This is a genomic window from Caballeronia glathei, from assembly GCF_000698595.1.
Classification (GTDB): Bacteria; Pseudomonadota; Gammaproteobacteria; order Burkholderiales; family Burkholderiaceae; genus Caballeronia; species Caballeronia glathei.
Genome location: NZ_JFHC01000015.1, coordinates 1 through 57,671, shown reverse-complemented (window position 1 = coordinate 57,671; position 57,671 = coordinate 1). Strand labels below are relative to the sequence as shown.

General features: G+C 60.6%; 43 protein-coding genes and 2 pseudogenes (1 of these 45 running past the window's edge). 27 read left to right on the top strand and 18 right to left on the bottom strand.

Translation table 11 applies throughout. The features are described from left to right. Positions 1-193: the beginning of an ABC transporter substrate-binding protein gene (locus BG61_RS12250; protein ID WP_081868054.1), read on the bottom strand. Its footprint begins 878 nt before the window's first position; only the first 193 of its 1,071 coding nucleotides appear in the window; its start codon is at positions 191-193; its stop codon lies beyond the left edge, outside the window. A gap of 136 nt (positions 194-329) precedes the next feature. Here BG61_RS12250 and BG61_RS44960 point away from each other — a divergent pair, with 136 nt between their 5' ends. Continuing rightward, positions 330-563: a hypothetical protein gene (locus BG61_RS44960; protein WP_035925770.1), complete on the top strand. Its 234-nt coding sequence runs from the start codon at positions 330-332 to the stop codon at positions 561-563. A gap of 129 nt (positions 564-692) precedes the next feature. Further along, entirely contained in the window at positions 693-1,754 is a 1,062-nt protein-coding gene (locus BG61_RS12245) for an LLM class flavin-dependent oxidoreductase (RefSeq protein WP_035925903.1), read from the top strand. A gap of 36 nt (positions 1,755-1,790) precedes the next feature. Here BG61_RS12245 and BG61_RS12240 read toward each other — a convergent pair whose 3' ends face one another. The 10 genes from BG61_RS12240 to BG61_RS12195 all read right to left on the bottom strand — a co-directional run bounded on the left by BG61_RS12240 (position 1,791) and on the right by BG61_RS12195 (position 15,580). Next, positions 1,791-2,810 carry an ABC transporter substrate-binding protein gene (locus BG61_RS12240; protein ID WP_035925772.1) on the bottom strand — a complete coding sequence of 340 codons (1,020 nt, stop codon included), beginning with the start codon at positions 2,808-2,810 and terminating at the stop codon, positions 1,791-1,793. Between the two features lie 26 nt (positions 2,811-2,836). Continuing rightward, positions 2,837-3,745 (bottom strand): SMP-30/gluconolactonase/LRE family protein, encoded by a 909-nt coding sequence (locus BG61_RS12235; RefSeq protein ID WP_035925774.1) that lies wholly within the window; start codon positions 3,743-3,745, stop codon positions 2,837-2,839. A gap of 31 nt (positions 3,746-3,776) precedes the next feature. Continuing rightward, positions 3,777-4,766, bottom strand: coding sequence for an ABC transporter permease (locus BG61_RS12230; protein WP_035925776.1), 990 nt, complete (start codon positions 4,764-4,766; stop codon positions 3,777-3,779). Continuing rightward, positions 4,763-5,698 (bottom strand): ABC transporter permease, encoded by a 936-nt coding sequence (locus BG61_RS12225; protein WP_035925778.1) that lies wholly within the window; start codon positions 5,696-5,698, stop codon positions 4,763-4,765. The genes BG61_RS12230 and BG61_RS12225 overlap by 4 nt, the downstream gene beginning before the upstream one ends. Beyond that, positions 5,695-7,152, bottom strand: coding sequence for a sugar ABC transporter ATP-binding protein (locus tag BG61_RS12220; RefSeq protein WP_035925780.1), 1,458 nt, complete (start codon positions 7,150-7,152; stop codon positions 5,695-5,697). Before BG61_RS12220 ends, BG61_RS12225 begins: the two co-directional genes overlap by 4 nt. 21 nt (positions 7,153-7,173) lie before the next feature. Then, positions 7,174-8,202, bottom strand: a complete 1,029-nt coding sequence (locus tag BG61_RS12215; RefSeq protein ID WP_035925782.1) for an ABC transporter substrate-binding protein — start codon at positions 8,200-8,202, stop codon at positions 7,174-7,176. A 660-nt stretch (positions 8,203-8,862) separates the two neighbouring features. Further along, entirely contained in the window at positions 8,863-10,239 is a 1,377-nt protein-coding gene (locus tag BG61_RS12210; RefSeq protein ID WP_232255974.1) for a cytochrome-c peroxidase, read from the bottom strand. A gap of 230 nt (positions 10,240-10,469) precedes the next feature. Continuing rightward, the gene (locus BG61_RS12205; protein ID WP_035925785.1) at positions 10,470-12,290 is read right to left on the bottom strand and encodes a phospholipase C; all 1,821 of its coding nucleotides are present in this window, start codon (positions 12,288-12,290) and stop codon (positions 10,470-10,472) included. A 617-nt stretch (positions 12,291-12,907) separates the two neighbouring features. Further along, a complete protein-coding gene (locus BG61_RS39225) occupies positions 12,908-13,780 on the bottom strand; it encodes a cupin domain-containing protein (protein ID WP_051672451.1) in 873 nt (290 codons plus the stop codon). A 51-nt stretch (positions 13,781-13,831) separates the two neighbouring features. Next, positions 13,832-15,580, bottom strand: coding sequence for a GMC oxidoreductase (locus tag BG61_RS12195; RefSeq protein WP_035925788.1), 1,749 nt, complete (start codon positions 15,578-15,580; stop codon positions 13,832-13,834). 492 nt (positions 15,581-16,072) lie between these two features. On the opposite strand from BG61_RS12195, the gene BG61_RS44955 reads away from it, so the two are divergent. Next, positions 16,073-16,339 (top strand): alcohol dehydrogenase catalytic domain-containing protein, encoded by a 267-nt coding sequence (locus BG61_RS44955; RefSeq protein WP_075584154.1) that lies wholly within the window; start codon positions 16,073-16,075, stop codon positions 16,337-16,339. 71 nt (positions 16,340-16,410) lie between these two features. After that, positions 16,411-17,478 (top strand): alkene reductase, encoded by a 1,068-nt coding sequence (locus BG61_RS12190; protein WP_035925792.1) that lies wholly within the window; start codon positions 16,411-16,413, stop codon positions 17,476-17,478. A gap of 324 nt (positions 17,479-17,802) precedes the next feature. Here the strand turns inward: BG61_RS12190 and BG61_RS12185 are convergent, their stop codons facing one another. Beyond that, a complete protein-coding gene (locus BG61_RS12185) occupies positions 17,803-18,072 on the bottom strand; it encodes a hypothetical protein (protein ID WP_075584153.1) in 270 nt (89 codons plus the stop codon). Positions 18,073-19,107: 1,035 nt separating this feature from the next. Between BG61_RS12185 and BG61_RS12180 the strand changes: the two genes are divergently transcribed. From BG61_RS12180 to BG61_RS12105, 16 genes are all read left to right on the top strand, one after another. Next, positions 19,108-20,139, top strand: coding sequence for a GlxA family transcriptional regulator (locus BG61_RS12180; RefSeq protein WP_035941675.1), 1,032 nt, complete (start codon positions 19,108-19,110; stop codon positions 20,137-20,139). Between the two features lie 422 nt (positions 20,140-20,561). Further along, positions 20,562-21,473 (top strand): UTP--glucose-1-phosphate uridylyltransferase GalU, encoded by a 912-nt coding sequence (galU, locus tag BG61_RS12175; RefSeq protein WP_035925794.1) that lies wholly within the window; start codon positions 20,562-20,564, stop codon positions 21,471-21,473. Between the two features lie 1,061 nt (positions 21,474-22,534). Continuing rightward, the gene (locus BG61_RS12170) at positions 22,535-23,557 is read left to right on the top strand and encodes a helix-turn-helix domain-containing protein (RefSeq protein WP_051672450.1); all 1,023 of its coding nucleotides are present in this window, start codon (positions 22,535-22,537) and stop codon (positions 23,555-23,557) included. A gap of 136 nt (positions 23,558-23,693) precedes the next feature. Then, positions 23,694-25,175 carry a mannose-1-phosphate guanylyltransferase/mannose-6-phosphate isomerase gene (locus tag BG61_RS12165; RefSeq protein ID WP_051672459.1) on the top strand — a complete coding sequence of 494 codons (1,482 nt, stop codon included), beginning with the start codon at positions 23,694-23,696 and terminating at the stop codon, positions 25,173-25,175. Positions 25,176-25,222: 47 nt separating this feature from the next. Then, positions 25,223-26,599: an undecaprenyl-phosphate glucose phosphotransferase gene (locus BG61_RS12160; protein ID WP_035925797.1), complete on the top strand. Its 1,377-nt coding sequence runs from the start codon at positions 25,223-25,225 to the stop codon at positions 26,597-26,599. 1 nt (position 26,600) lies between these two features. After that, positions 26,601-27,812 carry a polysaccharide biosynthesis/export family protein gene (locus BG61_RS12155; RefSeq protein WP_035925800.1) on the top strand — a complete coding sequence of 404 codons (1,212 nt, stop codon included), beginning with the start codon at positions 26,601-26,603 and terminating at the stop codon, positions 27,810-27,812. After that, on the top strand, positions 27,809-28,276 hold the full coding sequence (locus tag BG61_RS12150; RefSeq protein ID WP_051672449.1) for a low molecular weight protein-tyrosine-phosphatase: 468 nt from the start codon (positions 27,809-27,811) through the stop codon (positions 28,274-28,276). Before BG61_RS12155 ends, BG61_RS12150 begins: the two co-directional genes overlap by 4 nt. Further along, the gene (locus BG61_RS12145) at positions 28,273-30,513 is read left to right on the top strand and encodes a polysaccharide biosynthesis tyrosine autokinase (RefSeq protein WP_051672448.1); all 2,241 of its coding nucleotides are present in this window, start codon (positions 28,273-28,275) and stop codon (positions 30,511-30,513) included. Before BG61_RS12150 ends, BG61_RS12145 begins: the two co-directional genes overlap by 4 nt. Further along, positions 30,510-32,552, top strand: coding sequence for a right-handed parallel beta-helix repeat-containing protein (locus BG61_RS12140; RefSeq protein WP_081868048.1), 2,043 nt, complete (start codon positions 30,510-30,512; stop codon positions 32,550-32,552). The genes BG61_RS12145 and BG61_RS12140 overlap by 4 nt, the downstream gene beginning before the upstream one ends. Positions 32,553-32,593: 41 nt before the next feature. Then, entirely contained in the window at positions 32,594-34,747 is a 2,154-nt protein-coding gene (locus tag BG61_RS12135; RefSeq protein WP_051672447.1) for an acyltransferase family protein, read from the top strand. After that, a complete protein-coding gene (locus BG61_RS12130) occupies positions 34,744-36,189 on the top strand; it encodes a lipopolysaccharide biosynthesis protein (RefSeq protein ID WP_051672446.1) in 1,446 nt (481 codons plus the stop codon). The genes BG61_RS12135 and BG61_RS12130 overlap by 4 nt, the downstream gene beginning before the upstream one ends. A 15-nt stretch (positions 36,190-36,204) precedes the next feature. Beyond that, a complete protein-coding gene (locus tag BG61_RS39220) occupies positions 36,205-37,302 on the top strand; it encodes a glycosyltransferase family 2 protein (RefSeq protein ID WP_129572038.1) in 1,098 nt (365 codons plus the stop codon). Then, entirely contained in the window at positions 37,299-38,546 is a 1,248-nt protein-coding gene (locus BG61_RS12120; RefSeq protein WP_035925809.1) for a hypothetical protein, read from the top strand. The genes BG61_RS39220 and BG61_RS12120 overlap by 4 nt, the downstream gene beginning before the upstream one ends. A gap of 1 nt (position 38,547) precedes the next feature. After that, positions 38,548-40,278, top strand: coding sequence for a glycosyltransferase family protein (locus tag BG61_RS41275; RefSeq protein WP_051672444.1), 1,731 nt, complete (start codon positions 38,548-38,550; stop codon positions 40,276-40,278). Next, complete coding sequence (locus BG61_RS12110) at positions 40,275-41,588, top strand: glycosyltransferase (protein WP_035925811.1); 1,314 nt, start codon at positions 40,275-40,277, stop codon at positions 41,586-41,588. The genes BG61_RS41275 and BG61_RS12110 overlap by 4 nt, the downstream gene beginning before the upstream one ends. Continuing rightward, positions 41,585-42,859, top strand: a complete 1,275-nt coding sequence (locus BG61_RS12105) for a glycosyltransferase (protein ID WP_081868047.1) — start codon at positions 41,585-41,587, stop codon at positions 42,857-42,859. The genes BG61_RS12110 and BG61_RS12105 overlap by 4 nt, the downstream gene beginning before the upstream one ends. Positions 42,860-43,524: 665 nt before the next feature. On the opposite strand, the gene BG61_RS12100 is transcribed toward BG61_RS12105, so the two are convergent. Genes BG61_RS12100 through gmd form a run of 3 tightly spaced genes read right to left on the bottom strand, consistent with a single transcriptional unit; the run spans position 43,525 to position 46,242 of the window. Then, on the bottom strand, positions 43,525-44,160 hold the full coding sequence (locus BG61_RS12100) for a putative colanic acid biosynthesis acetyltransferase (protein ID WP_081868046.1): 636 nt from the start codon (positions 44,158-44,160) through the stop codon (positions 43,525-43,527). Next, a complete protein-coding gene (fcl, locus tag BG61_RS12095; RefSeq protein WP_035925817.1) occupies positions 44,147-45,127 on the bottom strand; it encodes a GDP-L-fucose synthase in 981 nt (326 codons plus the stop codon). Before fcl ends, BG61_RS12100 begins: the two co-directional genes overlap by 14 nt. Before the next feature lie 2 nt (positions 45,128-45,129). Further along, positions 45,130-46,242 (bottom strand): GDP-mannose 4,6-dehydratase, encoded by a 1,113-nt coding sequence (gmd, locus tag BG61_RS12090; RefSeq protein WP_035925820.1) that lies wholly within the window; start codon positions 46,240-46,242, stop codon positions 45,130-45,132. Between the two features lie 643 nt (positions 46,243-46,885). Here gmd and BG61_RS12085 point away from each other — a divergent pair. The 3 genes and pseudogenes from BG61_RS12085 to BG61_RS43950 all read left to right on the top strand — a co-directional run. After that, the gene (locus tag BG61_RS12085; protein WP_035941673.1) at positions 46,886-48,154 is read left to right on the top strand and encodes a glycosyltransferase WbuB; all 1,269 of its coding nucleotides are present in this window, start codon (positions 46,886-46,888) and stop codon (positions 48,152-48,154) included. A 33-nt stretch (positions 48,155-48,187) separates the two neighbouring features. Then, positions 48,188-49,609, top strand: coding sequence for a UDP-glucose dehydrogenase family protein (locus BG61_RS12080; protein ID WP_035925824.1), 1,422 nt, complete (start codon positions 48,188-48,190; stop codon positions 49,607-49,609). A 209-nt stretch (positions 49,610-49,818) separates the two neighbouring features. Continuing rightward, positions 49,819-49,946: pseudogene (locus BG61_RS43950) on the top strand (acetylglutamate kinase); the annotation flags it as partial. Positions 49,947-50,110: 164 nt separating this feature from the next. Here BG61_RS43950 and BG61_RS12070 read toward each other — a convergent pair. After that, positions 50,111-50,620, bottom strand: a complete 510-nt coding sequence (locus tag BG61_RS12070; RefSeq protein ID WP_051672442.1) for a GDP-mannose mannosyl hydrolase — start codon at positions 50,618-50,620, stop codon at positions 50,111-50,113. 973 nt (positions 50,621-51,593) lie between these two features. Between BG61_RS12070 and BG61_RS12065 the strand changes: the two genes are divergently transcribed. Next, complete coding sequence (locus BG61_RS12065) at positions 51,594-52,541, top strand: pseudouridine-5'-phosphate glycosidase (protein WP_035925831.1); 948 nt, start codon at positions 51,594-51,596, stop codon at positions 52,539-52,541. A 1,963-nt stretch (positions 52,542-54,504) separates the two neighbouring features. Here the strand turns inward: BG61_RS12065 and phaP are convergent. Further along, a complete protein-coding gene (gene phaP / locus BG61_RS12055; RefSeq protein WP_035925837.1) occupies positions 54,505-55,017 on the bottom strand; it encodes a phasin family protein in 513 nt (170 codons plus the stop codon). Positions 55,018-55,514: 497 nt separating this feature from the next. Here phaP and BG61_RS12050 point away from each other — a divergent pair, with 497 nt between their 5' ends. The 3 genes from BG61_RS12050 to BG61_RS12040 all read left to right on the top strand — a co-directional run bounded on the left by BG61_RS12050 (position 55,515) and on the right by BG61_RS12040 (position 57,007). Next, the gene (locus tag BG61_RS12050; RefSeq protein WP_035925840.1) at positions 55,515-55,853 is read left to right on the top strand and encodes a hypothetical protein; all 339 of its coding nucleotides are present in this window, start codon (positions 55,515-55,517) and stop codon (positions 55,851-55,853) included. 42 nt (positions 55,854-55,895) lie between these two features. Beyond that, positions 55,896-56,369, top strand: coding sequence for a VOC family protein (locus BG61_RS12045; protein ID WP_035925844.1), 474 nt, complete (start codon positions 55,896-55,898; stop codon positions 56,367-56,369). Between the two features lie 296 nt (positions 56,370-56,665). Further along, positions 56,666-57,007, top strand: a complete 342-nt coding sequence (locus BG61_RS12040) for a YciI family protein (RefSeq protein ID WP_035925847.1) — start codon at positions 56,666-56,668, stop codon at positions 57,005-57,007. Positions 57,008-57,071: 64 nt separating this feature from the next. Here the strand turns inward: BG61_RS12040 and BG61_RS40035 are convergent. After that, a pseudogene (locus BG61_RS40035) lies at positions 57,072-57,289 on the bottom strand (transposase domain-containing protein); the annotation flags it as partial. Positions 57,290-57,671 lie beyond the last annotated feature (382 nt).

Here is a 57,671-nt window from a genome sequence, read left to right as displayed (position 1 = left end):
AGACGAGATCGAAGGCCGGGTTGTCCGGATACTTGAAGTACGTCACTTCCTGACGGGACGAAGCCGCCGACGTTTGCGCCTGCCCGTCGTGAGGCTTGCATCCGCTTTGCAGGAGGACAGCCGCCGCGACCCATGCCGTGATGACCGATCTTTTGAGCCCGCGTGCGCGGTGGGGAGTATGAGTCGCCTTCATTGTGTGGACCTGATGAACGGAGCGATGAATGAATTCGGTGCCTGACGCACGCGGCGCCATACCGGGAAATTCTCGCTTCAGGCACACGACGGCCCAACCAATTAAAAATGCTTAAGTTAGATTCGGGATACGTGCCTTGAGGGGATCATTCGGCGCGGATGTTGGCGGCCTGTTTTCCCTTTGGCGATTGCTTCACTTCAAGGCTCACCTTTTGCTTCTCCCGCAAGGATTTGAATTGGTCACCTACTCGCAGTTCACCTTCGAGATTTCCAGGGTGTACGCCGGCATCATCACGCTGTCATTGCCCGGCCTTGTCGAGGAGGCGGTACGCCGTGCGGATGATTCGTCGTGTCGCGTGCGTGAGCGTTGACCCCATGCTCGAAGCGATCCGCTCCATATGCGAATTCGATACAACGATATGGCTGGAAATTGGATCGCGCGGTGCAGAAGCAACGGTAGGATGGGCGTCCTGATCGAACGTTACTCTTACCCGAAATCGATGTCATCCACCTTCCCGCGCTTCGGCGTCTGGGCGCTCGTGCACGGCAGCCGGGCGGCGCTTCAGGACCCGGACGAACCGTACGATGCATCCTGGGCGCGCAACAAGGCGCTCGTGCTCGAGGCCGAACGCCTCGGCTACGACTCGGTGCTTGTCGCCCAGCACACGATCAATCCGCACGACCCCTCGCTCGATCAGCTCGAGGCGTGGACGGCATCCGCCGCGCTTGCGGCGCTTACGTCGCGCATCGAGATCATCGCTGCCATCAAGCCCTATCTCTACCATCCCGTCGTGCTCGCCAAGATGGCGCAGCAGATCGAACACATCAGCGGCGGTCGTTTCGCGATCAATCTGGTCAATGCGTGGAATCGTCCGGAACTGGAGCGTGCCGGCATAGGCTTCGCCGAACACGACGAGCGCTACGCCTACGGCCGCGAGTGGATCACGGTTGTCGACGCACTGCTGCGCGGCGAGACCGTGCATCACCACGGCGACCATTTCCGCATCGACGGCTATCGGTTGCTTCCGGCGGATCCATTTCGCACGCGTCCGCGCATTTACGTGGGCGGCGAGTCCGAGCCGGCGCGCTCGCTCGTGGCTGCACACGGCGACACATGGTTCATCAACGGGCAGCCGGCCGACGATGTGGCGCGTCTCATCGCCGACGTTTCCGCGCGTGCCCGGCCCCCTGGACAACCGGCGCTGCGCTTCGGACTGTCGGCCTTTGTGATTGCGCGCGAAACGCAGGCCGCGGCGTCGGCCCATCTCGAGCGTCTCTTTGAACTGGCCGAACAGGACAAGCCGCTGCGTGAGCGTCAGAAGGCGAACATCGATCCCAACGTGGTGATGATCCAGACATTCGCGCAGTCGGCGCGTGTCGGCTCGAACGGCGGCACGGCGGCGGGGCTCGTCGGCGACTACGACACGGTCGCGCAGCGTATCGTGGCGTTCCACCGCGCAGGCATCGAGCTTTTCATGCTGCAGTTTCAGCCTTTCGAGACCGACATGCGCGCGTTTGCCGAAGAGGTCGTGCCGCGCGTGCGCCGCTTGCAGGCCACCTGAGCCACGCCGGCCGTCCCGCAAGCGGCATTCCTCCCGCTACTTTTTCCCGTCCACGACCGCAACCACTTCCTCACGCGTGAATTCCTTGTTCGCGAGCGCGCCGGGCGGCGTCTTCGCAAGCACGGCATCGAGTTCCTGGGGCTTCACTTCGAGCACCGGCATGCGAATGTCATGCGGCACCTTCTTGCCCGCGAGGATCTGCTGCGTGACCCAGAATGCAAACGAGGACGCGCCAGGCGGAATGGTGACCGACATCGTCTCGTAGCCACTCTTCTTCTGCTCCGCCCACCACGCAAGCTCTTCCTGCCGATTGCCGAGAATGATGACCGGCGTGGGCCGTCCTGCCGCCTTGATGGCCTGTGCCGCACCAAAGCCGTCGCCGCCTTGCGTGAGGACGCCATCGATTTTCGGCAGGGTCGGCAGGATGCCCGCGACCTGCTTTTGGGCGACGGTCTGCGTCCAGTCGCCATGCACCGACCCGACGATCTTCATGTCCGGATACTTCTTCAACGCATCGGCGATGCCTTGATGAATCTCATCATCGACCGATACACCGGCGAGCCCGCGAATCTCCAGCAAATTGCCCTTGCCGTTGAGACGCTTGGCCAGATAGTCGACCTGCATGCGGCCCATGCCCTGGAAATCCACTGCGATGCGATACGCGCAAGGCTCCGTCGCGATGCCGTCGAACGAGACGACGGTCACGCCCGCTGCGCAGGCCTGCTTGATGATCCCGTTCAGCGCCGTGGGCGAGACCGCATCGACAGCAATCGCCTTATAGCCCTGCAGGATGAGGTTCTGGATCTGCTGGACCTGCTCGGTCGCCTGACTCTCCGCGGTGGTAAAGCTCGGCGCCGCAGCGACGATCTTTTGCTTGACCGCCGGATCCGCGACGTTGGCCCAGCTCTTGAGCATTTGCTGACGCCAGCTATTGCCCGCATAGTTGTTCGACAAGGCGATCTTCGCCGGGGACGTATCGCCGGTCGCGACCTGCGCGAGCGCGGATGCGGAAAATGCGGCCATGACCAGTGCCGCAGCGAACTTGCGCAATTGCATGTGTTGTCTCCTGTTTATAGTTGGTTTCAACGTCCCGCGCCTCTCACGCCCACATGCAGCGAATAAATCGATGATGTCGCGGCAATGAACAGGCGATTCCGGTTGAACCCGCCGAACGTGAGGTTGGCCACCACTTCGGGTATCCGTATCTTGCCGAGCAGCGCGCCATCGGGCGCATAGCAATGCACACCGTCCTCGGCGCTCGTCCAGACGTTGCCCTGCTCGTCGATGCGCATTCCGTCCGGCACGCCGCTCGTCATCTCGATGAAGATGCGGCCGTTGCGCAATGCGCCGTCACTTGCGACATCGAACACGCGGATATGGCGCGGCGCGTTGTCATCGTGGGACGCTGCCGAGTCCGCGATGTACAGCTTCGATTCGTCCGGAGAGAACGCGAGCCCGTTGGGCTTGACGAAGTCGTCGCAGACAATCTCCACCTGCCCGTTCTCCGACCCCACGCGATAGACGTTGCATCGCCCGATCTCGCTCTGCGCGCGATAGCCCTCGTAGTCGCTGAGGATGCCGTAGTCGGGATCGGTGAACCAGATGTCGCCGCGGGAATCCACGATGACGTCGTTCGGTGAATTGAGCCGCTTGCCTTCGATATGCGAGGCCAGCACGGTCACGCTGCCGTCGTGCTCGGTACGCGTGACCCGCCGCTCGCCGTGCTCGCAACTGACGAGCCGGCCTTCCCGGTCGCGCGTGTTGCCGTTGCTGTAGTTCGATGGTGCGCGATACACGCCCACGCCCATGCCCGGCGCCCAGCGCAACATGCGGTTGTTCGGAATGTCGCTCCAGACAAGCAGATCGGCCGCCGGAAAATACACGGGACCTTCGGCCCACAGGCAATCGCCGGTGAGCTTCGTCAGAAACGCATTCGGCTGAAGCAGCAGCCTGAAACGCGGATCGTGCACTTCGAAATCGCTGGGTTTCATGTCTCCTCGTCCTTTGATTTTCGCCTGAGAACTAGCGCAGCGCCTTGCCGCCCGCCGCGACAGTCACCGCGATGATGAGCACGCCGTAGACGATGGAGCGCACGCCCGCATCCGCGCCCACCGCGTTGAGCACGGCGTTGGTGAGAAACAGGAACATCGATGCGCCCCACACCCCGGCAATGGTCGGCTTGCCGCCCGTTACGAGCGTGCCGCCGATCACGACCACGGCAATCGAGATCAGCATGTACTCGACGCCCATGTCGAGCGACGCACCGCCTGAAACCGCAGAGAGCAGCAGCGCCGCGAGCGCCGCGATCATCGACGAGAGCACATAGGCAAGGCAGCGCGTGCGGTGCACGTCGACACCCGCGAGCCAAGCGGCGCGTGAGTTCTGCCCGATGGCCGAGAGCCTGCGCCCGTACACCGCGCGATGCAGCAGCACGGCCAGCGCAAAGGACAACACGAGCGCGACGAGCGCGATATAGGGCACATGCAGAAAGCCACCCGTCGCGAACGCACCGAGCGCGGGCGGCGGCGGCGGAAGCTGACGCCCTTGCGTGATGGCGACCGACTGGATGATGAAACTCGATGACAGCGTCGCGATGATCGGCGGAATGCGCAGCAAGCGAATCAGCGCGTAATTCGCGAGACCTACGGCCACGCCCACGCCGAGCGCCGCTGCGATGCCCAGCGCAATCTGTGCGTTGGCGCCTTGCATCACATGCATGCCGACGACGCCGGCAAGCGCGATCGTCGAGGGCACCGACAAGTCGATGTTGCCCACCCCCGAGGTGATGACGAGCATCTGCCCGAGTCCGACCAGCACCATGAACACGCCGTACGTGAGCGCCGTCTGTGCGACATTGCCCGCGATGCCGAAGCCGAAGATCGCGGCGATGGCGAGCCACACCAGCACCGCACCGGCGAAAGACCACACCCACGGCGCCCGAATGCTTCTGAGCCGCGCCCACGCGCTCTGATCGTTCCCGGCGATCGGCTCGCTCGAAGTGTGCGGGTTCATCGGCGTTCTCCGCGTTGCAGCAGCACACGCAACGACAAGACCACGATGAGAATCGCGCCCTGCATGCCGACCTGCCAGTCCGCCGAGATGTTGAGAAACGCGAGGAACGATGCGGCGAGCGTCAGCGTGATCGAGCCGAGCACCGCGCCTGTCACCGACACGCGCCCGCCGATGAACTCGCCGCCACCGAGTATCACCGCCGCGATGGACAGCAGCGTGTAGCGCAGCGCGAGGTTGGCATCGGCGGAAGTCGTCAAGCCGAGCAAGGACAGCCCCGACAGCACGCCGAACACGCCCGCGACGCCATACAGCGTCGCCTTGCAGCGCACGAGCGACCAGCCGAAGCGGCGCATCGCGCGCGGATTGCCGCCCGCGCCGCGAATGCGCACGCCCGCCGATGAACGCATCAGCAGCAGATGACCCACGATCGCGATCAGCACCGACCAGACGATGGGCGCGGCGACGATCGGTGTCTGGTAGCTCATGGCGGCGCCGAGCCACGCGGGGCTCGTGCCGCCCGGCGACGGCAGCAGCACGATCGCGAGTCCGCTCCATACGAACGACAGCCCGAGCGTGACGACGATCGACGGAATCTGCCGCAATTCGATCAGTGCACCGACGGCGGCATAGGCGAGCACGCAGCCGACCAGCGCGAGGACCCCGAGCCACGGTTGCCTGACCAGCAGCGTGGCGCCGATGCATGCGACGAGGCTCACAAATGGCCCAATCGAGAGGTCGAGATCGTTCACGGTGATGATCGCGAGCTGCGCGAGCGTTGCGAGCACGATCGGCACGGCGAGATTCAACAACAGGTTAGAGCCGAAGTAGCTCATCACCGCCGGCTGCATGATGAGGATCGGCACCAGCACCGCAACGAGCGAGATGGCGGGAAGCAGCGCGCGCAAGCGCGTTTGCGAGATCGCGAATGTCATGCGGCGTGCTCCTCGAAACTGGCCGCGAGCAGGGCTTCTTCCGTACATTCGTCGGCCTGAAGCACGCGCGTGACGGCGGCCGAGCGGAACACGTACGTGCGGTCGCAGTGCGACAGCTCCTCGTTTTCCGTCGTATACCAGATGAAAGTGCGGCCCTTCGCGGCTTCATCGTGCACGAGTCGATAGATGTCGCGCTTGGTGCCGACATCGACTCCGCGTGTGGGGTCGTCCATGAGAATGAGATCGGCGTCCGACGCGAGCGCGCGGGCGAAGAGAACCTTCTGCTGGTTGCCGCCGGAGAGCGACAGAATGCCCGCGTTCATCGACGCCCCGCGTATGCCGATCCTGGCGCGCCACGCCTGAACCACAGCGCGCGCTGCCGCGAAGTCGACCAGACCCCGCCTGGCTTTGGCGCCGCCGAGAAGCCAGCGCAAGTCGAGGTTCTCGGCGATGGACCAGACTGGAAACACGCCGTCGCGTCCACGATCGCCTGCGACGAACGCGACCTTCGCACGCCCCGCGCCGCGCCGGGTCGCCGCTTCGTAGATCGATAGCAGCGCTTCGGTCTGCCCCTGCCCGGCGAGTCCCGCGAAGCCGACGATCTCACCGCGCGAAGCGTCGATCGCCGTGTTCTTCCTCGCGCCCACATTCCAGCGGAAGTGCCGCTCATTGCCGCGATCGGCAGTGACGCGCGGCGCGCCCGACGTCTTCTCCGCTTCGAGATGCTGGCCCATCGCCTGAATGATCGATGCGCGGCTCGACGCCTCGCGGGGCAGCACGCTGACGATGCTGCCGTCGCGCATCACCATCACGCGATCCGCCACGCGCTCGATCTCGCCCAGCATATGGGTGATGAGCAGGCACGTGATGCCGTTCTGCGCGGCCGTGCGCACGAACGCGAGCAATTGCTCGGCCGTATGCGCATCGAGCGAGGACGTGGGCTCGTCGAGAATCACGAGACGCACGGGGGCATCCGTCACGGTGAAGCCGCGCGCGATCTCGACCATTTGCTGCTGCGTGAGCGTGAGATCGGAGACGAGTTCGTTGCCCTTGAGTCCGTTGCCTGGAAAGATCTCCTCGAGCTTCTCGCGCATCAACGCGGTCGCGCGGCGCCGCCAGCCGCGTCCGCGCAACTGCGGATGCACGATGCACATGTTCTCCGCGACCGTTAGGTTCGCGCACAGCGAAAGCTCCTGAAACACGCAGCGCACGCCTTTATCGCGCGCGGCGTTCGCGTCGTAATGCGGCGCGGCTTGCCCGTCCACTTCGATGCGGCCTTGCGTCGGCGCATACACGCCCGCGAGTATGGCCATCAGCGTCGACTTTCCCGCACCGTTGTGCCCGGCGATGCCGACGCATTCGCCGCGCATGAACGTGAAGTCGATATCGGCCAGCGCGCGCACGCGGCCGAATGTCTTGCCAATGCCTTCGAAGCGAATAAGTGCGTCACTCATTCACATGCTCCATCAGAGGCGTTATTTTCTGTCGAGCAGCGCGACCGTCTGCGGCAGCGTATAAGTCACGTCGGCGATGCCGCCCGGCGGCGTGGCCGCGAGTTTCGCCGGCAATTCCTGCTGCGAGATCGCGAGCAGCGGCACGTTGATGGTGATGTCCTTTGGAAGCTTCTTGCCTGCGAGCACTTGCTGCGCGACCCAGAACGCGAACGTCACCGCGCCCGGCGGATTCGACAGCGAACGCGAGTGATAGCCGCTCTTCGTCTGTTCGTTCCACCATTGCAGCTCGGGATACGTGCTGCCGATGATCATCGGCGGCGCGGGACGATTGGCCGCCTTGAACGCCTGCGCGATGCCGAACGACATCTCGCCTTCGGTCGCGACGCCATCGACTTGCGGCAGCGTCGGCAAGATGCCCGCGACGGCCTTCTGCGCGACCGATTGCGTCCAGTCGCCGTTGACCGAGCCGACGAGCTTCATGCCCGGATGCTTCTTGAGACCATCGAGCACGCCTTCATGCATGAGATTGTCGACCGAAATCCCCGCGACGCCGCGCACTTCCAGAATGTTGCCCTTGCCGTTCAGGCGCTCGGCGAGATACTCGACGCCCTGTTCGGCCCAGCCCTTGAAATCGAAATTCACGCGATACGCGCACGGCTCGTCGACGATCCCATCGAAGGACACCACGACCACGCCCGCCGCGCACGCCTTCTTGATGGTGCCGTTGAGCGCGGTTGGCGACACCGCGTCGATGACTATGGCGCTATAGCCTTGCAGGATGAGGTTCTGCAACTGCTGCGCCTGCTCGGTCACCTGGTTCTCGGCGGTGGTGAACGCCGGCGCGGCGGCGATCTTCTTGTCCGCGACAGCCTGCTGCGACACGGCGTCCCAGCTCTTGAGCATCGACTGCCGCCAGGCGTTGCCCGCGAAGCTGTTGGACAGCGCGATCTTCTTCTGCGACGTATCGCCTGTGTTCACCTGCGCGTGCGCGGTGTTCGCGAGCACGCACGCGGCCAGCGCGGCCGTAGCCAGCATTCCTTTGCGGAACATTCTGTCGTCTCCTGATATTTTTTTGTTTGTCGATAGGGCGCTGATGTCAGCGCCGGTGACGGGGTGCGCGGCAGATGTGGGGGCGGATAGCCGCCGCTCGCATGAAGGCGATGGATGAGTGGCGCGCGGGGTGGTACGCGCCCGGGCCGAACGAATGGAACGACATCATCATGAGCATGCCTCTTCGGAGCGCATCGGCGAACTGCCGAAGCCTTGCTTTCAAACAGCTGCCTTGAATTCCGTCTTTTTGGTCAGGCCAATTCGAGTGGTAAGGCCAGCGACCGCCGACGCAGTATAGCGGCTGCTTTTGCGTCGTGCAATTCGATTAACGGAACAGATAATGAGACCACGCACCGCGAGTCTGCCGCCCTTGCGCGCGGGCGAGAATCAAGTCGAGTTGGCTACCTTACAGCGACGGCCGCCATTGAAAGCCGGGCGGTCCATCGGTACATGCGGACGGGGGCAACATGTGGCCGTGCCATCGCGAGCGCGTTTCGCTGCACTCGTCGCGATCCTCGTGCAGCATTGCCGCTCGTGTGACTGCGCACGGCCGCCAGTGCCCGGTACAAGTGTTCGCAAGGGTGCGATGGCGCGGCGTTCGACTTATCCCCCGCGATCACCGATCCGCCATCCGTGGCCGCACATCCGGACGGCCCAACATTACGAGCCGCTTGTCTTGTAGCCGTCGTTCAGCGTATTCATGAACGCGATGATGTCCTGAATCTCGTCTTGCGTCATGGCCGGCTTGTCACCGGGCTTGCGATCGAACGGCGCATCGGAGATGTCCACGTTCCCATGATATCGGGCAGGGAGATCGTTATAAGTCTCGACCTTCCCCGACGCATCGTGCGGATAGATCTTCTCCGGATTCGTGCTGCGCAAATTATAGAAGTCCATCACCTGTTCAAGCGTGCGGTAGACGCCGTTGTGGAAGTACAGGTGACGATTGGCCGAGTTGCGCAACGTCGGCGTGAGGAACATGCCGCAGTATTGCGTCTGTTCCGCGAGGTCGTGTCTGAATGGTCCGCACACGCCCATATCGAAGAACCTCGGATCCTTGTTGATTGCGAGCGCCGCGTTGCGAGGCACACCGAGGGCTTCGTATTGCGTGTCCGTGAAAAGCGGCGGGAGACCGTCGGCCGTCGGCTTGCTCAGATGGCAGCCCGCGCAGTTGGCCTTGTTCGGGTCGTTGAAAAGCTTCATGCCGTGCAGCTCTGCCGCGCTCAAGCGCGCCTTCCCCTGCAGCCAGTAGTCGTACTTGCTGGTGAAGGCGTGAAACGAAGGGTCTTCCATCTGATATCGCCCGACTGCGAACATCGCCTCGGTGACCAGAAGGCTCGCATTGCTTTCGATATTTGCGCCAAAGAGCTGCTTGAACTTGTCGATGTAAGTCGCGCTGGCGAGCTTGCGTGCTACTTCAGCCGGACTTGAGTTTGCCATCTCCACAGGATTCAGCAGTGGAACGAGCGCCTGGCCTTGCAGGGTATCGGCGCGGCCGTCCCAGAACAATCCGCCTTGCGGAACCATCGCGGGAGCCGCAGGCGCGACACCGGCGTTCTTCTGAGCGCGCGCGGAGCCGAGTGCCTGAGACGCGACCTGTGCGAGATCGACCGGCACGTCCGTATCGTTCGCGTCGGGTCCTATGCTGAAGGGCTGTTGCCGATAGAGATACGTCAGCGAAGGCGGCGGCCGGTATCCCGCCTGCTGCATGTCGGCGCCGCCGAGCTGCACGCCCAGATTGTTCGCGGGACCGTACGAGTGCTCGGGACTATGACACGAGGCGCACGATTGCTTGCCCGACGCCGAGAGCGAAGTATCGAAGAAGATCTGCTTGCCGAGTTGCGCCATTGCGCTCAGTGGGGCAGTGGGCGGAAGTATCAGTTTGACTGGATGCGGATTGGCGCCGGTGAGCTTCTCGACGATCGCTCCGGCCGCATCCGGCACTCGCTCCGGATGAACAAGCGCGTATGCGCAGAATGCGAACGATGCGGCCAGAAGCGCACATGCTCCGGCGACGAGGAGTCGCCGCGCTGACATGCCGGCCTTGCCGGATGCGGAATTGGAGCTGGAGTCTGCAGGGGAGGGGAATCGCGACGTTGCGGTCGAGCGATGGTTCATGGCGGAGAGGGAACGTGGTGCATTCGAACGACAGGAATGAGCAGAGCCGGCGCTGTGCCGGCTCGCCGCGATGACTGCGGATTGCGCGCCCCGCAAGCGCGGGGCGATGCAGTCGCGGCGCTGGGACGCGTGCTTGCCGGAGACCCGGATCAGGTCGTCGGCGCCGCCGGCAGCTTCGTTCCGAGATTCGGGTCGAGGAAGAGCGTACGCGGCGCCGTCACGTTCTGCGTGAAGTCGAACATGTTCATGATGCTGCCCGCCGTCGTGTCGAAGGACCCGCCGCCGATACGTTGACTGCCAAGCCAGTTGTCCTCGATGAACTTCACGACGGACGCCTGGGTGATCGGCGTGTCGTCGACGAAGTTCGTCTTCGCATAAGGTGAAATCACGAGGAACGGCGTGCGCGTGCCGGGACCGCAACGGCCGTTCACCACGCCGCCGTTGACGCCGAGTGGCTGCACGGCACCAGCGGACGTGCACTGTCCCTGTCCGTTCAACTGGTCGTAGCCCACAAGCGTGGAGCCATTGACTTTCTGGGTGGTCGTGGCATCGAAGGAGGAACTGGTCGGCGCCTTGTAGCGATGGTCGTACCAGCCGTCCGAGTCGTCGTAGGCGATGATCACGGCCGTGTTCTTCCAGTCCGGTTGCTGCTGGAGGAAATTGACCACCTTGGTGACGAAGGCCTGTTCGTCAATCGGATCCGAATTGCCCGGATGGCCGTCTCCTACGGCAGGCGCCTTCAGGAAGCTGACCGACGGATAGTTGCCCGCGGATACGGCCGCAAAGAAGTCATCGCTGTCGTACTGGTGATGCACCGGTGTCGCAGTGTTATCCAGCGGATCGGTCGTGCCGATGGTCGCCACCGAAGTGGGGCGGGTGTGTGCGAGGTTCGCGGTCGATGCGTAGTACTGGAACCATGCGTGGTGCTGGACGTAGTCCGTCTTGGTCGCGTTCAGCACCTGCGAGAAGGTGGACCGGCTGCACCCCGTCGTACCGTTCGGGTTGACGGTTTGCAGGTTGAAGCCGCCCATGAAACCGCCCCACGTTATGCCTTTCGCGTTCAGCAGGTCGCCGATGTTCTTGTTCGAGCTCGACATCGCGCCCGTCGGCGCACTCTTGGCCGCGAGCGTGCACACGTCGCCTGTCGGGTCGAGGTCGCCGACAATAGTGAAGGCGCCGCCGCCCTGTCCATCGGGGATCGCGTTGCTCGACGACGTGCCGCCGCTCAGCAGCACGCCATGATTCTGTCCGGAGATCACTTCGAGCGCACCGGGCGTGGAAGGGCCGTATGTGTCGGTGTAGGCGTTCTGGTTCATCGCGAAAGTCTGGGCGTAGTTCCAGAGCGCGGTTACCGTGTTGCCGTCGAAAAAGCCGAGCACCTGCCCCGGGGAACCGAAGGCACCCGTGCTTCCGGCGATGGTCGACGAAGCAGCGGTGAAGAGCGGAAACGAGTCCATCGCGCCGCCGTTGTAGGCGAGTTGTTCGGGCGTGTACGCGTGGTTCTGGCTCTCGGTGTTCGCCTGGGACCGGTCGAGGCGGAAGGGGACCAGATCAGCGGCTGGAATCGGTGTCTTCGTGGAGCCGCTCGTGACCATCACGCCGGGAAAGGTCACGCCGCCGACGGTTCGGCCGATGACATTCGGCGATGTCGCAAGCGCGTTCGGATTGCTCGCATCGATCAGCTTCGCGGTGGCGAGGTTATTGACCGCGGGCGTTCCGGCCGCGGGAATGAACTGGGGCTCGCCCACCGGATTGTTTGCGTTCGGGTAGGTGGCGAAGTAGTGGTCGAATGAGACGTTCTCGCCAAAGATCACGACGACGTGCTTGATCGGCGTGGCTGTCGTTGCGGCGTCCTGCGCGGACACCGGTGCGGGCGGGGCGGACGCCGCCGTGTTGTCGTCGCTGTGACCGCAAGCCGCGAGCGAAAGTAGTACAGCGAAAGGAATTGGCAATAGGGATTGGCGAAGCATGCAGGACACTCCAATTTTTTTTGTTTGCCGGCTCACGTTGACTCAGGACACGAGGCCGGTTGACTTCTCGGCCATAAACAGCCGAAACTTTTCTTCCAGAACGATCGGGATTGAATCATCGAGGTATTAATGTTTGACGACGCTATGCCGACAAAAGCATCATATTTATTTACCGTTCTCTTTCTTTAATCGTCGAATTGAAAGAGGAACGTTTGAATGTGCGGTGCGGGAGACTGGCTGGATGCTTGCTGCGCAAGGCAATGGATCGATCGCGCAAGTGAGTCGATCCATGTCGAGCGTGCAATCGATCGTGCATATCCTTTATGCAAACAGGCCGGAATGAATTCGGCCGGTTGTCTGGAGGTTGTCAATCAACGGGGGGATACTTCGCTGGGACGCGTGCTGGCGGGCGGCGTTTGCCCAAGGAATGACGCGCAAGGAGAAAGACGTCCCGATGGCGAGGAGACGAAATCGTTGGTGAAGAGTGTCGTACCGGCATCGCGGATTCGACGTGAAGCGAAGCCGTGCTCCCGGTCACGCTCGCGTGCGGGAGCCCTGTGCAGATTGCGCCCGCGCCGTTCTTGCCGGCGGCTGTAGCAGGCTGAAGACAGGCTTTGTTACGCTTCGGAGTTCGAGGCGGAGGCCAGCTTCTGCAGCAGATCAGCATGTGCAGGGAAGACCTGTTTCAGTGCAGCAAGCTGAGCGACAGTCGGGTTGACGCTGTCGCGGCGATCGTAGCCGGGTGCCAGACTGCAACTCACCAGTACATAGCCTGGCCCAAGAAGTTCGGCTCCAAACCAGTGGTTGTGCAGCGCTACCGCCTGAAGCACCTGCCCTTGATTCAGATCCGCGCCGATGTCGACGGTGGAGTAGACTCCGGCGGGAGAAAAGATGTGCAGCCGCACCGCACTTCCCCGGTGGTAGAACCATTGCTTATCCTGGTTCAGAGCATGGAGGCCAAGCACCTCTCCCTGCTTCAGCAGGTAGTAGTTGGTGGAGTACAAGTGACGATCGCCGACGAAGCGCTCGGGCAGGGATGCCGTGAGCACCGTGTCCGTGCTGCCGGGCCCTGGCGCGAAATGGCCGCCTACGCCGGTGGGTGTGAGCTTGAGCTTCTGGATCAGGTCGTCCGGCTCACGGTTGGCGGCGGGGAAGCGCTCCGCGAAGCAGACGGTGATCCCGATGATCTCTGTCCCGCCTTTCTTCCGCAGCAGGCCCTTCTGCGTGACGATTTCCAGCGCCGTCGTCCCGCCGCCCGCGGCCGGCACATCGATGGTTTCGTGAAAGTTCAGCAGGGGCTGCCCGCTCGCCATCACCGCCTTGTCGTGTGCCACATGGGCGGCGCGGTCGTCTGCGCTGCCGATCAAGGATTCCTTGCTCTGTCCCACCAGATCTGCAAAGTTCTGGCTCACCCAAAGGAAGACGGAGTTGCGGTCCTTGATGCAGAAGTAGACGCCGTCGGCTTTGTCGAGCACATCGCCCACACCCATCGGAGGCTCGGTCGGGAGCATCCGGTTGTTTGAATCAGCGTTATGCCTGGCTCAGGCCCCGGCTGAGGGTTGGCGGACGCATTTGAGTTGCTGGTCCGCGAGGTCCTGGGCGAGCGCCACCATGGTCATGGTGGGGTTCCAGGAGCCACTGGCAGGCCACAGAGCTCCGCCGGTGACAAAGACGTTTTCCGCACCGTTGGGGCGATAGTCGAGGCCCACGACCCCATCGTGACCGGCGCCGATCCATAACGTGGAGCCCTCGTGGACCAGCCCGCCAACCCGCCGCTCCTCGATGGTGGGCTGCTTCGAGCTCCAGGTGCCGGTATTCGGGTCGCCGTGCCAGTACTCCACGTTGCCTTTTGGGGCGAAGACACGCTCCATCATCTGGAAGGTCCCTGCGTCCATGGTGTCCCATGTCATCTGGTCGTTTTCATTTGCGAGCACCTGCAGGGTCACGTTGGTCGTGGGGTCCAACTCTCCGTTCCGGCGAAAGTGGTTCTTCGGGTTGCGGAAGTCGACCTCGCCCAGTACGGCACACACGAAGACGAGATACTCCTCGGAGGAGAGCAGTTGCGCCATCGATGCCGTCGCCACGACATCGGGCATGCAGCGGGCCGCCTTGTCGGCATTCTTCGCCGGATCCCGGTCGGAGAGCACGGAGAGCTGCACGTGGTACTGCATGTCGTTGTTCTTGTTCTTTCCGGCGAGGTAGATCGCCGCCAACTCCAGCTCACCGATGCGCTCGCCGAAATCGAAGTCCTTGCGCGGCACGCGCGCGACCACCGACGTAATGAAGTGCGCCGTAAAGCGATCGCCGGCCCGCTGCATCTGCGAAAAGGAGTTCAGAAGCAGCGTGGTGGGCGGCAGTGTGCCCATCGCGAGGATCACCTTGGCATTGCCGACGTTGACCATCCCGCGGGAGGTGTCCAGCGCGGTGGCCACACCCGCCTGCTCGTGGATACGCGTCACGATGCAGTTCGTCACGATGCGCAAGGGGCTACCGGTCCCGGACGCCGCCAGATCAGCCTGCTTCGAGGCCAACTCCATGATTACCGCAGGCGTCGAGAACTTGGCGAAGTCCACGCCGCCCGCCTCGCCGGCTCCCGCTGCGAGGGGGGCAGGCAGCCAGCGGGTCGCCGAGTCGATCAGTCCGATTTTCTCGTTGAGCATCTCCTGAAGGGAGGTTTGCATGATGCCGTAGGTCGGCCGCTGCCGGTTGATGAAGCTCCGCAGTTCGGGTCCGTAAGCTGCGTCGATCCTGTCGGCAGGCACGACGTTGAGCAGGGCTTCGGCGGAAGCGAAGTGGGCCTCCGCGGCGGCGATGGTTTCCTCCGGCCAGAAAGCCATCTCGTCGCGGGTGGGTCGGGGGCACCAGGCGCTCCACATGATGCTTCGGCCCCCGAAAAACGGCACCATCCCGTGCTGCCAGTTGATATGCCCGGCGGGCTGGCTGGCGGTCTCGCTGGAGAGCGTCCAGGGGAAGGTTTCCGACAGGCCGCCCAGAGTGTGCTCGTAGGGAATGGGGAGGTTCTGGAAGTGCTCGGGCAGAAAGAAGGGGCCGCGCTCGATCATCAGGATTCGCGTCTCCGGCCTGACCGCCAGCATGCGCTCCGCGAAGGCCAGGGAACAAAAGCCGGTGCCGATGATGATGTAGTCGAACTGCTCTTCCTCGCGCACCCGCTTCCATCCGGTTTCAGACAGGAAGAACACGTGATCCATCACCTTCTGAGGGGTGGAGATCTGGGGCCCGGGTGTGGGGTAGCCATGCGCAAAATTCGGGGAGCTGGAAACGGCGCTCATTGATGCCTCCAATCCAACATGGCAGGACGACAAGGCGTCCTGGAAAAACGTCGACAACCATTGAGCCTGATTCACACACCTCTTCGTGGTTCAAGTATCCGGCTCGGTCACATCTCAGCAAGGACACCGCATGAATATGGACGGGCTGGAGTTCCAACCTTTTGTCAGGCGTCGGCAGGGCTTGCAAGCAGACATTCCGCGCTGTTCGTCCTCAGGTGACTATTAGTCATCATCTGATGAACGATGCTGATCGGAATTCTCAAGAAGAATATTCCACGCGATAGGGTCGCGGTATTGGACCTTGGTCCCATACCGCGTTGCATCGCCTGCCGACCAAGTGGCTTTTTGGAGCACATCGCTTATGAAGCACGCGCTCCAGCGGAGATCGCGCTCAAATCAATCGTTCGTTCGTGAAAATGCTGAGAAAACTTAAAAGCGCAACGCGGGAAGCGTGGCTAACCTAGTTCCTGCGGAATTTACGCCAGTCGTCAAATGCCGGTCAGCGGCCGCTATGGCTTCGGCCCGGTCCCCCCGGATGTGCTTGGTCTTGAATCGGTGGGTACGGTCGACGCGCTAGGCGAAGGCGTCGACACCCTGGCAGTCGGACAGCGAGTGATCACGCTGGGTGTGACCGGAACGTGGCGGGTGGGGAAATGCTGGTTTATGGCTGATTTTCTAAAGGTACGGGTCGAGGCAAGGCAGACCGCACAGTCCGTCCCTCGTCACGAGCCCCGAGACTTGTCTCCGGCCGGTCCGTGACGCTTCTGAAATGAGGTGCTGGTGGCACCGCTCAACACTTTTGATAACACAGCCAAAGGAAAAGCACACTGATGCCCACACTCTTTGATCCCATCCAGATCGGCGCGCTCAAGCTGCGAAACCGTATCGTCATGGCGCCACTCACTCGGATGCGCGCCTTCAACGAGCGCAGTCCCGGTTCCATCAACGTGAAGCACTACGCTCAGCGGGCGAGTGCGGGACTGGTCATTACCGAGGCGACCTCGGTTACGCCCCAGGGCGTCGGCTATCCGAACACCCCTGGTATCTGGTCTGACGCGCAGATCGCAGGATGGACGGACGTGACCCAAGCGGTACACGACGCAGGCGGGCTGATCGTATCTCAGCTTTGGCATGTTGGCCGGGTATCCGACCCGATCTTCCATGACGGAAAACCCCCCGTGGCTCCCAGCGCGATCGCGCCCGATGGCCACGTCAGCCGCCTGCGGCCACAGCGTCCCTACACGGTGCCGCGCGCACTGGAAACGGAAGAGATTCCCGGCATCGTAGACGATTTCCGGATCGGCGCCGCAAATGCCAGGCGTGCCGGTTTCGATGGCGTGGAGCTTCACGCTGCGAATGGCTATCTGTTCGACCAGTTCCTGCATGACGGCTCGAACAAGCGGACCGACTGCTACGGCGGCTCAATCGAAAATCGGGCCCGCTTCCTGATGGAGGCGGTAGATGCGTTGCTTACCGTTTGGCCGGCCGGCCGCGTCGGTGTGCATCTCAATCTGATGTCGAGTTCGTACTCCATGCACGATTCCAATCCGCGGGCGCTATTTGCCTATGTCGCCAAGCAGCTCAACGCCCGCGGCATCGCTTTCATCTTCGCGCGGGAAGCACTCGATCGTGGCGATCAGCAGATCGGCCGGGACGTGCGGCGCATTTTCACGGGCGTCTATATCGTCAATGAGGGGCTCACCAAGGAAAGCGCGGAACACGCCATCGAACACGGCGAGGCGGATGCCGCCGCCTTCGGGCGGCCCTTTATCGCGAATCCCGATCTGGTGGAGCGCTTCCGGCGCGGTGCACCGCTCAATGCGATCAACTCACAAACGATCTATACCAATGACGAAACGGGTTACAACGACTATCCGTTGCTGGACGAAGCCGTATAGGGCTTGCGGGCGTCACCGCATGGGGAGTCTTTGAAGTGAAGTGAAGGGAAAGTCGAGATGCCATTCGTATATCCGAGGGGGATCTCGATACCATCGCGTTGGTACACTCGGATCGAGCCACGCGAGCCAAGAAATCTCACTTGCGGCGGCAGCGCAGAACCCTGCGGCGAATGACGAAGTGACGACGAGAGGCGCTATTAGCGGGCATATTGCCTCGCCTCTTCGAGTCATATCACGTGTCCAATTCACTACTGCGCGCGATCTACCTTGCCATCGAAGTATGGACCAAGGTGACGACCGGCGGGAACTTGGACAGGTGCATGCTCAGTCGGAGTGAGCCTTGCTAACATGGCCTTCTCCTGTCAACTCGGCACCATGAGCACGAATCAATGCAATCAATTCGCCGGTCGTAATGTCGTGGAGAAATTCGCGTTGAATGCCGGCCTTGCGTTCGTCCATCTCGATCAAGAGCACGCTTTTGCCATCATGGCTCGCGCGGAGACTGAGCGACCGGCACAAGCGACCGCTCTCTATTTCATGCTGCGTAAGCAGGCTCATTTCTCCAACCGATCCATTCACTACTAGCTGTCTCATGTCACTTCCGAATAAGCACAAGTTCGGTCGACGCACATCACCGTGCCGTTGTCAGGTTGTTGAGTGCGGTCACTCAAGATCGTGTACTAATAGACATCCGAGTAGCTCTATTACGGAGCAATCCTTTCCTGGATGGAGCAGGTGCAGCACCTGCAAACAAGAATCTCTCTCCTGCTTCGGGTTGACCTTTGGGAACACTTCACACTTGAGCCGTATGTGATACGCGCCTCTGCAAATGCAGACCGGTAGCTCTGCTCGCTGCACGGCACGAACTCTATGAACTCCCCAAAAAGATGTCAACTGCTTTCTGACTATTCATCATACTTGCGTTCGTGCGCTCGCACTCGTGGCAAATCTATGACGCCGTCTGACCGGTAGGTACATCGCATCGATGCACGGGCTCTGAGCCTGCCGTGCGTTTGCGCCTACGATATGTCTTCTCCAGGGCACAGCGCCAATTTTTCGATACGGCAGTGCGAGCGAATAGGGTATATGCCAAGCAAGCACAGGGGCGTCACACTTCCCTACATACGTCCGAAGCCCGCATTCGCGCGTTAGGGCATAGAGCGCTCGGTACATCGAATGACCCACAACGTACCGCCGGATCATCCAGCCCTCCCATACGGGCAAGCTAGGTTTGCCAAACTGGTTCGGTTACCGTATCAGTAAGGTTGTGGACGTCAACTGCCGAAACGGAATAAATTTCTAAGACGACTGTTTCATCACCTGACGGGTGAATCAGTTAGGGGCACTTCTGCTCAGACTCCGGCAGCATCAGGTGATGCTGTGAGCCTTAAACATTACCGCCTTTTCCCACATTCACCCCATCGGTCAACTCAACACACTCGCTTGCGGGCCGCCTGGATCCAAACCTATGTTCGAATTTCCTCAACGTCCCTATAGTCAATGCGCTCTCAGCCACGGGTCCCGTGCATCCGCCAAAAGGTTGGCAAATTCGGTCACTGAAAAGTGACGTCTGAAGCGGTAGAACGACAGTCGGAAAACCAGGCCGCTCGCTTACCTGAGGAGAGTCAAATGGAGTGTCATCTCGATCTCGAAGACTATAGCGGCTCGGGGACACCCGCTTCCCGCGGCGTCAGAAGCATGAAACATGTCGGCATTTCCCTATATGATGGGTTTGCGTTACCGGACGCAGCACAGATCATGGAGGTGTTTCAGTCGGCTAACGCTCTGCTGAAAGACGCCCGAACCGTTGAAGCAAACTACGATGTCCGTCTGTTGTCCGCAGCCGGTGGCAGGATTGCGAGTTCGTCTTCAGTGTTCGTGTGGACCGAAAGCGTCGAAGCGTACCGCGGTGACGACTGCTTTCATGCTCTATTCATCGTCGGCGGAGCGGGCCTGCGCAACGCACTATCCAACGAACGCTTGATCCGGTGGCTGCGTCGTGCCTGTTCAAACAGCGGGCTCATCTTCCCTGTTGGTGAAGGAAGGTTACTGGTGGAAGCAACTGGTTTCGTGCCTGCATCCGTCGATCATGGCTATAGCAATCTCATTCGAGGGGAGACGCTGGGGCATCTCGTTGCCGGTCATCGATCCAACGGTGTGAGCCCGTTAAGAGGTGCTTTGAGCGTCGTCGAGGAAGATTTCGGTGTGGATCTTGCCCGTCAGATAGCTGATCGGATGGCGCCTCCAACCGAGACGCGCTTCACCGCGATTGTGCGAAGGAATGCGTCAATCCACATTAGCGAACCCATTCAGGCATCGGCGAGATGGCTGGAGGCAAACGGAGATCGATCGATAGCGATCAACGACGCAGCCCGGGTAGCTGCAATGAGCGAGCGAAACTTCCTCCGGCGTTTTAAGGCTGAGATGGGCGTTACGCCCTCAGACTATCTGCTCTATGTTCGACTCGACATGTGTTGCCGGCTGCTTGCGGATACGGACCTTCCGGTCGACAAGATTGCGCGCCGGTGCGGAAGTGGCAGCGGAGGCCAGCTATCGAAACTCTTTCGCAAACACCTGGATGTGACGCCAACCGAGTATCGCGCGAGCAAGCGGCCCTCTTGCGAAAGCCCGCGAAGTCACAAGGAATGCGCTTTTGAATAACCCTGCCAAGCTGTTGAAAAGGCGGTCTCCAGGTGTTTCATTCGGTCAAGATCAGAGTCGTTTCCGCCACAATAGGACTAGCAAGCTGATCGCCACGATATCCTTCCTTTGTCGTCCGATAAGGTGCATTGCTGATGGTCTGAGGCCCGCGCGCGAGTACCTGAGTACCAGGCTCTTCTCGGCCCCGGCAAGTATCACCGTGTACATCATCGCGCCACCGTTTCCATGCAAGCTTCCAACGCTGTCGCTAACGGTTCGGCTAGAAGTACGGCACGACGGACCACATGCGAACCGCAATCGCTTCGACGCTGAGTAATCGCAATACGGACGCGAAGCAGAATCGCGATTCCAAATGGAGCGATGAGATCGCGGCTGGCGCCGCTCCCCGTGCAAGACGGATCAATTGAAAATCAGGATCTTCCATGTTGAAAATTACGAAGGCTGTATTTCCGGTGGCTGGCCTTGGCACCCGGTTTCTCCCTGCCACAAAGGCAAGCCCGAAGGAAATGCTGCCAATAGTCGACAAGCCACTGATCCAATACGCGGTGGAAGAAGCCATGGCAGCAGGCATCACCGAAATGATCTTCGTCACCGGTCGCAGCAAGCGCGCTATCGAGGACCACTTCGACAAGTCGTACGAGATTGAAGCTGAACTTGAAGCGCGCGGTAAAGACACCTTGCTTGAGCTGGTACGTGGTATCAAGCCAAGCCATGTCGACTGTTTCTACGTGCGTCAGTCTGAAGCCCTGGGTTTGGGCCACGCGGTGATGTGTGCGGAGAAGCTGGTTGGCGACAACCCGTTCGCGGTAATGCTTGCCGATGACCTGTTGTATGGTACGCCGCCCATCATGGCTCAGATGATCGAGGTGTTCGATCACTATCATAGTTCGGTAATCGGTGTCGAGGACGTGCCGCGGACGGAGACGAAGTCGTACGGTATCGTCGACGGCAAGGCATGGGAGGAATCGCTGATCAAGATCTCCGGAATCGTCGAGAAGCCGTCGCCCGAACTTGCGCCATCGAACCTCGCCGTAGTCGGTCGCTATGTTCTAAAGCCAAAGATCTTTCAGCATCTGCGTGCGCTAAAACCGGACGCGAGCGGTGAACTTCAGTTGACTGACGCGATTCAGTCGTTACTTGCAGACGAACAGGTCCTCGCTTACAAGTACCACGGCGCGCGTTTTGATTGCGGCAGCAAGCTGGGTTATCTGAAGGCGACGGTCGAATTCGCACTGCGTCACCCGGAAGTAGGTGCTCCGTTTCTCGCATATCTGAAAACATTTCTCCCTGCGCTTACGGGTGAATCAGTCGCTGCGTCTTCTCCCCAGACCTGATCGAACGCGTCCCGGCCGACAACCACGCCCTGAGGCGTAGGTCACCGCGCGGCCACCTGCAGAGGGAGAGACCGAAGAGGACTCTCGCTGTGGCCGCACGGTGCTGTTGATCTGCCACGACAATGCTCAACACGCGAACTCTCTTACGCAGTTCGTGGCGGTTTGAAGGCAGGTCCCGGCTCCAATTCGCGCGGCGCGCTAGCCACGAATCCGTGGCGGCGTCGGTACCGCCTAGCCTTTCGTACCGCCGAGTGCGTGCGGAGGGTTTTCTTCCTCGTCTTCTGGTTTCCCTTGCCGCAGCTGTGTGCTGGCACGGCGATCAACCGCTCCCCGTCTCCTTGTGCCGAAATTCCCTCTAGATGTCACATCTGGGAGTGGTTTGAATTTGTGGATAGGCGGGGAGTGATTCATAGCGTCGAGACCGTCGTTACACTTGCCGCCAAAAAAAAGACCGCACCGTATCGACAGTGCGGCCTAACGCTGACCAGCGGTGCCGAGAACACCGCTAAGTTCGGGTTGAACTCGAAGCGTAGTGTCCCACACGGCCGTTCATTTCGACGGCCAAAAGGTTGACGCTTTCTGACACCAATCGTGGACGAGACGGTTTGCAACGTTCCATTCTTTAAGGATCCGTAGCATCCGTCTTCGATTGCTCAAGATAAGGAGGAAAGTGGTGATGGGGCCGCCGCCTATGTTAGCTGTGCGTCGCCAGTAGATGAACCAGGGGTATTGCGAAATCGTCAATTCGGCGTTGATCGTCAACGATTCGTTCATGGAGTTGCTGCTCCGCTCGCGAATGCGATGTGCAATGGACGGGATATCTTCAATCTGAACCCGCGCCTTTAACAAATACTCCCTAAGGGACGTTGGTTTTGATTTCAGTTTAAAGCCCGTCGATCTACAGGGATCCAGAACGTCGATATCCTAATCAGCCAAGATGTTGATAAATTCCGTCAGGCTGTTTTGGCTCGACGCCGGACCAGTATGATGCACCGCAACGGAAGACTTTCCCTTCTTCATGCCCGCACACCGCATCACTGTCTAAGGTCCAAGGACACACCATGGCGTACGCCGGTTTCGAAAATCTTGGGGAGCGCGCAGAGGACGCCAACGAACCGCGGCCTAAGCGTATGACTCGACACATCGGGGTCGTGGTCTATAAGGCTTTTTCGTTGCCGAGCATCGAGCTGGTCCCTGAAGTATTCCAGATGGCGAACGACATGAACCAGGGGGGATCGAGTGATGGCGGATTCTATCGTGTACGTCTGTACTCGGCCGACGGTGGAAGTGTCCTGTCCTCTTCATCGATCGTCGTGTGGACCCTCGGGTTGCAAACAATAGACGCCAGCGCGTTCGATGCATTGTTTATCGCAGGGGGAAAGGGGGCGCAAGACGCGTTACGTGACGGACGTGTGATTGACTGGTTGCAAGCGGCGTCGCCAAGCAGCGATGTCGTCCGGCCGATTGGAGAAGGACGGCTCCTGTTACGTGCCGCGGGGCTGGATAAGCTGCAGCAGCCGAGCATTCAAACCTCATCGAGCCAACGTCGCGCGAGCGCAGAGGATGAACATTTCAACGACGCCGACGCACGCTTCGATTCCGCGAAGGCCGCGTTGAATTTCGTTAAGCGAGACCTGGGAGGTGACGTGGCGCGGAACATCGCAGGGCGACTCTCCTTGAGTGGCGCCACGACCCTGGTTTCGCTCCTGTCGGACGCTCGTCCGACCACATCGACAGAGAAGGTAAGGGAATCGGCACGCTGGCTACAGAACAACTGCCAAAGCCAGATATCGGTGAGTGACGCGGTGCGGGTGGCTGCGATGAGCCAGCGAAACTTTCTGCGCTGTTTCAGACGGGAGATCGGTCTCACCCCATCCGAATTCCTGTGCCGCGTACGACTGGATATGACGTCGAGGCTGCTAGCCGAGACCGATCTCCCTGTCGATGAGATCGCGCGACGCTGCGGTTGGATTAGTGGCGAGCGATTGGTCAGGATCTTTCAGGAGCAACTAAAGCAAACACCGTCGGATTACCGGATGCGACGACGAACGCAAATCGAGGGGGACCGGCATTCATCTGCCTGATACGAGGCTGGACGCAGTGTAGATACGATTCTCCGCAGTGTGCGGATTCATCAATTGACGAAGCGTGGGAAGGTCCATCGTGAATGACTTTACCAGGAAGTTAGAGCTTAGCCGAGACGATTTGGTCCCGGCCGCGATTAGCGGGACGGGTGCCGGAGCGTCTACGAAGTCTTCGGTGCGGCTCGCGCAAGTCGTACTCGCGGGTGGATCGGGATCGCGGCTGTGGCCGATGTCGCGCGAGCAGTATCCGAAGCAGCTAATTGGCGTTCTCGGCTCGGATTCATTGTTGCAGGCCACAGTTGAGCGGATGAGGGACTTCTCTGTTCAGGAGCACCGAACCCAAAGCCGGCCGATCATCGTGTGCGGTGAGGAACATCGCTTTACGACGGCCGAACAACTCCGCGCGAGCGGCATAGACGCACGCATCGTGGTCGAGCCTGCGCGACGCGACACTGCGCCGGCGCTTACGCTGGCTGCCGCCGCCGCATGCGCGGACGGAGAGGATGCAATTATCGTCGCGATGCCGGCGGACCATGCGATTGCCGACGTAGCTGCGTTCCAGCGGGCAATCGCGTGCGCTGCGCGCTATGCGCAAGACGGTGCGATCACGACGCTGGGTGTATTGCCAACAAGACCCGATAGCGGATTTGGCTATATCAAGCTTGGTGAAGTCCTGCATGACGGTGCTCACCACATTGAGCGCTTTGTCGAAAAGCCAGCGGCGGAGTTGGCTGCTCAATATCTCGCATCTGGGCGCTATTGGTGGAATAGCGGCATCTTTGTCGTGCGGGCCAGCGTGTGGCTGTCCACGATCAAGGCGCTGCAGCCGGAAATATACGAGGCCTGCGCGACGGCCTACGCGCAAGGCACGAGCGACGGTCCATTCTTCCGGCCCGGCGCCGATGCCTTCAGGCAGTCCCCATCCAACTCGATCGACTACGCGGTGATGGAGCCGCTAGGCTCTGATGGCGGCCTTGCACCGGGTGTGGTCGTGCCGCTCGATGCGGGCTGGTCCGACCTCGGCTCATGGGATGCAGTGTGGAACGCTCTGGAGAAAGACGGCGACGGTAACGTCGCGCGTGGTCGGATCGTCTTTGAAGGCACTACCTCCAGTTTCGCACATTCAGAAGGGCGCCTGGTTGCATGCGTCGGCGTGACGAATCTGGTGGTCGTAGAAACCGACGATGCTGTGCTGGTAGCGGATCGATCGCGCGTACAGGACATCAAGGGACTGGTCAGCCGGATCAGGGCGCAGCGAGCGCCGGAGGCCGACGCGCACCGCAAGGTTCGACGTCCATGGGGGTACTACGATTCCATTGACCATGGGAAGCGCTTTCAAGTAAAGCGCATCGTGGTGAATCCGGGCGGGCGGCTGTCGTTGCAACTGCATCACCATCGCGCGGAACACTGGATCGTGGTTAGCGGTACAGCGCTCGTCACGCGGGCCGACGAGCAGTTCATGCTGACCGAGAATCAGTCGACGTTCATTCAGCTCGGTGTCACGCATCGGCTGGAGAACCCGGGCAAGTTGCCATTGGAACTCATCGAGGTGCAGTCGGGATCGTATCTTGGAGAAGACGACATTGTGAGGTTCGACGACACCTACGGCCGTACCTGAAGTGTCCAGCTTACGTGCAGTCCAACTTTAGCTTGGGGAAGCGCAACATGGTCGGGATTCAGGGTCTGCTGGCGCGGCTTGTCGATGTCATCCTCATCGTGGCAGGCGCGCTTGTGGCATCGCACATCCGCTTTGAGGATCTGCAGCAAAGTCGGCTGGATGGTGCTTTCATCACGTTTTCTGCAGCGTTCGCGCTGGTGTCGTTTCCGGCCTTCGGTCTATACGACTCGTGGCGTGGTCGCTCGATCCTGCGGCAAGTCGGCCAACTTGCGCTCGCCTGGCTGGTCGTCCAGGTTTGTGGACTCGTCCTGATGTTTTCGCTTCATCGCACGGATTTCATTTCACGCCTGTGGTTCGTCTACTGGATGGCGATCACGGGAGGCGCGTTGATGGTGTCGCGTCTCGCCACCCATACGGTGCTAAGGCGGGTGCGTCATGCCGGCATGAATCTGTGCAATGTGGCTGTTGTCGGATTCGGCGCTCATTGCGACCTCGTCGTACGCAAAGCGGCGGCCGCGCTGGCTAGTGGATTTCGACTCTCCGCGATTTTTGCCGTGCGTGACGCAGGTGTTTCGAGAGCGGCCGTACCTATATTCGACGACCTGCTCAAGTTCGCGGAGTATGTGCGTTCCCATAGCGTGAGGGAGATCTGGCTTGCGTTGCCGTTGTCGGAAGAGGCCACGATCCTTCTCTTCGTCAACGAGTTCCGCAATGACCTGGTGAATATCCGCTTCGTGCCGGACGTTAGGAGCGTAGCTTTGTTCGATGGCGGGATGATCGACCTGATCGGTGCGCCGGCAATCAACCTGATGGCATCGCCATTGCCGGATCGTGCGTTGATTCAGAAGGAAATCTTCGATCGTGCCTTCGCGGCGCTGGCGTTGTTCGGGTTGTCGCCCGTGCTTGTGCTGATTGCTATCGCTGTCAAGCTCTCGTCGCGCGGACCAGTCCTCTTTACCCAATATCGCAAGGGGGCGGACGGGCGTGTATTCAAGATATACAAGTTCCGCTCGATGCGGGTGCATGCAGAACGAACGGGTGTGGTGACTCAGGCGACCAAGGATGATCAGCGCATTACACGTTTAGGACGATTTCTGAGGAGGACAAGTCTTGACGAGCTTCCTCAGTTTTTTAACGTGCTTCGCGGGGAAATGTCGGTGGTCGGGCCTCGCCCGCATGCGATAGAGCACGATGAGCTGTATCAGAAAGTGGTGAATGGCTACATTCATCGGTATCGGATCAAACCGGGTATTACCGGTTGGGCGCAGGTTAATGGATTCCGCGGCGAGACAGACCTCGTGGAGAAAATGCAGGCAAGGGTGGAACACGACTTGTACTACTTGCACAACTGGTCGTTCGCGCTGGATATGCGAATCGTAGTGGCCACGATTGCGAAGGGCTTTACACATCACAATGCGTATTGACATGCTGATCAGGAGAGGTCGACAGGCCCTGAGCGGTGTCTGCCAGAAGCTGGTTTCGGTGATTGCGGTGCTGTCTTTAGCGGGCTGCGCGTTGGAACCAGGCATGCACTGGCGGGATGAACGCGCGAGCGGCGCGTCTTCGGCAAGCTTCCAGGCACCCGGCTCGAGCGCCGATTCATCGGGACCGGCCGGTGCACCGACCGACGAGACGACTGCCCCTGCGGGCGCGCTGGTCGAAATTACACCTGCTTTTGTGGAGCGTCAGCAAGCGGAGCAGCCTCGCAGGATTCCGGCAGATGTCGAGCAGCTCATCGGCAAGCCGGTACCGTATTTGATCGGACCGGGCGACGTGCTCAATATCCTCGTTTGGGACCATCCCGAACTCACGTTGCCGTCGATTTCGGTTACCACCGTTGGCACCGACTTCTACGGCGCCAATCCCGTGTCGCCCGGATACACAGTCGATCAGAACGGGATGGTTCAGTTCGCCTACGTGGGCGCGGTGAAGGTCAGCGGGCTGAGCGAGCTTGAGGCGCGCAACGTGATTTCAGCGAAGCTCGCGCGCTTCGTGAGAAATCCGCAGATTACTCTGCGCATTCAGGCTTACCGGAGCCAGCGCGTGTACATGGACGGGGAGGTTCGGAACCCTGGTCTCTTTGTTTTCAATGATGTTCCGATGACGCTGGTGGAGGCCATCAATCGAGCGGGAGGCGTCACGACGCTCGGAGACCGCGCATCGGTCGACGTCATTCGCGAGGGCAAGTCGACCATGGTGAGCATTCCAGATCTGGTGGAGCAGGGGATCAATCCGTCAGACATCTTGCTGAAAAACGGAGACATCGTGCGTGTGCTAGCCAGAGAGGATAGCAAGGTGTTCGTGCTTGGCGAGGTGAGTCGCCCGACGACATTATTCCTGCGCAATGGGCGTCTCACGCTCAATGAGGCATTGGGCGACGCGGGGGGCTTGAACCCCGTGACCGCGGAGGGCAGCCAGGTCTTTGTCGTGCGCAAGGCGCAGCACGGCAAGCCAGAGGTCTACCATCTCGACGCATCGTCGCCGACGGCGCTGGCGGTGGCGGAAGGGTTCGAACTTAAGGCAAAGGATGTCGTGTTCGTAGATGCGGCGCCCGTGGTGCGTTGGAGCCGAGTGGTGAATTTGCTCGTGCCAGCGGCGGAGGCGTCGTATTTCAGCAAATCCGCATCTAACCCATGAACAACGTCCTGGTTCTATGCGCTGGCAATATTTGCCGGAGCCCTGTGGCGGAGGCGTTGCTACGCCACGCTCTGCCGGAGAAGCACGTGTTTTCCGCCGGCATCGAAGCGGTGGTCGGTCGTTCTCCAGACGCTCGTGCGGTCCGTCTGATGCATGAGCTGGGCATCGACATCTCATCGCACAAGGGGCAGCAACTGACGAGCTGGATGCTCAATCAGGCGGAGTTGATACTCGTTATGGAAGCCGCGCAGAAGACGCGGGTGGAAAGCATGTACCCGATAGCAAGGGGCAAGGTATTTCGCATCGGCGAGTTCGCAGGGTTGGACGTATTTGACCCTTATGGAAAAGGCGATGCAGCAATGATTGAGGCATTCGAACTGATTGTCCAGGCGGTGGCGCAGTGGGTCACCCGCCTGGGTGGTCTCGCCAGCAAAGCAGCCTCTGCGAAGCGAAAAAGCGCATGAAAAACGATAGTCTTCAAGCTCTGATGCCACCGAACACCGATCAAGATGAAGGGCACTTCCACCTGGGCTACTTGCTCGATACCCTCAGGGACAATCTCAAGCTGATCACCATGATGACGGTGATAACGATGCTGATAGGCATTGGGTACGTACTTGTGGCGAGACCGGTCTATCAGTCCGACATCATGATTCAGGTTGAAGATAACCCGAATTCGCCGAACAATCTTCTGGCAAGTGTCTCGTCGATGTTTGATGTGAAGTCCGCCGCTGCGGACGAGGCCGAGATTGTCAGCTCGCGCCTGGTGGTGTCCCGGGCGGTGGAGACGATGAAGCTGTATATCCAGGTAACTCCGAAGTATTTTCCGGTCGTCGGCAGGAGCATTGCATCTCATCGCGTTGGACTATCAGTGCCAGGCCTGTTTGGTTTGGGGGGATATGTCTGGGGAAGCGAGCGTGTTGACATCGCGGACTTCGATGTGCCGTCTGCCTTGTACGGAGAGAGCTTCGAGTTGACGGCCCTGCCGCACGGCGCATTCCGGCTCAGGTTGGCGACGGCGGGGATAGACGCGATCGGTAGGACGGGCGTGCCAATGCATCTGTCCACAAGTGCGGGCCCGATGTACCTGATGGTGCGAAGCATCGACGCGAATCCGGGTGCAACGTTCGTGCTCGCTCGTCTGTCGTCCATCGCTGCAACGGAGAGCTTGCAGCGCGATCTGCGCATCAGCCAGACCAGCAAGGACTCGGGCATCATTCACGTGGGTCTGGACGGGTACGATCCGGATCAAACGCGGCGGACGCTGACCGAAATCGGTAGACAGTATGTCAAACAGAATATCGATCGAAAGAGTGAGGAAGCGAGAAAGTCAATCCAGTTCCTGGATGAACAGCTTCCGGTCCTGAAGCGGCAGCTTGAACAAGCTGAAGGAGCGTTCAACGCGTTCCGGATGAGTAACAGCACAGTGAACCTCAGTGAGGAAAGTTCGGCCGTATTGCAGCAAACGGTCGAGGCAGAAAATCGCCTCGTCGAACTTCGGCAGAAGTACGATGATGCATCCGCTCGCTTTACAGAGAATCATCCAGCGGTCATCTCGATCGCCAACCAGATTGCTCCGATACGCGCCCGCCTCGCTGAACTGGAGGCGAGTACGAAGCGGATGCCGCAGGTGGAGCAGGACGAGGTACGGCTTCAGCGCGACATGGAGGTAAGTCGCGATCTGTACACCAACATGCTCAACACGGCTCAACAGCTTCGGCTTGTGCAAGCGAGCAAGACCGGCAACGCAGGGCTGGTGGACGCCGCCGTCACGGCGGAGTTGCCGGTCAAGCCGAATCGCAAGCTGGTCGTTGGCTTGTCTGGATTGCTGGGGCTATTGCTCGGTGGTATGACGGCAGCGGCGCGCAAGGAACTGTTTGGCCGCCTGGTGGATCCCCACGAGATCGAACAATCGATCGGCCTCTCGGTTTATGCAGCGGTCCCGCACAGCAAGAAGCAGGAACTTCTCTCTCAAAGGATTGCGGCGAAGGAAGAAGGCGTATTCGTACTCGCCAGCGTCAATGCCGACGACCCTTCCGTGGAGGCCTTGCGCAGCTTCCGCACCGCATTGCAGTTTTCACTGCTCGAAGCCCGAAGCAACATTATCCTGATTGCGGGGTGTACCGCCAATGTCGGGAAGTCCTTTGTCTCGGCGAATTTCGCCACGGTGGTCGCGATGTCAAAGCAGCGCGTGCTGCTGGTGGACGGGGATCTCCGCAAAGGCCACTTGCACCGGTACTTCGGACAGGATCAGTCGCCTGGGTTGTCGGACACGATTGCCAACAATGTATCGGTGGATGCGGCCGTGCGTCGCAACGTGTTGCCAAACCTGGACTTCCTCCCGTGCGGTGCCCTGCCACCGAATCCGTCCGAGTTGCTGGCCCATGCGAACCTCCGACGGGTCATTGAGTCCTTGAACGACCGTTACGATCTAGTGATTGTCGATTCACCTCCAATCCTTGCCGTGTCGGACGCAATCGAACTTGCTCGCATGGCGGCCTGCGCGTTCTTGGTCGTCCGCCAGGACGTCAGCTTTCTGGCAGAGGTGAAGGAGTCGATTAAACGTCTCGAACAGGTGGGCATCGCACCCCGAGGGGTCGTATTCAATGCGATGAGATATCGCCCCGGGACTTATGGGTATGGCGGCGGCCGGTACCGCTACTCGAAGTATGCGTATGGATCGTACGTGGACAGCCAATGAAGCATAGTCTGATTTCAATCGGCCAGGTTCGGCATGGATTGCTGCGTGCGCTTCGATATATGAGGCACCGTAGTCTGGTATTCCGTGCCTCGGGCGTGTGTCTGATGTTGAGCGCCTGCGCGGTTGTTCCGTGCGCCGCGAAGGTGGTGACCGTCTCGGATGCTGCAGGCCTGCGCGGGGCGATCGCGATGCTCGCTACCGGCAACTCGCATGCAGGTGAAACGATTGACCGGCTGGATATCGTTTTGAATGCGGGGGTCTACCGGATCGACACGCCGCTCGCCATGACGCTGGACAAGAGCTGGCGCGGCAAATCGATTACGATCTCAGGCCCCGCGAGCGGACAGGCGGTCATATCCGGCGCTCACGTCGTGACTGGCTTTGCACCGGTGCGTGACGAGACCGTTCTTGCGCAACTCCCGGCCGCGGCACGCGAGAACGTGCGAGTTGCCGACCTGGCTCGCAACGGAGTGACGGACTTAGGAACGTTTGCACGGCACGGTTTCGGGATTCCCGCCACCCCGGCGCCGCTGGAACTGTTCTACCGGCATCGGCCGATGGCGCTTGCACGCTGGCCCGCGAGCGGCTTTGCGACCATCGAGTCGTTACCTGAGGGCGCCGGGGGGCGCAGCTTTACGATCGCAGGCGCACCTGTGGCGGCATGGAAGAACGAGCGCGATCTGCACGCCTTCGGCTATTGGGCGCGCGATTGGGCGGATGCGATGATGCCGGTCGAATCGGTCGATCCGTCGTCGGGGACTATCACGCTGGAAACGCCCCCGCCGCAATTCGGAATGAAGACCGGCCAACGCGTGTACATCGAGAATGCGCTGTCTGAATTGGCTCATCCGGGCCAGTACTACGTGGATCGCCGGACGTCGCGCTTGTACTTTTGGCCGCCCGCGCCGCTCGAGGAAGGAGACGTCGAAGTGTCGGTCGCCGCGGCGTTGCTCGAGGCGGACAACGTAGTCAATCTCACGCTGCGCGATTTGACCTTCGACATCTCGCGTGGCGATGCGCTGAAGCTGCAGGGCGGCGGCAATGTGTCGGTGGAGAACGTGACGGTCCGCAATGTCGCAGGTCACGGGATCTGGTCGAGCGCGATCAATTCACGCTTTCGCGCGCTCACGGTCGAAAACACCGGCGAGGGGGGCATTGCAATCTTTGCTGGCGATCGAGACAAGCTCGTCGCTGGCGGCGTGGTGATTGCCGACAGTACGATTCATGACTACGCGCGCCGGTCGCGAGCATATCGGCCCGCGATCAGCGTGTCCGGCGTCGGAGACCGGATCGAGCATAACGTGATCTACGATGGCCCGCACGCGGCCATTATCTTCAGTGGCAACGACCACGTCATCGCGCACAACGAGATCTACCGGGTCGCGACCGAGACGTCGGATACGGGTGCGATATACACGGGCCGCGACTGGACCGCGCGCGGTACCGTCATCGAGGACAACTTCCTGCACGACATCGGTAGCGCTGCGAAGCCGCAAGCCACGATGGGCGTCTACCTTGACGATCAGGCGAGCGGGGTCACCATTCGCCGGAATGTTTTCTCGCGGGTCAATCAAGCGGTCTTCATCGGCGGTGGCCGTGACAATCTCGTCGAGGATAACCTGTTCGCGAACTGCTCGCCTGCGGTCTACATCGATTCGCGCGGACTAACGTGGCAAAAGGGGCTGGTGAACAGCCCGAACAGCGCGCTGCGCATCCAGCTCGCGGCGCGTCGAGTATCCCAGCCTCCGTATTCGACGCGTTATCCGGCGCTGGCGGGACTGTTGTCCGATGAACCTGGCGCACCCAAGGGCGTCCTGCTTAGGCGCAATGTCGTGATCGGCGGTAAGCCACTGTCCATCGATGATCAGGCGCGACGCTACGTACAGGTCGAAAACACGTTTGGTGAATCCGATGTCGTGTTCGCGAAGTCGATGCCCGAGGCAGCGCGTGCATCGCTGCGGGATTTCCGGCTTTCCAGCGACTCGCCCGCGGTGGCGCGCGGGTTCAAGGCGCCTGCCTTGATACTCGACGCGAAATAGAAACGGCGAGCACACGCTGGAACCTAAGGAAATTCGACACTATGCGATTCAAGGGCGACATCAATGCGTTGCGCGGCGTAGCGGTGACTCTGGTTGCGCTATTTCACTTCGGGGTACCGGGTTTAGACGGTGGTTTCATCGGTGTCGATGTCTTCTTTGTGATCTCCGGGTATCTGATGACGGGCATTATCGTCGGCCGGCTTGAGGAGGGCCGCTTCAGCCTGCTCGACTTCTACATCGCGCGCTTCGTGCGGATTGTCCCGGCACTCGCGATGACGTGTGCAGCGCTGCTTGCGTTTGGCTGGTTCTACCTGGACCCGCGCGGCTACAAAATTCTCGCGGAGCACGCAGGCGCCTCGATTGGCTTCTTTTCGAATTTCGCATATTGGCGGGAAGCCGGCTATTTCGACACGTCTTCGCAGAACAAATGGCTTCTGCATACCTGGTCGCTGTCGGTCGAGTGGCAATTCTATATGTTGTTTCCCGTTGTGCTGGTGCTCGCCTCTCGCTGGTTCCGCGATCGACGTAAAGCGTTTGCGGCGCTGCTGTGGACGATGGGTGGCGCGTCGTTCCTGCTTTCGCTGGCCGTCGTGCGGGGCTATCCGGAGGCGAACTTCTTTCTGTTGCCGCCGCGCGTTTGGGAAATGGTCGCCGGAGGGCTCGTGCTGTTGTACGCCGACCAGTTCAACTTCAACCAGCGCGCCGCAGTCTGGCTTCAGATGCTTGGTGTTGCGGCAATCCTGCTCGCAGCGTGTATCTTCACCGAGGCGAGTGACTGGCCCGGCCCTCTGACTCTCTTGCCCGTGATCGGCGCCGCGTGCGTGATCCTGTCCGATGCGCAGCACTCGTCGTTTTCACGTGCAAGGCCGCTGCAGTGGCTGGGGCGCCGATCGTATTCGATTTACCTGTGGCACTGGCCGGTGGTCGTGTTCATTCGCTATGTCGATTGGCCTGTTCATGAGGCAGTCACGATTGCTGGCGGTGTCACTGCCTCGCTTGCGCTCGGCTGGCTGTCTTACGAACTGGTCGAGCGTCATTCGGGCGCCTTGCGTCACGCGTTCGGCAGAGCCGGTCTCGGCGCACTGGTTGGGGGAGTGTTCACCGTGCTGTTTGCGTGTGCGGCGGTGACACTCGGGAACGGCTACGGGTCCCGGTTGCCGCAGCAGGTCCGTCAGATTTCAGCGGCGAGCCTGGACGTCGATCCACGTCGCAATGAATGCCTCATCGACAGCGTGCATCGGCTGGACGATCCGGATCGTGAGATCGGCTGCCGGTACGGAAAGTCCGCCACGATCGGGGCGATTCTGTGGGGCGACAGCCACGGCAACGCTGTAATCACCGGTGTGGCGGCTGCTATCGAAGAGACGCATCGCAGCGTGATGTTCTTCGGCACATCGGGCTGCCCGCCGCTGATTGGAGCGAGCCGCTTCGGCAAACATCGCGAGGAGCCTTGCCGGAGGTTCGCCGCACGCGTGGCGAGCGAGATAGCGGCCTATCCGGCCGACGTGCCGCTGGTCGTCGTTGCGCGGTTCTCGGCGTATGTCGAGGGTAAGGGCGACAGCCAGGACCCTACGATCCTGATCGGCTTCGACGGTGCGCGTCCACTCACCGACATCGCACAGCGGCGCATGCGCTACGGGCGTTTCGTCACGAACGATTTATGCGCTCTCGCGAAGATGCGCAAGGTATATGTGCTGTTGCCGATCCCCGAGATGGGGCGCGACGTTCCCGACTACCTTGCCCGATCACTGATCCTCGGCCGGCATCCGGCCGATGTCTCGATACCGGAGGCGGATTACGCGCGACGCAACCGGGTCGCACGAGACGCTATCGACAATGCGGTTCGTGAATGTGGCGTGACGGCTCTCGACCCGACGCCCTATTTGTGCCGTGACGAGCGCTGCTACGGGTCACAGTCGTTGGTGCCGCTGTACATCGACGGCGATCACTTGAACAGGCGAGGAAGTGCGCGACTCGTGCCGCTGTTCAGGCAGCTATTCGTACCGGCAACCGCGCCTTTGCCCGCGCGTGAACCGAACACGACACAGACAACGGGCCCCGCAACGCAGACGGGCGTTGGGCACGCAGTGACTGCGACGCCAGTGCCAGCAATCTCGCCTGCCAGGACTCGCATTCATGCCTCGCTCTTCTTCAAGACTGGCGGCGCATCGCCCGATCGGATGGCCGCGTCATGACCGGGACTGCCGCGTCGGTAGGAAAAAACGCGCGCTGGCTCGCGGGCGCGCAGGCTGCCAAGATCGTCATACAACTCGTAGGCCTGGGCATTTTATCGCGCCTGCTTGGCCCATCGGACTTCGGGGTGATGGCGCTCGCGATCGTCGTCACGAGCCTGGCAGGCTTGCTTCGAGACATGGGCACGGGCCCGGCGATCATCCGCGCGCGAGAACTGAGCGCGACGATGGTGAATTCGATCTTCTGGGTCAACATGGCAATGGCCACTGCGGTGGCTCTCCTGGTGGTCGTCCTGGCAGTGCCGATTGCAAGTCTCTTCGATACAGCGCCGCTCGCACATCTGCTGTATGCGTTGTCACTGACGTTCCCCGTCATCAGTTTCGGCGCTGCACATCAGGCGCTGCTCGAACGAGAGTCGCGTTTTCACATCACGACGAGAGCCGACGTATTGTCGTACACAGGTGGCCTATGCGCGGCGATCGTGGCGGCCAGGTTCGGTATGGGGGCCAAGAGCCTCGTGTTGCAGGCGATCGTGCAAGCGACGCTGTCTTCGTTGCAGATGTTCATGGCGTCGCCATGGCGTCCAAGTCTGAGCTGGGACGCGTCGGAGATTCGGCGAATCTTCAGCTTCTCTTCGAATCTGACGCTGTCGAACCTCGTGCTCTATCTGATCCGCAACACGGATTCGATGATCGTCGGCAAGACGCTCGGCGCGGTCGCCCTCGGGCCATATTCGCTCGCGTTCCGGATCATGCTCTCGCCGCTGCAGAATGTTTCGCTGATTGCGTCCAAGGCACTTTACCCTGTGCTTAGCACTCACCAGGCCGACCCGGAGCGGCTGGGCGCAACGTGGCTCGAGAGCACATCGTTCGTGGCGTTGATCACCGCGACCCTGATGGGTGGGTTGATTGCGTTGTGCGAGCCGTTCGTCACGGTGGCGCTAGGCCAGCGATGGGGCGAGGTTGCGCGGCTGCTTCCGTGGCTTGCGCCGGTCGGTTTCGTGCAATCGGTTCTAAGCACGGCTCCGGTGATTTTCATGGTCAAGGGACGCACCGATGTACTGCTCAAGCTGAACATCGGTATGGCTGGACTGCATATCGCGTGCTGGCTCATCGGTGCGCGCTGGGGCGTGAGTGGTGTCGCGGCGGGCTATCTGGTCGCGACGATCGTGAGCGCGCCGCTCTATCTCGTGACCACCGCGCGCCTCGCGGGATTGCCGGTCGCACGGCTGCTTCGCGCGCTCGGTATCCAGTCGGGCCTCGGCATCAGCGTGTTCACGGTAACGTTTGCCGCGCGAAGCGCGCTGGAACCATTCGCGCTGCCGCCGCTCGCGCTACTGCTGGTCGCCGGATTGTGCGGCGGGCTCTACGGCGTCTGGCATGTTGGCCGTTTCAGTCCGGATCATATGTTTGCGCTACGACGCACGTTTCATCTTGCCTCGTGAGTCTGGAGATACAACTTGTCTTTGCACACTGGTCAATACCCCGTTCCCGATTCGCCGGAAGCCACGATCAAAGCTTCCACTGACGCTAACCTGATGTCGTCAGGTGGCTTTCCGGCACCCCTCGTCTCTACCGTGATACCGACTTTCCGGCGTGGTGACATGGTGAGCCGGGCGGTGCAAACCGTGCTCGCACAGCATTACCCGAACCTCGAGGTGATCGTGGTCGACGACAACGTCGAGTCCGCCGAGCAGCGTCGGGTGCGCGATGCCCTCGCGCCGTTCGGCGACCGCGTGACGGTCGTTTCAAACGAGCGCAGCAAGGGCGCCTGCGGCGCACGCAACACCGGAATTCTGCATGCCCGCGGCGAGCTGATCGCGTTCCTCGACGACGACGATCTATGGCTTCCGGGCAAGCTTTCGGCACAGGTCGCGCTGCTCCAGCAACATGAGTTCGTTGCGGCGCTGTGCCATTACATCGACATTGATGTCGCATTCGGACACGCATGCCATTGCCGGCCGAGCCTGCCTGTACTGACCCGGGAGCAGGCACTGCGAGGTGAGTGCCCGACCTCGACCAGCCTCGCCGTGGTAAGGCGCGAGGTGCTGATCAAGGCTGGCCTGTTCGACGAGACCCTTCCGAGCTTCCAGGACTTCGACATGTGGCTACGCTGCCTCGCATTCGGGGACTTCGGCTATGTCGGGATGCCTCTGGTGGAATTCGTCCAGCATGCTGGTGATCGCACCAGCGTAAACATCGGGCGCCGTCTGGCCGGACTGGCCGCGATCGAGCGCAAGTGGGGCGCCGCGATGTCAGCGCAGGGCAACTTTGCCGCGTTCAAGAGACGGGTGCATGTCGACGTCTTGATCGCCAGCGGTCGCGCGGCGCTCGACGGTCGTTATTTCGAGGCATTGGGTCATTTCCGGCGTGCCGCGCTACTCGATCGGTTGTCGGTGCGAAGCGCGTTCTGGCTGGCGATTGGTGTGCTTGGTCCGCGCCTGGGGCGTGCGTTATACCGGCAGCTATTGCGAGTGCGCCGTGTCGAGACCGTGAAGGCGGTCATGTTTGATCCTGCTCGTTTGGAGTCGCCGCACGCAAGGAGCGCGAGCCGATGATGCAGCTCAAGTCAATAGTTGCGACGTTTCGTGCGAATCCGCATGCGCACGGGGTGCTGCTCTTGTTGCCTGCCATTCAATACGGCCGGAACTATTTCGCCTCCGTCGCTGCCGTGCTGTTCACGATGACCTTGTGGAATACGCGATTGCGGCCGCTCGTGCTGCCTACCGGCGTGGCTTTGGTCGCAGCCAGCCTGAGCCTCATCTGGAACGCAGTGCAGTTGCCGGACGTGCCGTATTTGCCGCGCGAGATAAGGCTTGCGGTCGGGCTGACCTTGTTGTTCTGGGCTCTGGCCGGCACGCCCCGCCATGCGGTGGCCCGCTTTGACGGCCGCTGGGCGCTTGCTTTGCTGGTCAGCCTTGCGCTGTTCGCTACCGCGCAGTGGCTCGCGGGCAAGCGGGGAATCGCGCTCTATGTCCCCCAGAAATTTTTCGTCAACAGCGAAGACTGGTCGCTTGCGGCGTCCTGGGTCGAGCATGCGCGCGAGCACGGGTACGACTGGAGCGTGCGCCCCTCGGCGGGCTTTTCTGAGCCTTCGTACCTGGGAGGCGTGAGTCTCGTGTTGCACTTCGTCTGCCTGCACACGCTCACCCGTCGTCAGCGGACCGTTGCCACGGTGCTTGCGCTCGCCGTTTGCGTTGTCGCGCAGACGTACTACGGGCTCGCTTCGAATCTCCTTGTGTTTGCTTCGTTTCATATGCGCCGGCTACCGAAGCTTCTGGTCTTGTCGGCGAGCATGGCCGTGCTGTGCCTCTTTGCGCTGCCGCTCTTCGCCGCTGAATCGAGCCGGCTCGAACGGATCCTCTCCGGCAGCGATACATCGACCAGTCTGCGCGCATTCCAGCCGGTCGAATTGATCGGATATGTCCTTGCGCATGCGCCGTTCGGTGTCCCTTTGACGGCTGCGTCATCGTTCTTCTTGCGAAATGACCTGATCGCGCCGTTCGTGGATGCTCCATTCCAGAACGGATTACTGAACCTGCTTTTTAGCTACGGATGGTTCGGCTTCGGGATTCTCGTTCTGCTCTGGCGCGTCGCCGGCGGAGGTAGCTGCGCCTTGTTCGTATTTCTGCTGATGGCGCAGAACGGCGCGCCACTCGACTTCGACAAGATCGCCATGATCGTGTTCACCGTCCAGATAGTGCGGCACGCGCGGGTCACGCGTGCCGGGAACATGTCCGGCAGGCCGCCGGTCCTGGCGCAGCCGCGCCTATCCAGTTATCGAGTCAACCCCGTTCTATAAAATGGCACGCCAGTTCTTCTTTGCCCCAGTCGTATTGCCGATGTATAACGCCCGGCAGCAGCAGAAATTCGTTGTCGGCGCGGCATCGCACAAGGTAGCGGGGATGGTCGCCAGCATTCGGGCGCACGCGCGCCGCGCCGTCATCGTCAGTTCGCCCGTTGTTACCGCGAGCGCCCGGCGAGTCTACTTCAACGGCTTCACGTGTCACGACGGGCGCCTTGCTTGTGTGTATCTCCCCTCCATCAGCGTTCGCGGATTGAATCGGGTGTTTTCCGGCTTTTCCTACTTGTGGTTTGCGATGCGCCGGATTCGCCGCGACGATGCCGTGGTGTTCTACAACTATTTTCCCGAGTACATTCCCGTAGCTGCGTTGTTGCGCTGGCGCCTAGGTCGAGCTCGAGTGATTCTCGATATCGAGGACGGCCCGCGCGAGGATCAGAAGGACTTGCGAGGTATCGTCGGTCGCTGGAGCTGGAGGATACTGAAGCGCCTTTGCAGCGAGCGTGCGATTGTCGTGTCGCGGCAGGTGGCTAGCGCGCTGCAGATCGACGATGCTTGTGTCGTGAACGGTGTGTGCTCCGACGTTGCACCCCGGGATCGCGCCTTCGGCTCGCCCGTGCTCATCCTGTACGGAGGCTCGATCGAGCCGGCAACCGGCCTTGACCTGTTTACGGGAGCGGTGCACCGGTTCGCCCGGCAATATCCCGAGCTGGCGCCAAACGTGCGCTTTGTTGTGACCGGTTTTGGTGGCACGGCGCAACTCAGCGAGCTCGCGAGAGACGTCTCGAAGCTTGGAGTGCGGGTGGACGTCATGCAGGATCTTGGGCCTGCCGAATACAAGGAAATCCTGGCACAGGCGGACGTTGGATTGTCGCTGAAGATGCCGGGCACGGATCTGGTTGCGACCACGTTTCCATCGAAAGTCGTTGAATTGGCAAGTCACGGTTTGTTGGTGGCGACGACCAATGTCAGCGACATTGCGCAACTGTTCGACGACGCGACCGCGGTCGTCTTGCGCGTCGCGAAGCCGGACGAGCTTGCTGCAAGGATTGCCGCGATCGCACGGGAGCCGGAGCAGTACCGGCGCATTGCGGAGGCCGGGCAACGGGCAATCGAGACGCAGTGCGGGCGGCGGGAAGTCGGCGCGCGGCTGATCGAGTTTCTCCGCGGCGCGCGTTCCGCCGGAGGGACGCGTGCCGAGATCACGTCCAATCGCGTTGCACGTTTGCTCGGGCCGCTGAGGTTCCCGCTCGCCAACACGGTCATCGGCGCGCTCCCCGCGACCCGCATGTTCAGCGTGAAGCGTGCCCTGCTGCGGCTCCTCGGCTTCGAACTGGCCCCGGGTTGCCGGATCGCGGGCGGCGTAAAGTTCTTTGGCAAAGGGCAAGTCGAGATCGGCCGCGACACGTGGATCGGGCTCGATTGTACGTTTATCGTCGCGCCCGACGCGCCGGTGAAGATTGGCGCGCGCTGCGATATCGCACCACAGACGATCTTTCATACGGGCTCCCACCTGATCGGCGATGGCCGGCGCCGTGCCGGCGCGGGGTACTCGAAGGCGATCGGCGTGGGCGACGGAAGCTGGGTCGGTACGCGCTGCACGCTGCTTGCCGGCGTGACAATCGGCGCGGGTTCGATCGTAGCGGGGGGCGCCACTGTGATTCCCGGCGACTATCCTCCGGACGTGTTGCTCGCCGGGTGCCCGGCCGTCGTCAAGCGGGAATTGAAGTGACGACGCGCGACATCCGTTTATCGCAAGCAGCAGGCAACGGAAGCGGCGTCGGCACGTCGACACTGACGCGGCTGGTGTTCTGGGAGCCCTGCGTGTCGCCGCACATGTCCGCCTTCATCGGCGCGGTGGCACGAGCACTTGGGCCGGCGGTCGACGTGCTGTGCGTTGCGCATGAAGACGTTCCCCAGGATCGACAGGCGCTTGGCTGGCACAGCGGGCAACCGGCGTTCCCGCGTGATGGCGATCCTGCGGCGGCGGAGAACAAGCCGTCGTCGGGCGACCCCTACCGCACGATCATCGCCCCATCCCCTCAGGAGGTGAAGCAACTGGTGGAGGAAAGCGGCTCACACTGTCTGCACGTGTTTTCGGGCATTCGCTGGTTTTCGACGATCGTCCACGCGCTGGCCGAGGTGCGCCGGACCAACCGTCCATTCGCGATCAAATCGGAGCCGCGCGACAACGAGGGGCTGAAGGGCGCGGCTCGTTTCGTCCAGTCACGCGTGACCGAAGGATGGCTGCGCCGCAATGCGTTGTTCGTCCTTGCGATCGGCCGGCACGGTCCGCCGTGGTTTCGCTCCGTGGGATACGCGGCTGAGCGGGTCTTTCCTTTTGCCTATTTCTTGCCCTCGGCATGGACGATTTCCGGTAGCAAAGGGCGCAAAGGGACCGCGGGCGGCACGACGGACGGCGGAAGCCCGGGCGTTGGCGATGCGATCGGCCTGGCGCCGATGCGTGACGCCAGTCGCAAGCTCGAGATCGTCTTTATCGGCCGCTTTATCGAGCAAAAAGGTCTGCGTTATCTATTGCCCGCGATTGCCGCCAACGCCGGTCGAATGCGGCTCACTCTTATCGGCGGGGGGCCGTTGCGGGATTCGCTCGGCGTACAGGCTCGCGCGTTGAACCTCGATGTGACGTTTTCTGGCGTGCTGCCGATTGACGAGGTCCAGCGGAAGATAGGCGATTTCGATGTGCTCGCTTTGCCTTCGCTGACAAAGGATGACGGCTGGGGGGCGGTTGTAAGTGAAGCGCTATTGGCGGGCACGGCGGTGATTGCGTCGAGTTGCGCAGGTGCGTCGATTCTGCTCGATGAACCGGGCAACGGACGCGTTGTGCCGCCAGGCGACACCGGCGCCATTGCGCGTGCAATCCTCGATCTCGAATCGAGCGGCGCACTGACGCCTGACGCCCGGGAGGCGAGATCCCGCTGGGCATCCACGCGGCTTACCGCGCAAGCGGGTGCCGAATACTTTATGAAGATCGTCGGCCATCGACTCGACGGTGGTCCGCGGCCCACGGAGTTCTATCGATGAGTTCGAGCGGTAACACCGTTTCGATTGAGAGAGCGGCCCATCCGATATGCGATGGGACGCCGGTGCCGACGTACCCTGGCAACTTGCGCGTGCTTCACGTGCTGCCTTCGCTTGATCCGCGCAGTGGGGGTGTTGCGGAGGCGGTGGTGCAGTTCGTCAAACATATGCTGCCTTACGGGTGCGTTAGCGAGGTCGCAACGCTGGACACATCCGACGGACCACGGTTCGACAGGCTTTGCGGCGCCGTGCACCGGCTCGGCCCGGGGTTTGGATCATACGGGATGAGTCGTCGCCTGATGGTCTGGATGCGCGAGAACGCCAGTCGCTATGATGCAATCATTGTGCACGGCATCTGGCAGTTTCACAGCCTTGCTGCTGCATGGGCCGTTTTTCGCAAGGGCACGCCGTTATTCGTGTTTCCCCACGGAATGCTCGATCCGTGGTTTCAGCACACGTATCCGGCAAAGCACGTAAAGAAGCGCATCTACTGGATGCTCTTTGAGCGTTGGGTGTTTCGCCGTGCGAATGCCGTGCTCTTCACCTGCCAGACCGAACTCGAGTTGGCACGCAAGCCGTTCCTCGATCGCAAGCTGCCGTTGAGGGTGAACGGCTTTGGCATCGAATCGGTGCCAGGGGACAAGGCTTGCGGACAGCTATTCCGGGACACCTTTCCAGAGCTTCGCGACAAACGGGTTCTGCTGTTCCTTTCGCGCATTCATGAGAAGAAGGGCTGTGATCTTTTGATCGGTGCGTTTGCAAAGGTTGCCCCGCAACACCCGGATGTGCGGCTGGTCATTGCCGGACCGGGCGATCCTTCGCTGGTCAACCGGCTCAAGCGCCAGGCGCTCGATCTTCAGGTCGACCGGAATATCGTATGGACGGGTATGTTGAGCGGTGAGCTGAAGTGGGCTGCGCTGCGTGCAGCGGAATTGTTCGTGCTTCCCTCGCATCAGGAAAACTTCGGTATCGCGGTAGTCGAGTCGCTCGCCTCAGGTACGCCTGTTCTGATTACCGACCGCGTGAACATCTGGCAGGAGATCGTCGAATCAGGGGGCGGGTGGGTCTGCGCCGACACGGAAGAAGGCGTCGCCGATGCACTGCAGCGTTGGTGCGCCGATACGACGGCTGATCAACGACGTTTGCTTGGGATGATGGCTCTGGAATGCTATCAGAACGATTTTCAGATCGAAGCGGCCGCGCGCCGATTGACCGATACGGTAGCCGAAGCGACTTGCAGCGAATTGCCGTCGTGTCCCGAAACGACAGTTTGAATGCATCTGGAGGAAGGCCTCATGCCGGATACAGCGCCATCACGCCGAAAATCGAAGACCGTTACCGTTTGTCTGGTATTGCTCGCTGCCTTTTCAATACCGTACGTCTCGCCACCGGAGGCACGGGGGCAAGGCATTGCAATGTATTCGAATGGCCCGCGGTCACCATCTAGTGGCAGCGGTTCTGCATTCCCGCCCGGTTCGGCCGCAGGCTCCGTTATGAGCATGACCGGGGGGAGTGCGTTCGGCGGCATGAGTAACTCGGGTTCGTTGGGCGGCGCTGGAAGCGGCAGCCGCGACGGCGCACTGGGAGTGCGGGCGAGTGCGGGTATGTCCGGTAACGCCTCTGGCCAGAGCGGCGCCGCTCCATCCGGGCTGAACGCGGCCGCAAAGCCCGCCTCTACCAAACGGGTTTCGTCGGCGCGAAAGCCCACCAAGTCCTCCGACGTCGACAATCCAGCACTCACATCAGGAGGTCCATACGAGCCTGCGTGGGACGCGCCTCCGGGGTGGCAGACTGACTCAATCTACAAGTCGCACTGGACGTCGCCGGCCAACGACTATCAATGGGGCGCGAGCCGGAAATAACGGTCGCTGTGGACGATTGAATCTGAAAATCCATTTGAGTACCGCCATGAACATACAACGATGGGCAGTTCCAGGTGTCATTTTCTTGGCTTGACCGCGCGGGCAGGGGTGCCAATGCATACCATGCCTGCGGGGAGATCGGCCACGACGGTGCTGCGCGCTCCCACCACCGCTCCGTCACCGATCCGCGCACCCGGGGCGACAAAGACTCCAGTCGCAAGCCAAACCTGGCTGCCGATGGTCGTGTGGTGAGCGCGAATCGGAAAGTCCGGTGCACTGTAGTCGTGGTCTCCTGCGCATATATACGAATGCTGTGACACCACCGAATGGTCCCCGATTTCGATTGGCCCCAGACTGTACAGCGTCACATGATCACCAATCCACGAAAAGTCTCCGATCAAAACCTTCCACGGATAGGTGACATGCGCCGTAGGCCGAATAACGACGCGTTTCCCCACGCGCGCGCCAAAGCACCTGAGAAGAGTGCGCCTCCATCCATTGAATACTTGAGGGGATGGGCGAAACAGGACGGCTTCAACGAGCCACCAGAGTTGAACGGCCCACGCAGGGCGACCGCGAAACCCCTCGGGCATGCGGAATGTCGACAGGTCCTGGTGAAGCCGTTCTGCGCCGAAACCAGCTACGTCGTCGCACCCGCGCGATTCTTGCCTCGCGGCCGCGTCGTCCGCCGCCTCCGTACTAGTGGGTGGCATGTGTCCGCTGAGCGTGCTCGAGGAACCATTGATAGGTGCTAGTCAAGCCTTCCTTGAGCCCGATTCGTGGAGCCCAACCCAATGCGCTGAGCTTATCGATGTTCAATAGCTTGCGTGGCGTACCGTCGGGCTTGGAGAGATCGTGCACGAGTTGCCCCCGGAAGCCGACCACCTCGGCCACGGACTCCGCCAGCTCGCGTACCGAGATGTCGTGACCGCAACCGGCGTTGACGTGCGAGCACCTCGAAGAAGCGACTCTGGCATAGTCATCTCTCGCGAGGTTCATCACCAGCACACATGCCGCCGCCAGGTCGTCGACGTGCAGGAACTCACGACGGACCTTTCCCGAGCCCCACAGTTCAGTGGAAGGAACATTCGCTAGCGCAGCCTCGTGAAAGCGTCTTATCAACGCCGGAATCACGTGGCTGTTTTGCGGGTGGAAATTGTCTCCTGGCCCGTACAGATTGGTCGGCATGATGCTCCGGAAGTCGACACCGAACTGACGGTTATAGGACTCGCATAGCTTGATTCCGGCGATCTTTGCGATCGCATAGGGCTCGTTCGTATCCTCCAGCGCCCCATTCAGCAACTCGCTTTCGACGATCGGCTGGGGAGCGTACTTCGGATAAATGCATGACGAGCCAAGAAACAGCAGTTTGGTGACTCCAGCTTGCTGCGCATGATGAATCACGTTCGATTCGATCATCAGATTCTGATAGATGAACTCCGCAGGATAAGTGCTGTTCGCGTGGATGCCTCCGACCCTGGCTGCCGCAAGATATACCTCGTCGATGTGCTCGCTGGCGAAGAATTCCCGGACCGCAGCCTGTTGCGTCAAGTCGAGTTCCTTCGAGCCGCGCACAATCACGTCGACGTCCTCATGGCGTTGAAGTCGCCGGACAATGGCGGAACCGACCATGCCAGTATGGCCGCTGACATAGACGCGCTTCCGGGTGGAATGGTCCATGTCTACTCCTTGCGTTCGAACACGGAGAATCCGTGTTTCTGAACGAGCGTATCCTTGCGGGCCTCCGCAAGATCCTTGGCTACCATTTCCTTGACAAGCTCGTCGAATGTAATTCGGGGTCTCCAGTCCAGTCGTTGCTTTGCCCTGCCTGGATCACCAAGCAGTGTCTCGACTTCGGTCGGGCGGAAATATCTGGGATCGACTCGCACAATCACGTCGCCGACCTTCACGCGCGCTTCCACGCCGACATTCACTACCACCCCCACCTCGGTTTCACCACTGCCTTCCCATTGGAGAGCGATGCCCAGTTGCTCGGCGGCGAGCGTGACAAATTGCCGGACACTGTGCTGAACGCCGGTTGCGATGACAAAATCTTCAGGCTCCTGTTGCTGAAGCATCATCCATTGCATCTCGACATAGTCCTTTGCATGTCCCCAATCGCGCAGGGAAGCAAGGTTGCCAAGGAAGAGGCACTCTTGAAGGCCCAGTGAGATGCGCGCCAGGCCGCGAGTGATCTTGCGAGTCACGAAGGTCTCGCCACGCAAAGGCGATTCATGATTGAACAGAATACCGTTGCATGCGTACATTCCATACGCCTCCCGATAGTTCACGGTGATCCAATACGCGTACATCTTGGCAACGGCATAGGGACTGCGCGGATAGAAGGGCGTGGTTTCCTTCTGTGGCACTTCCTGCACCTTGCCGTAGAGCTCTGACGTCGACGCCTGATAGAACCGCGTCGCTTTGCTCAAGCCGAGGATCCGCATTGCCTCAAGGATGCGCAGCGTACCAAGCCCGTCAGCGTTCGCCGTGTACTCCGGCTCTTCGAACGACACCGCTACGTGGCTTTGCGCCGCCAGGTTATAGATCTCGGATGGCTGAGTGTTTTGAATGATTCGAATCAGGCTCGACGAGTCGGTCATGTCGCCGTGATGCAGGACGAGTTTTCGATCGAGCTCGTGAGGATCTTGATAGAGGTGATCGATGCGGTCGGTGTTGAACAGGGAAGCGCGACGCTTTATGCCGTGCACCACGTAGCCCTTCGATAGCAATAGCTCGGCAAGATAGGCCCCGTCCTGACCGGTAATTCCTGTAATTAGAGCGACTTTTTGCATGATTCCATCTCACGTAGCTTTAGTAGAAGGGTGAGCAACCGAACGTCAACAACACGAACCATGAAGTTCGCCTGTCTGTAGCGGTTCCGTAGCCCGGTGAGGTTGAGCCGATCCACCGTCGCACGGGACCACGGAGGTAACGGTGTTCAACGTGGTTGTCAAATGCGGTGCGGATGACCTGTCGAGCCTCGGAGTCAACGCCGCCATCTACCGGTATGGCGATGCGCCCGCGTTCGGTTCTTGTTCGCTGCCTTAAAGGTAGGGTGTCGCCGTATGCGTTACCACAAGGGAAGATAGTGTTTCGCGCGCTCGTGCTTCCATCGTCTGAAACTCTGATAGATGCATTGGGTTCGATTTAACAGGGCGGGCGCAACGAAGCGCAAGTGAAGCATCCTGAATGGCGAAAATGCATAAGGCTTTGGCGTTGTTCGCGCTACGGCATCTGCGTGGTGGGCCAGAGACAAGGTGAGAGTTGGGCACGGAGGTGGCATCCATGGGCTCCTCCCTCTCATCCGATTCTCTGCACCAGAACGGGTGATTGGCCGCGACGGCCAACCTTATGGCGCACCCCGGTGACTAAGGTCGATCAAAATGCAGTCGTCACGCATTGCGGTATTTTGAGTTTGACTACGTCTCTGGACCGATGAAGATTCTTGTCTATGGCATCAACTATGCGCCCGAGCTTACCGGCATCGGCAAGTACACTGCCGAAATGGCGGAAACGCTTGGCGCGAGCGGTCACGAGGTACGCGTTCTTTGCGCTCCGCCCTATTACCCTCAGTGGCACGTTGCCAAGGGATTCTCGGGTTACCGCTATGCAACCGAACACCGGAACAGGGTGCGCGTCTGGCGTGCTCCGTTGTGGGTGCCGTCGCGGCCGAAAGGGGCGCGGCGCATAGCGCACCTGGCGAGCTTCGCGATATCGAGTATGCCGGTGCTTCTGGGTCACGCATTATGGCGGCCCGACGTTGTCATGTGCATTGCTCCGAGCCTGCTGAACGCGCCCTCCGCGTTGCTGGTTGCTCGGCTTACCGGAGCGCATGCATGGCTGCACGTTCAAGACTACGAGGTCGATGCGGCATTCAGTTTGGGCATGCTCAAGGGATCGGTCTTGAAGAAGGCCGCGCTTGCGCTGGAGCGGCTATTACTTACGCGCTTTGATTCCGTTTCAACGATCTCCGCGAAGATGCTGGAACACGCGTTGCGCAAGGGGGTTGATTCGCGAAAGGTGGTACGGTTCTCCAACTGGGCAGATACCGGATCAATCTTCCCTCTCAAGCGGACTAGCCGGTTGCGGGAGAGCTTGAAAATACCCGAAACGGCTACGGTAGTCCTCTATTCGGGGAACATGGGCGCCAAGCAGGGCCTTGACGTGCTTGCGACCGCGGCAGTGAAGCGCTCGTCACGTAGCGATCTGGTCTTCGTGTTCTGCGGCAATGGTCCTGCTCGCGAAGAAATGACGGCGCTCTGCGGTAGCTTGCCAACGTGCCGCTTCATTGATCTTCAACCTGTCGAACAGCTGAACGAGCTGTTGAACCTCGCGGATATTCACGTTCTGCCGCAACGTGCCGACGCCGCCGATCTCGTGATGCCGTCGAAGCTGACCGGGATGTACGCTAGCGGTCGCGCGGTGATCGCAATGGCTAATCCTGACACCGAGCTATACGACGCCGTTTCTCCACGGGGCGTCGTAGTGCCGCCTGGCGAACCGGATTTGCTCGCCGCGGCGATTGACCGGCTGGCATCAGAGGCAGAAGAGCGCGCTCGCCTCGGAACGGCAGGACGCGAATTCGCTCAGACGGAGCTCTCACGCGACGCAGTGCTGCGCGAATTCGAAAGGGTGCTGTGCGAGCGCTGCCAAGCGGGCGGAGCTCGCGTCGCGGCGTCTAAGGCACGGCATCCGGATTTCTGAATTCGCGTACGCATTTTCACTACAGGGGATAGTATGAACATCACCATCATTGGCACGGGCTATGTCGGGCTGGTCACCGGGGCATGTCTTGCCGAGATCGGCAATAACGTATTTTGTGTGGACGTCGATAAGCGCAAGATAGATATTCTTAACGGCGGCGGAGTACCGATTCACGAGCCCGGCTTGAAGGAGTTGATCGATCGAAACCGCGCGAGCCGGCGCTTGCAGTTCTCCGCTGATATCCCGGCAAGCGTCGCGCACGGAGATGTCCAGTTCATTGCCGTGGGTACGCCTCCGGACGAAGATGGATCGGCTGACCTGCAATATGTGTTAAATGCCGCTCGCAACATCGGTCGTCACATGTCGGGCTTCAAGATCGTCGTCAACAAGTCGACCGTCCCGGTCGGTACGGCGCTGCGAGTGCGTGCGGTCATCGCGGATGAGTTGTCGCGCCGCAATGCACGGCAAGACTTCTCTGTCGTGTCAAACCCTGAATTTCTCAAGGAAGGGGCCGCAGTGGACGATTTCATGCGACCGGATCGCATAGTAATTGGTAGCGATGCCGACGAAGCAGGCGAGCGCGCGCGCGAGCAGATGAAGCGCCTTTACGCGCCGTTCAACCGCAATCACGAGCGCACGCGCAACATGGACGTTCGTTCGGCCGAATTTACCAAGTATGCGGCGAACGCGATGCTGGCAACCCGCATCTCGTTTATGAACGAACTCGCGAATCTCGCTGATGTCGTTGGGGCAGACATCGAATCGGTTCGGCGGGGTATCGGTTCGGACCCGCGAATTGGTTACGACTTTCTTTATGCGGGCACGGGTTATGGCGGCTCGTGCTTTCCAAAGGATGTGCGCGCATTGGTGCAGACTGCATCAGAGCATGGACGTACCATGCGCATTCTCGGGGCAGTCGAGGCGGTCAACGAGCAGCAAAAGAAGATCCTGATTGAAAAGATAACTGAGCGGTTAGGCGAGGACTTGTCGGGCCAAACCGTCGCGGTATGGGGGCTGGCGTTCAAGCCGAACACCGATGATATGCGCGAGGCGCCGAGTCGGGAGGTGGTGACGGGATTGCTCAAACGCGGTGCAACCGTGCGCGCGTACGACCCGGTGGCGACGGATGAAGCGCAACGCGTTTTCTCGCTCGATCTCAAGGAAAATCCCGAACTACGCTCGCGGCTGTCGTTCGTGAACACACCGGTGGAGGCTGCCCATGATGCGGATGCGTTGGTGATCGTTACCGAATGGAAGATATTCAAAAGTCCGGACTTCGGAGCGCTGGCGCAGGCGCTAAAGACACCATTGATTTTTGACGGTCGCAATCTATACGAGCCCGAGGTAATGGCCGAACTCGGGATTGAGTACTATGGCATTGGCCGACCACATGTGCCGAGTGCCCGGGAGGTGGTGGCGCGCTTTACATCTCTAAGGGATGAGCGGCAAGGCTAGCTCGCAAGGAGGGCAATTGGAAGGTTGGTTGAATACGACGGAGCGCGGGCGCCTGTGTCGCGCCCCGTCGATGGACCGCAAGTTTGCAGCTTGGCCCGGTCCGGTTCGAAATTCAGATTTGGACGCTTCTCCGTGACTGCCGTCCCGTACTTGCGAACATACCTGAGCGCTCACCTTTATCGCAGATCGTGCCGATCCTGAAAGCCGAAATGGTCGCTGAGGCACTGCCCCACATCCGCCAGTTTCACGGCAAGGTGATCGTGATCGAGCACTGCGGCCACGCGATGAGGAAAGAGCGCATCAAAAACAGGGTTTCGCGCGCGACGTGAGCCTGCTGTAACTGGTCAGCATCGACCTCGTTGTCGTCCACGGCGGCGACCGCCTTCGGACCCGCGACAGAGTACGCACCTGCTCGTACAAGCGCGCTTGCGTGGAAGCGCATCGCCGAGCTGATACTTGAGCGCATCCGCGCGGATATCGAGCAATCGCCATCGACCCAACCTATTCATTCGTCGAGGAAGGGCTTGTGCTTGACGCCTGTGCTGGCCGCGACCTGCCCCCATCCATATAGGCTTGCGTATTCGCATGTACGGTGGAATCCGCCATGATTTCCGCAGCGGTCGCCCAGCGATAGATCGTGTGTTGGGCTGTGGGTAGGGTTTCGAGATTTACGGCACGGTGCAATTTGTAGCCGAGCACGATGTAGTGGGTCGAGATTCCCGCCTCGCCACTGACGTTGTCTTCGTACATATGTTCGTACACGCCCACCAGATCGGCATCGACGCGTTCCATGTCGGGGATGCCGAGTTCGTCTCGTGCAATACGGCGAAACGCATCGTCGAGACTTTCATTCTTGCGGATTCGTCCGCCAGGAACAAACCAGAATCCTTGCGCCGGTCTATTAATCCGGTGACCGAGGAGGTAACTGCCCTCGTCGTTCCAAACGATTAGATCAATCGCAACTAGCGGCGTGGCATTGATGGTTTGCAAAAAGAGTTCAATTGGAAGCATGATGACTCGGTTCGGAGGGTCGAAAAGAGCCTTTTCGACTATGGCTGGTGAGTGGAAAGCTAAAGACGATGACGGTGTCTTAGGATTTCACGAACAAGTTGCGCGCCGACCGCTCGCTCACATGGCTTGCTAGTCTGTGAACGTTTTGACCGAGGAAAGCGTTCTAAAGGAGTGACGCGTTGGGATGCTTAGCTGTTCCTTTACCGAGCGTGCTGACCGTGGAAAGCGCAAGGTCGGATAGTCCGCAATGCCTAAGGTAAAAGCGCTAAAGAATCGGAATGATCATTCCTGTTTTCATCAGCCTCTTTCGGTCTGGAAGCGAGTTGCTGTATTGATGGAGCGCTAACAAATTCTACGCTCGTCGGCGTCAGCAGCCAAATTTGGGCGCGTATTTAACGGCCGCTCATCATGGAAGACACGGCTCTCTGCGCAACGTCACGATGGCTCGCCGGATGCCACATTGTGCGGAGATTGCGCCGAGCGGCTTTGATGCGGTGTGGGGCTGCGGCATGGTCCAGACGAGATCGGTCTCGTCACCCCGGAATGCCTGTTTGGCACGTTCGTCACGCTCTCGCTCTTCTGCCGGTCGATCGCCGCCGTCTAGTTCGGACAGCAGGCGCACGGTCCGCCATGAACATGTTCCGCTTCGTGCACGATTCAAACGATCGCCCCGGCTACGGACCCGGCACGTCGTCGCCGATGCCGTTTGAGACGGACCAAGCAGGAACTCTACCTTTTTCGATCGTTGCGGAACTGCCTGTATGCCCGCGTCTTCGCAATAGCCCTTGCCTTGACGTGCGCTGATTCGTGGGCGCTTCGGGCTATTGTCCGCATCAGTGTGTTGGGACAGCGATACGAATTGTTCTGCTCAAGCCACTGAAAAGCGCTGTTCGGAAAGCATGGACGCTATGGGTAGCGTCGTCGGCATCGGTGCATACTTGTGCAAGTGAATCACACCGCCGAGAGCATAGACATGGCTGCCGACCTTGCACACTCCTGGTTGACCCTCAGCGCGCCTGTGGCCGCAGCACAGGCCGCCGGCCGCCCGCTCGTGGCGCTGGAATCGACCATCATCGCCCACGGCATGCCCTACCCGGAGAACGTTCGCACCGCGCGCGAAGTGGAGGCCTTGATCCGCGACGTGGGAGCCGAGCCCGCGACTATCGCGCTGATCGGCGGGCGAGTCCGCATTGGCCTTTCTGACGACGAGCTGGAACTACTCGGCCGTTCGGACCAGGTGTACAAGGTCAGCCGCCGCGATCTGCCGGCCGTGCTGGCATGCGGCGGGCTCGGCGCCACGACAGTGGCTGGCACGATGATATGTGCCGCCCTGGCCGGCGTCGAGGTCTTCGTTACCGGAGGCATTGGCGGCGTGCACCGGGGCGCGCAGGAAACCTTCGATATCTCGGCTGACCTGCAGGAACTGGCGAAGACCCCGGTGGCGGTGGTCTGTGCCGGTGCGAAGTCCATCCTGGACATCGGGCTCACACTGGAGTATCTGGAAACGCATGGCGTGCCGGTGCTCAGTTGCGAGCAGGACAATTTCGCCGCGTTCTACATGCGCGACAGTGGTTTTCGCGCGGACTTCAGGCTGGACGATGCGGTGGAGCAGGCACGCTTCATCCGCATCAAGTGGGACTTGGGACTCGGAGGCGGGGTGGTGTTGAGCACTCCGGTGCCGCAAGCGGCAGCGATGACGTTCGAAGAGATCGACGGACTGACCCGGCAGGCGCTCGACGAGGCCGCCGCGCAAGGAATCACCGGCAAGGCCGTGACGCCCTTTCTGCTGGCCCGCATCACGGCGCTGACGGGTGGACGCAGCCTGGCCACAAACATCGCGGTGGTGAAGCACAACGCCGAGGTGGGGGCAAGGCTGGCGCTGGCGTTGGCACACGCGGGGCGCGGGGCGGGCACGGCGTAGCCGCCGGGATGTCTGTTCTTTTGCGCGCATACGCGGGGAAGCAAACGTGCTTTTCGTCAGAAGATTTTTGTGCCGTCAGACCAACATATGAATAACTCCAAAATAGGATGCTGACCCAAGAGCCGCGAAGACCTGACGCTACGCCAAACGAGGAGTGACGCAAAAATGCGAGGCGAAGAATTGGCGCATTTGAGCGGCGTCACCCGTCCCCTTGAGCCACACGGCATGCCGATGCGGAAAACGGGCTTTGCCTTTACGGCGGATAGCTTGGAAAGCGGGCGGTTTCTGCTTCAATTCGCCGAATCAACGCATGACGCACGAGCGCATAGTAAGTGCTACGCAATCGACAAGATCCCGGTCATTGTGATCGAGCCGTATTCGATCCGATCGTGTCTTTTGCAGTAAAGCAGCACTCCCACCATCGAGGGGAATGTTATGGGAGTACACCGGAGCAGGTCAGGCATGCAGACGGTATCAAGTCGGAAGTGGATTCAAGCGACACCGTGAATGGAGTGAGGCTGTCGTTTGAGGGTCGGTCTCAAGTTCCAAATCGTCGTTGCCGATAACAAGCACAGGGAAGGACGCAGATTTTGCGGCCGATCACGGGGTCGTCGCGAACATGCCGGCACATGCGACCCACAACACCGGCTGCTGCAGTTGTTCGGGACGATGCCCCGCAAACGAAGCGTGTGCTCTCAGGCTCGAGTGCGGCACGGGAGGTTGGTCATGAAGCACAGGACGGCCAGACAACTCGTTGCTCAGCTTTCGTATTTGCGTCATCTGGTGCGGTGCAGCGCACTGAGGGCGTCGGCGACTGGCGGGACTATGGTACGAAGCCCCAGCCAGGAGGTTGCCCGAAGAGCGGCAAGCATCGAACTCGTGGGACCTGCCGCTGGACGCGATTCATTTGTGGGAGCCGCACGTGAAAGTCACCTCTGACCATTCATTACGTTCGCAGGTCGACAAATGGCTTGCCCCAGAGCTCTCGACGCCTGTTCACATAACTGAGTTCAGTCGCACGCGCGTGGGCGGCATACGTTACGTGTGCGTCGAGACGTCATTTCCACGCGGACCCCGGGCGATGCTTTTCTTTCGGCACGACGATGGTCGTTGGCGGGTATATCCGCCGGCTGCCCGCAGACCGTACGTAGCGCTTGATTTCTCCGAGCACTCGTCGACGCCTCGCGCTCGGATCGGGTAGAAGCCGATGGTTCGATAGCCATTTCCCATGGAACGTGACTTCGGAATGATCAAGGTTGCCCGGGGAAGATGAGTATGAAAACGAGGGCATGACTCGAAAGCGGCATCCGGGGCATGCGCCTTCAGCGCTATTCGCTGACTGCCGGAATCCGTTGAGCGCATTTTGCCGCGCGCAAATGTGGGTCCGGATTGTGTGCGGATCACTTGCCGTGATCTCCAATGCCAATTGGGAGCAACGCCATGTATTTCGGAATACTCGTCTCACACGTACGGTCGGCCGAGGAACGCGGCACGCCGCACGGCGACGTGAAGTCGCCTGATTCAGACCGTCCGCACCGCTTCGCGGCGCTCTGGCGAGCGATGAGAGGATTGTTTTCGTAAGGTCAAGCCCCCTTGGAGCGGCTTTCGTAACTGATACTGCGTCCTCCGCGCCTGCACTCAGAAACCCGGTTCAGTCGTTCGCGCCGGCGCACGTGCGTGACCGCTCCACGTCGAGCCAGAGCTTGAGTCGCGATGGTTCGGCGGCGGTCTTCGCCTCACCCGCGAGGCCGGGATAGCAACGTCGGCGGCCGCACGCTGCGTTTCCGGTGCCGGAAAATGATAAAAGCGCCCCGCAGGGCGCTCCTATTCGTCCCCCTGACCGCAAAACGGCTCAAGGGGTAATTCCGTCATACGCTGTCAGGCGCATGACCCTGCGAGACCAAGAGCGTTACTTTTCACCGCGCGCGTCGAGGTGTTTCTTCCCCCTCGTTCGCGCGACGCTTTACGCATTGGTGGCGGCGCTTTCAGCATTCTCGACGACTTGTTTCGCCGATTTCCTGGCAGCCGTATATGCCGCGCCAGCCGTCTCGCCCGCTGCCAAACCTGACTTCCACAGGGCCACAACTGCTTCACTGCCCGGCAGTGCGTTGTTTGACAGATTGTCGAACAGCGCCTTCGTGTCATACGAGGGCAGGTTGAACAACGTCTTGCCTGCCGCCTCGAATTCAGCTTGAGTGCTCGACACGATTTCGTTCACGTGCTTCCAGTACGCCTGCGCCTTTTCAATGGCGGGCTGAAACTCGCCGGTCTGAACTGCGAAAACGGCTTGCGGCGCTTTACTGGAAAGGGACTTGGCAGCGAGTTCCTGAGCCTCGGCGAGCGTCGTCTTGACCGTCTGCGCATTGAGTTCGAAGAGCTTTTCGAACCCCTCAAAAGCCTTGCTTGCGAGACCAAATGCCGTGTCGAAGCTTGCCTTGGTTGCGGCAACCGTTTGTTCCGGGATGAGATTAGTCATAGGAGTAGTCATAGTTTGATTCCAAAAGGAGGGAAGGATCGAATTCACACAATGCATGGTGCGGTGCAGCAATCTGGATACCATCATAGGCGCAATCGCACCGAAGTCAACTGAAAACTTCCCGCGTTCCGCTTCTCGGCGTGAACGCTGATCGCAAGCACAGTTGCCCGTGTGTCAATACTTTTCAGGCTATTGGGCGCGAACCTCGCACCGTCTCGGGCATCTCTCTCGCGTCGGCGCAGAAGATGAGCCATGCGTGCTGCGTTGCAGCACGCCCGTTCGTGGCAATGAGCCAACAAACGGGACTTGCGTGGCGGGTTTGTATTGACTGGGGCAGTGCGATTCGTTGCGTCCCGGTTCGTGTTCCGTCTTGTCTGCAACAGTGCAAACCGGGAACCCATCGGTTCAGAACCCGGATATGCGTGCCTTCTGTGAAACCGGGGTGACTTAGGAGTAAGGTTTCGGTTCAGGACGTACATTTTTGACGGGACAAAAAAATGGCCACCGCTTCAGAAATCACTTACGGCCCGAACGGGCATACGCCGGAGTCGCTGCGGGCGCTGGCCGCGTATTTGGAGATTTCTCTGGAGCGGGGGAAGTGCGTGGTCATGATGCGCCACGGTACAGACGTCTGTTCGGTCTACGTCGGCGACCCGGCCGCCGAGGAGAGTGATTTGACCAGCCATGGGACCATTTCGAAGGCCGTGGCCGAGGAACTGCTGGAGTTGACCCAGGTTGGACTAAACCGGATAACGGTCGGCGACCAGACGTACCGTTTTTTTAGAAGCTTCACGCTTATCGCCGACGTCGGCGCAGTGGTATTTGCTCCGACGTAACATGAGGCGAGCCGCGGTCATGCAGATACGGGCGTACTTGCCATGACGATTCAAAAGATCACGCCTTTTCTTTGGTACTCCAGGGAAGCCGAGGAGGCCGCCGCATTCTATGCGGATATCTTTCCAGACTCGCACGTCGTTCGGGTCACTGCGGTGCCGAGCGCCGGTTCCACGGAGATTGTCGAGTTTGTTCTCTTTGGGCAGCCCTTCATCGCCATGAGCGCCGGGCGACTCGACCCGTTCAACCACTCGATATCCCTGATGGTCAACTGTGACGATCAGGCTGCGCTCGACCGCTATTGGAACGCCCTTCTCGAGGGCGGCGGTTCGCCTGAGGAGTGCGGCTGGCTGAGGGACCGCTTCGGCGTCTCGTGGCAGATCGTTCCAGCCGATCTTGTCGAAATGATGGCTGACCCTGATCCAGAAAAGGCCAGGCGCGTTGCCGATGCCATGTTGAAAATGGTGAAGTTCGACATCGCCGCGCTGAAGGCCGCGTATTCGGGGACGGCGGATTAACAAAAGACTCCGTATACCGTGTGCGCCAGGCCGTGCTGGAGGTGCTGAAGCGTGCTCCTCGGCGCGGTCACTGAAACAGCCGGTAACGCGTGCCAAACGTAAGCGAGTACGGCGTACCGTCTAGACGCTCCAATCAGAAGTCGCCAGAGTAGCCCCCGCCACATCGAGCAGGGGGACTACTTTGACAACAGAAGCCCCGACGAGAACTGGCCGTAAAGGCGTACCGCATCATCCGCTCGCATTCCGGCGCGAGATAGCCCGACTGGCGCGCGGACTCACACCCGGAGGACCGAACGATGACGAAGTACCTTATTTCCTTCCCCGGATCGGCGATGGACGTCTCCGACGACGACATAGCTGCGGTCGGCGAAGCGGCACGCGCGGTCATACGCGAGGCGAAGCATGCCGGCGTCTATGTGTTCGGCGGCGGTATCAACGAGGACGTCGCGCCGCTGATGGTCGCCGCTGACGGCACCGTCACGAACGGTACCTACCCGCAGACCAAGGAGTTCGACGGCGGCTTCTGTGTCCTGGAACTCCCGTCGCGTGAAGCCGCCGTCCAATGGGCCGCGAAGATCGCCAAAGCCTGCCGCTGCTCGCAGGAACTCCGCGAGTTTGGGTACGACCCCGAGAGCTGACCGGCGAGGTCGCAGCCCGATGGCAAGTGTGGTGCCAGCGACGTTTTGACCAAGGATCGGATCTTCAGACTGGGGTGCGGAGCTGATCGGCGACGACCCACGGGGCGAGTTCGGCGATGCGTGCGAACACGTAGCGCAGATATGCCTCAGGATCGATGCCGTTGAGTTTGCGGTGCCGCCGAGGCTGTAGATTGCGGCGTCACGTTCGCCGCCAGAGTCTGCTCCAGCAAACAGATGGTTACGTCGACCGATCGCCAGTTCGGCCATGAATGATTCATGCGCAAGCGACGCTCAGTCAATAACATGTGCTTCAAGGCAAATGCGACATCGATGGTTGAAAGCACTCAAGCCAGATATGGCGCGAACGCTCGCGTCGGCATTTGCCGCTGAGCTTTAGTGTCGCTGCCGTCGAGCGATCGAAAGTGACAACTTCAATTTCGCCCGCCTAAGTGGAAGCGGTGATCGAGGCCGCTCGGCGGCAAGGCGTGAAAGTGGCAGCGGCGCTGAAGTCGATAGCCGGGGGGCGCTTCGAGCGCTCATGGGTAATTGCGCAGCGGGATCGGATGACGACCGGCTGACCGGGATGCAGGCCCGCGGCGACACTTGCCAATTATGTCGTCTGGTTCATCGCTTGAGAGTAAGCGCCCGGTGATGGCATCTTGAA

Bases quoted from the DNA above. Each gene is read 5' to 3' on its own strand.
- BG61_RS12210 (WP_232255974.1), bottom strand. From the start codon at position 10,239: ATGTCAGCGCGGCGACTCCTCGTCGCCGGAGCATGTGCGCTTCTGGCC.
- BG61_RS12155 (WP_035925800.1), top strand. From the start codon at position 26,601: ATGCTGATCAGGAGAGGTCGACAGGCCCTGAGCGGTGTCTGCCAGAAG.
- gmd (WP_035925820.1), bottom strand. From the start codon at position 46,242: ATGCAAAAAGTCGCTCTAATTACAGGAATTACCGGTCAGGACGGGGCC.
- BG61_RS12085 (WP_035941673.1), top strand. From the start codon at position 46,886: ATGAAGATTCTTGTCTATGGCATCAACTATGCGCCCGAGCTTACCGGC.
- BG61_RS12045 (WP_035925844.1), top strand. From the start codon at position 55,896: ATGACGATTCAAAAGATCACGCCTTTTCTTTGGTACTCCAGGGAAGCC.
- BG61_RS12215 (WP_035925782.1), bottom strand. From the start codon at position 8,202: ATGTTCCGCAAAGGAATGCTGGCTACGGCCGCGCTGGCCGCGTGCGTG.
- BG61_RS12105 (WP_081868047.1), top strand. From the start codon at position 41,585: ATGAGTTCGAGCGGTAACACCGTTTCGATTGAGAGAGCGGCCCATCCG.
- BG61_RS12080 (WP_035925824.1), top strand. From the start codon at position 48,188: ATGAACATCACCATCATTGGCACGGGCTATGTCGGGCTGGTCACCGGG.
- BG61_RS12050 (WP_035925840.1), top strand. From the start codon at position 55,515: ATGGCCACCGCTTCAGAAATCACTTACGGCCCGAACGGGCATACGCCG.
- BG61_RS12240 (WP_035925772.1), bottom strand. From the start codon at position 2,810: ATGCAATTGCGCAAGTTCGCTGCGGCACTGGTCATGGCCGCATTTTCC.
- BG61_RS12130 (WP_051672446.1), top strand. From the start codon at position 34,744: ATGACCGGGACTGCCGCGTCGGTAGGAAAAAACGCGCGCTGGCTCGCG.
- BG61_RS12180 (WP_035941675.1), top strand. From the start codon at position 19,108: ATGGAGTGTCATCTCGATCTCGAAGACTATAGCGGCTCGGGGACACCC.
- BG61_RS12235 (WP_035925774.1), bottom strand. From the start codon at position 3,745: ATGAAACCCAGCGATTTCGAAGTGCACGATCCGCGTTTCAGGCTGCTG.
- BG61_RS12120 (WP_035925809.1), top strand. From the start codon at position 37,299: ATGATGCAGCTCAAGTCAATAGTTGCGACGTTTCGTGCGAATCCGCAT.
- BG61_RS39225 (WP_051672451.1), bottom strand. From the start codon at position 13,780: ATGGGTGTGGGCGATGTGCTCGACAAAGCCGACGGCGTCTACTTCTGC.
- BG61_RS41275 (WP_051672444.1), top strand. From the start codon at position 38,548: ATGGCACGCCAGTTCTTCTTTGCCCCAGTCGTATTGCCGATGTATAAC.
- BG61_RS12205 (WP_035925785.1), bottom strand. From the start codon at position 12,290: ATGCTTCGCCAATCCCTATTGCCAATTCCTTTCGCTGTACTACTTTCG.
- BG61_RS12230 (WP_035925776.1), bottom strand. From the start codon at position 4,766: ATGAACCCGCACACTTCGAGCGAGCCGATCGCCGGGAACGATCAGAGC.
- BG61_RS12150 (WP_051672449.1), top strand. From the start codon at position 27,809: ATGAACAACGTCCTGGTTCTATGCGCTGGCAATATTTGCCGGAGCCCT.
- BG61_RS12100 (WP_081868046.1), bottom strand. From the start codon at position 44,160: ATGCCACCCACTAGTACGGAGGCGGCGGACGACGCGGCCGCGAGGCAA.
- phaP (WP_035925837.1), bottom strand. From the start codon at position 55,017: ATGACTAATCTCATCCCGGAACAAACGGTTGCCGCAACCAAGGCAAGC.
- BG61_RS12190 (WP_035925792.1), top strand. From the start codon at position 16,411: ATGCCCACACTCTTTGATCCCATCCAGATCGGCGCGCTCAAGCTGCGA.
- BG61_RS12160 (WP_035925797.1), top strand. From the start codon at position 25,223: ATGGTCGGGATTCAGGGTCTGCTGGCGCGGCTTGTCGATGTCATCCTC.
- BG61_RS12140 (WP_081868048.1), top strand. From the start codon at position 30,510: ATGAAGCATAGTCTGATTTCAATCGGCCAGGTTCGGCATGGATTGCTG.
- galU (WP_035925794.1), top strand. From the start codon at position 20,562: ATGTTGAAAATTACGAAGGCTGTATTTCCGGTGGCTGGCCTTGGCACC.
- fcl (WP_035925817.1), bottom strand. From the start codon at position 45,127: ATGGACCATTCCACCCGGAAGCGCGTCTATGTCAGCGGCCATACTGGC.
- BG61_RS12195 (WP_035925788.1), bottom strand. From the start codon at position 15,580: ATGAGCGCCGTTTCCAGCTCCCCGAATTTTGCGCATGGCTACCCCACA.
- BG61_RS12145 (WP_051672448.1), top strand. From the start codon at position 28,273: ATGAAAAACGATAGTCTTCAAGCTCTGATGCCACCGAACACCGATCAA.
- BG61_RS12245 (WP_035925903.1), top strand. From the start codon at position 693: ATGTCATCCACCTTCCCGCGCTTCGGCGTCTGGGCGCTCGTGCACGGC.
- BG61_RS12220 (WP_035925780.1), bottom strand. From the start codon at position 7,152: ATGAGTGACGCACTTATTCGCTTCGAAGGCATTGGCAAGACATTCGGC.
- BG61_RS12185 (WP_075584153.1), bottom strand. From the start codon at position 18,072: ATGAGACAGCTAGTAGTGAATGGATCGGTTGGAGAAATGAGCCTGCTT.
- BG61_RS12040 (WP_035925847.1), top strand. From the start codon at position 56,666: ATGACGAAGTACCTTATTTCCTTCCCCGGATCGGCGATGGACGTCTCC.
- BG61_RS12070 (WP_051672442.1), bottom strand. From the start codon at position 50,620: ATGCTTCCAATTGAACTCTTTTTGCAAACCATCAATGCCACGCCGCTA.
- BG61_RS12065 (WP_035925831.1), top strand. From the start codon at position 51,594: ATGGCTGCCGACCTTGCACACTCCTGGTTGACCCTCAGCGCGCCTGTG.
- BG61_RS44955 (WP_075584154.1), top strand. From the start codon at position 16,073: ATGCCGGTCAGCGGCCGCTATGGCTTCGGCCCGGTCCCCCCGGATGTG.
- BG61_RS12135 (WP_051672447.1), top strand. From the start codon at position 32,594: ATGCGATTCAAGGGCGACATCAATGCGTTGCGCGGCGTAGCGGTGACT.
- BG61_RS12225 (WP_035925778.1), bottom strand. From the start codon at position 5,698: ATGACATTCGCGATCTCGCAAACGCGCTTGCGCGCGCTGCTTCCCGCC.
- BG61_RS12170 (WP_051672450.1), top strand. From the start codon at position 22,535: ATGGCGTACGCCGGTTTCGAAAATCTTGGGGAGCGCGCAGAGGACGCC.